Annotated in this window: 56 protein-coding genes (2 of these 56 running past the window's edge); 31 read left to right on the top strand and 25 right to left on the bottom strand. The window is 70.3% G+C overall.

Features of this window, described 5'->3' with window-relative positions:
- The 12 genes from bamB to AC3EGR_RS03795 form a co-directional block, all read left to right on the top strand.
- A protein-coding gene (gene bamB, locus AC3EGR_RS03740; protein ID WP_488545097.1) for an outer membrane protein assembly factor BamB crosses the window boundary here: on the top strand, nt 1-821 show its 3' portion. 313 nt of this gene lie to the left of the window's left edge; only the last 821 of its 1,134 coding nucleotides appear in the window; its start codon lies beyond the left edge, outside the window; it ends in the stop codon at nt 819-821.
- Between the two features lie 20 nt (nt 822-841).
- Nucleotides 842-2,179, top strand: a complete 1,338-nt coding sequence (gene der, locus AC3EGR_RS03745; RefSeq protein ID WP_488545098.1) for a ribosome biogenesis GTPase Der — start codon at nt 842-844, stop codon at nt 2,177-2,179.
- Nucleotides 2,180-2,351: 172 nt separating this feature from the next.
- The gene (gene hfq / locus AC3EGR_RS03750; protein WP_488545099.1) at nt 2,352-2,600 is read left to right on the top strand and encodes an RNA chaperone Hfq; all 249 of its coding nucleotides are present in this window, start codon (nt 2,352-2,354) and stop codon (nt 2,598-2,600) included.
- A 64-nt stretch (nt 2,601-2,664) separates the two neighbouring features.
- Nucleotides 2,665-3,831 (top strand): GTPase HflX, encoded by a 1,167-nt coding sequence (hflX, locus tag AC3EGR_RS03755; protein WP_488545100.1) that lies wholly within the window; start codon nt 2,665-2,667, stop codon nt 3,829-3,831.
- Nucleotides 3,832-3,887: 56 nt separating this feature from the next.
- Nucleotides 3,888-5,201, top strand: a complete 1,314-nt coding sequence (gene hflK / locus AC3EGR_RS03760) for an FtsH protease activity modulator HflK (protein WP_488545101.1) — start codon at nt 3,888-3,890, stop codon at nt 5,199-5,201.
- A complete protein-coding gene (gene hflC / locus AC3EGR_RS03765) occupies nt 5,202-6,137 on the top strand; it encodes a protease modulator HflC (RefSeq protein ID WP_488545102.1) in 936 nt (311 codons plus the stop codon).
- Between the two features lie 3 nt (nt 6,138-6,140).
- The gene (locus AC3EGR_RS03770; protein ID WP_488545103.1) at nt 6,141-6,335 is read left to right on the top strand and encodes a DUF2065 domain-containing protein; all 195 of its coding nucleotides are present in this window, start codon (nt 6,141-6,143) and stop codon (nt 6,333-6,335) included.
- A gap of 67 nt (nt 6,336-6,402) precedes the next feature.
- A complete protein-coding gene (locus AC3EGR_RS03775) occupies nt 6,403-7,566 on the top strand; it encodes an ATP phosphoribosyltransferase regulatory subunit (RefSeq protein WP_488545104.1) in 1,164 nt (387 codons plus the stop codon).
- A 40-nt stretch (nt 7,567-7,606) separates the two neighbouring features.
- Complete coding sequence (locus tag AC3EGR_RS03780) at nt 7,607-8,938, top strand: adenylosuccinate synthase (protein ID WP_488545105.1); 1,332 nt, start codon at nt 7,607-7,609, stop codon at nt 8,936-8,938.
- A gap of 15 nt (nt 8,939-8,953) precedes the next feature.
- Nucleotides 8,954-9,478, top strand: a complete 525-nt coding sequence (locus AC3EGR_RS03785; protein ID WP_488545106.1) for a phosphoribosyltransferase — start codon at nt 8,954-8,956, stop codon at nt 9,476-9,478.
- A gap of 41 nt (nt 9,479-9,519) precedes the next feature.
- Nucleotides 9,520-10,719 carry a PLP-dependent transferase gene (locus AC3EGR_RS03790; RefSeq protein WP_488545107.1) on the top strand — a complete coding sequence of 400 codons (1,200 nt, stop codon included), beginning with the start codon at nt 9,520-9,522 and terminating at the stop codon, nt 10,717-10,719.
- A 55-nt stretch (nt 10,720-10,774) separates the two neighbouring features.
- A complete protein-coding gene (locus AC3EGR_RS03795) occupies nt 10,775-11,569 on the top strand; it encodes a DUF2189 domain-containing protein (protein ID WP_488545108.1) in 795 nt (264 codons plus the stop codon).
- A gap of 19 nt (nt 11,570-11,588) precedes the next feature.
- Here the strand turns inward: AC3EGR_RS03795 and mnmH are convergent, their stop codons facing one another.
- On the bottom strand, nt 11,589-12,644 hold the full coding sequence (mnmH, locus tag AC3EGR_RS03800; protein WP_488545109.1) for a tRNA 2-selenouridine(34) synthase MnmH: 1,056 nt from the start codon (nt 12,642-12,644) through the stop codon (nt 11,589-11,591).
- Nucleotides 12,641-13,285, bottom strand: coding sequence for an arylesterase (locus tag AC3EGR_RS03805; protein WP_488545110.1), 645 nt, complete (start codon nt 13,283-13,285; stop codon nt 12,641-12,643). Before AC3EGR_RS03805 ends, mnmH begins: the two co-directional genes overlap by 4 nt.
- On the opposite strand from AC3EGR_RS03805, the gene AC3EGR_RS03810 reads away from it, so the two are divergent.
- From AC3EGR_RS03810 to AC3EGR_RS03835, 6 genes are all read left to right on the top strand, one after another.
- A complete protein-coding gene (locus AC3EGR_RS03810) occupies nt 13,284-13,979 on the top strand; it encodes an ABC transporter ATP-binding protein (RefSeq protein WP_488545111.1) in 696 nt (231 codons plus the stop codon). The genes AC3EGR_RS03805 and AC3EGR_RS03810 overlap by 2 nt on opposite strands.
- 7 nt (nt 13,980-13,986) lie before the next feature.
- Complete coding sequence (gene rlmB / locus AC3EGR_RS03815; protein ID WP_488545112.1) at nt 13,987-14,727, top strand: 23S rRNA (guanosine(2251)-2'-O)-methyltransferase RlmB; 741 nt, start codon at nt 13,987-13,989, stop codon at nt 14,725-14,727.
- On the top strand, nt 14,724-15,851 hold the full coding sequence (locus AC3EGR_RS03820) for an NAD(P)/FAD-dependent oxidoreductase (RefSeq protein ID WP_488545113.1): 1,128 nt from the start codon (nt 14,724-14,726) through the stop codon (nt 15,849-15,851). The genes rlmB and AC3EGR_RS03820 overlap by 4 nt, the downstream gene beginning before the upstream one ends.
- 14 nt (nt 15,852-15,865) lie before the next feature.
- Entirely contained in the window at nt 15,866-16,576 is a 711-nt protein-coding gene (locus AC3EGR_RS03825) for an SIR2 family NAD-dependent protein deacylase (protein ID WP_488545326.1), read from the top strand.
- A gap of 1 nt (nt 16,577) precedes the next feature.
- On the top strand, nt 16,578-16,910 hold the full coding sequence (locus AC3EGR_RS03830; protein WP_488545114.1) for a hypothetical protein: 333 nt from the start codon (nt 16,578-16,580) through the stop codon (nt 16,908-16,910).
- A 76-nt stretch (nt 16,911-16,986) separates the two neighbouring features.
- The gene (locus AC3EGR_RS03835) at nt 16,987-17,586 is read left to right on the top strand and encodes a 3-keto-disaccharide hydrolase (protein WP_488545115.1); all 600 of its coding nucleotides are present in this window, start codon (nt 16,987-16,989) and stop codon (nt 17,584-17,586) included.
- 18 nt (nt 17,587-17,604) lie between these two features.
- Here the strand turns inward: AC3EGR_RS03835 and AC3EGR_RS03840 are convergent, their stop codons facing one another.
- The 6 genes from AC3EGR_RS03840 to AC3EGR_RS03865 form a co-directional block, all read right to left on the bottom strand.
- Nucleotides 17,605-18,180: a chromate transporter gene (locus tag AC3EGR_RS03840; protein WP_488545116.1), complete on the bottom strand. Its 576-nt coding sequence runs from the start codon at nt 18,178-18,180 to the stop codon at nt 17,605-17,607.
- Nucleotides 18,177-18,770, bottom strand: a complete 594-nt coding sequence (locus tag AC3EGR_RS03845; protein WP_488545117.1) for a chromate transporter — start codon at nt 18,768-18,770, stop codon at nt 18,177-18,179. Before AC3EGR_RS03845 ends, AC3EGR_RS03840 begins: the two co-directional genes overlap by 4 nt.
- Before the next feature lie 7 nt (nt 18,771-18,777).
- Complete coding sequence (locus AC3EGR_RS03850) at nt 18,778-19,689, bottom strand: DMT family transporter (RefSeq protein WP_488545327.1); 912 nt, start codon at nt 19,687-19,689, stop codon at nt 18,778-18,780.
- On the bottom strand, nt 19,671-20,597 hold the full coding sequence (locus AC3EGR_RS03855) for a bifunctional helix-turn-helix transcriptional regulator/GNAT family N-acetyltransferase (protein WP_488545118.1): 927 nt from the start codon (nt 20,595-20,597) through the stop codon (nt 19,671-19,673). The genes AC3EGR_RS03850 and AC3EGR_RS03855 overlap by 19 nt, the downstream gene beginning before the upstream one ends.
- Before the next feature lie 120 nt (nt 20,598-20,717).
- On the bottom strand, nt 20,718-22,859 hold the full coding sequence (locus AC3EGR_RS03860; RefSeq protein WP_488545119.1) for a 3-hydroxyacyl-CoA dehydrogenase NAD-binding domain-containing protein: 2,142 nt from the start codon (nt 22,857-22,859) through the stop codon (nt 20,718-20,720).
- Nucleotides 22,860-22,863: 4 nt separating this feature from the next.
- On the bottom strand, nt 22,864-24,066 hold the full coding sequence (locus AC3EGR_RS03865; RefSeq protein ID WP_488545120.1) for an acetyl-CoA C-acetyltransferase: 1,203 nt from the start codon (nt 24,064-24,066) through the stop codon (nt 22,864-22,866).
- 287 nt (nt 24,067-24,353) lie between these two features.
- On the opposite strand from AC3EGR_RS03865, the gene AC3EGR_RS03870 reads away from it, so the two are divergent.
- The 6 genes from AC3EGR_RS03870 (at nt 24,354) to AC3EGR_RS03895 (ending at nt 29,713) form a co-directional block, all read left to right on the top strand.
- Nucleotides 24,354-26,771: a DUF6351 family protein gene (locus tag AC3EGR_RS03870; protein WP_488545121.1), complete on the top strand. Its 2,418-nt coding sequence runs from the start codon at nt 24,354-24,356 to the stop codon at nt 26,769-26,771.
- Between the two features lie 64 nt (nt 26,772-26,835).
- A complete protein-coding gene (locus AC3EGR_RS03875) occupies nt 26,836-27,999 on the top strand; it encodes an acyl-CoA dehydrogenase family protein (RefSeq protein ID WP_488545122.1) in 1,164 nt (387 codons plus the stop codon).
- An 82-nt stretch (nt 28,000-28,081) separates the two neighbouring features.
- On the top strand, nt 28,082-28,429 hold the full coding sequence (locus AC3EGR_RS03880) for a GFA family protein (protein ID WP_488545123.1): 348 nt from the start codon (nt 28,082-28,084) through the stop codon (nt 28,427-28,429).
- A gap of 63 nt (nt 28,430-28,492) precedes the next feature.
- Nucleotides 28,493-28,891, top strand: a complete 399-nt coding sequence (locus tag AC3EGR_RS03885; RefSeq protein WP_488545124.1) for a VOC family protein — start codon at nt 28,493-28,495, stop codon at nt 28,889-28,891.
- 10 nt (nt 28,892-28,901) lie between these two features.
- Complete coding sequence (locus AC3EGR_RS03890; RefSeq protein WP_488545125.1) at nt 28,902-29,336, top strand: ArsR/SmtB family transcription factor; 435 nt, start codon at nt 28,902-28,904, stop codon at nt 29,334-29,336.
- Entirely contained in the window at nt 29,234-29,713 is a 480-nt protein-coding gene (locus AC3EGR_RS03895; protein ID WP_488545126.1) for an SRPBCC family protein, read from the top strand. The genes AC3EGR_RS03890 and AC3EGR_RS03895 overlap by 103 nt, the downstream gene beginning before the upstream one ends.
- Here AC3EGR_RS03895 and AC3EGR_RS03900 read toward each other — a convergent pair.
- From AC3EGR_RS03900 to araD, 6 genes are all read right to left on the bottom strand, one after another.
- The gene (locus tag AC3EGR_RS03900; RefSeq protein ID WP_488545127.1) at nt 29,670-30,218 is read right to left on the bottom strand and encodes a hypothetical protein; all 549 of its coding nucleotides are present in this window, start codon (nt 30,216-30,218) and stop codon (nt 29,670-29,672) included. The genes AC3EGR_RS03895 and AC3EGR_RS03900 overlap by 44 nt on opposite strands.
- Before the next feature lie 114 nt (nt 30,219-30,332).
- Nucleotides 30,333-30,821, bottom strand: a complete 489-nt coding sequence (locus tag AC3EGR_RS03905; protein WP_488545128.1) for a J domain-containing protein — start codon at nt 30,819-30,821, stop codon at nt 30,333-30,335.
- An 88-nt stretch (nt 30,822-30,909) separates the two neighbouring features.
- Complete coding sequence (locus tag AC3EGR_RS03910) at nt 30,910-31,239, bottom strand: hypothetical protein (RefSeq protein ID WP_488545129.1); 330 nt, start codon at nt 31,237-31,239, stop codon at nt 30,910-30,912.
- A gap of 123 nt (nt 31,240-31,362) precedes the next feature.
- Nucleotides 31,363-31,656, bottom strand: coding sequence for a GYD domain-containing protein (locus AC3EGR_RS03915; RefSeq protein ID WP_488545130.1), 294 nt, complete (start codon nt 31,654-31,656; stop codon nt 31,363-31,365).
- A gap of 86 nt (nt 31,657-31,742) precedes the next feature.
- Nucleotides 31,743-32,819, bottom strand: a complete 1,077-nt coding sequence (locus tag AC3EGR_RS03920) for a hypothetical protein (RefSeq protein WP_488545131.1) — start codon at nt 32,817-32,819, stop codon at nt 31,743-31,745.
- Nucleotides 32,820-33,110: 291 nt separating this feature from the next.
- Complete coding sequence (gene araD, locus AC3EGR_RS03925) at nt 33,111-34,838, bottom strand: L-arabinonate dehydratase (RefSeq protein ID WP_488545132.1); 1,728 nt, start codon at nt 34,836-34,838, stop codon at nt 33,111-33,113.
- A 429-nt stretch (nt 34,839-35,267) separates the two neighbouring features.
- Here araD and AC3EGR_RS03930 point away from each other — a divergent pair, with 429 nt between their 5' ends.
- Nucleotides 35,268-37,421 carry an AAA family ATPase gene (locus AC3EGR_RS03930; protein ID WP_488545133.1) on the top strand — a complete coding sequence of 718 codons (2,154 nt, stop codon included), beginning with the start codon at nt 35,268-35,270 and terminating at the stop codon, nt 37,419-37,421.
- A 61-nt stretch (nt 37,422-37,482) separates the two neighbouring features.
- Here AC3EGR_RS03930 and AC3EGR_RS03935 read toward each other — a convergent pair whose 3' ends face one another.
- The gene (locus AC3EGR_RS03935) at nt 37,483-38,088 is read right to left on the bottom strand and encodes a DUF2059 domain-containing protein (RefSeq protein ID WP_488545134.1); all 606 of its coding nucleotides are present in this window, start codon (nt 38,086-38,088) and stop codon (nt 37,483-37,485) included.
- Between the two features lie 39 nt (nt 38,089-38,127).
- Nucleotides 38,128-38,340 (bottom strand): hypothetical protein, encoded by a 213-nt coding sequence (locus AC3EGR_RS03940; RefSeq protein WP_488545135.1) that lies wholly within the window; start codon nt 38,338-38,340, stop codon nt 38,128-38,130.
- 211 nt (nt 38,341-38,551) lie between these two features.
- On the opposite strand from AC3EGR_RS03940, the gene AC3EGR_RS03945 reads away from it, so the two are divergent.
- Together AC3EGR_RS03945 and AC3EGR_RS03950 are read left to right on the top strand one after the other, a co-directional pair.
- A complete protein-coding gene (locus tag AC3EGR_RS03945) occupies nt 38,552-38,731 on the top strand; it encodes a DUF3606 domain-containing protein (RefSeq protein ID WP_488545136.1) in 180 nt (59 codons plus the stop codon).
- 120 nt (nt 38,732-38,851) lie between these two features.
- On the top strand, nt 38,852-41,191 hold the full coding sequence (locus AC3EGR_RS03950; RefSeq protein ID WP_488545137.1) for a DUF3482 domain-containing protein: 2,340 nt from the start codon (nt 38,852-38,854) through the stop codon (nt 41,189-41,191).
- 10 nt (nt 41,192-41,201) lie between these two features.
- Here AC3EGR_RS03950 and AC3EGR_RS03955 read toward each other — a convergent pair whose 3' ends face one another.
- Complete coding sequence (locus AC3EGR_RS03955) at nt 41,202-43,169, bottom strand: hybrid sensor histidine kinase/response regulator (protein ID WP_488545138.1); 1,968 nt, start codon at nt 43,167-43,169, stop codon at nt 41,202-41,204.
- A gap of 204 nt (nt 43,170-43,373) precedes the next feature.
- Here AC3EGR_RS03955 and AC3EGR_RS03960 point away from each other — a divergent pair, with 204 nt between their 5' ends.
- Entirely contained in the window at nt 43,374-43,808 is a 435-nt protein-coding gene (locus AC3EGR_RS03960; protein WP_488545139.1) for a LexA family protein, read from the top strand.
- Between the two features lie 57 nt (nt 43,809-43,865).
- Here the strand turns inward: AC3EGR_RS03960 and AC3EGR_RS03965 are convergent, their stop codons facing one another.
- The 5 genes from AC3EGR_RS03965 to AC3EGR_RS03985 form a co-directional block, all read right to left on the bottom strand.
- A complete protein-coding gene (locus tag AC3EGR_RS03965) occupies nt 43,866-44,183 on the bottom strand; it encodes a hypothetical protein (protein WP_488545140.1) in 318 nt (105 codons plus the stop codon).
- Between the two features lie 123 nt (nt 44,184-44,306).
- Nucleotides 44,307-46,256 (bottom strand): hybrid sensor histidine kinase/response regulator, encoded by a 1,950-nt coding sequence (locus tag AC3EGR_RS03970; RefSeq protein WP_488545141.1) that lies wholly within the window; start codon nt 46,254-46,256, stop codon nt 44,307-44,309.
- Nucleotides 46,249-46,707 (bottom strand): response regulator, encoded by a 459-nt coding sequence (locus AC3EGR_RS03975; protein WP_488545142.1) that lies wholly within the window; start codon nt 46,705-46,707, stop codon nt 46,249-46,251. The genes AC3EGR_RS03970 and AC3EGR_RS03975 overlap by 8 nt, the downstream gene beginning before the upstream one ends.
- Nucleotides 46,707-48,926 carry an ATP-binding protein gene (locus tag AC3EGR_RS03980; protein WP_488545143.1) on the bottom strand — a complete coding sequence of 740 codons (2,220 nt, stop codon included), beginning with the start codon at nt 48,924-48,926 and terminating at the stop codon, nt 46,707-46,709. Before AC3EGR_RS03980 ends, AC3EGR_RS03975 begins: the two co-directional genes overlap by 1 nt.
- Nucleotides 48,904-49,497, bottom strand: coding sequence for a biliverdin-producing heme oxygenase (locus AC3EGR_RS03985; RefSeq protein ID WP_488545144.1), 594 nt, complete (start codon nt 49,495-49,497; stop codon nt 48,904-48,906). The genes AC3EGR_RS03980 and AC3EGR_RS03985 overlap by 23 nt, the downstream gene beginning before the upstream one ends.
- Nucleotides 49,498-49,670: 173 nt before the next feature.
- On the opposite strand from AC3EGR_RS03985, the gene AC3EGR_RS03990 reads away from it, so the two are divergent.
- Nucleotides 49,671-50,975, top strand: coding sequence for a Y-family DNA polymerase (locus AC3EGR_RS03990; RefSeq protein ID WP_488545328.1), 1,305 nt, complete (start codon nt 49,671-49,673; stop codon nt 50,973-50,975).
- Here AC3EGR_RS03990 and AC3EGR_RS03995 read toward each other — a convergent pair.
- Nucleotides 50,972-51,163 carry a hypothetical protein gene (locus AC3EGR_RS03995; RefSeq protein ID WP_488545145.1) on the bottom strand — a complete coding sequence of 64 codons (192 nt, stop codon included), beginning with the start codon at nt 51,161-51,163 and terminating at the stop codon, nt 50,972-50,974. The two genes, AC3EGR_RS03990 and AC3EGR_RS03995, sit on opposite strands and share 4 nt — an antisense overlap.
- A gap of 131 nt (nt 51,164-51,294) precedes the next feature.
- On the opposite strand from AC3EGR_RS03995, the gene AC3EGR_RS04000 reads away from it, so the two are divergent.
- On the top strand, nt 51,295-52,038 hold the full coding sequence (locus AC3EGR_RS04000) for an aldolase (RefSeq protein ID WP_488545146.1): 744 nt from the start codon (nt 51,295-51,297) through the stop codon (nt 52,036-52,038).
- On the opposite strand, the gene AC3EGR_RS04005 is transcribed toward AC3EGR_RS04000, so the two are convergent.
- Entirely contained in the window at nt 51,942-52,262 is a 321-nt protein-coding gene (locus AC3EGR_RS04005) for a DUF2917 domain-containing protein (RefSeq protein WP_488545147.1), read from the bottom strand. The two genes, AC3EGR_RS04000 and AC3EGR_RS04005, sit on opposite strands and share 97 nt — an antisense overlap.
- A gap of 81 nt (nt 52,263-52,343) precedes the next feature.
- Between AC3EGR_RS04005 and AC3EGR_RS04010 the strand changes: the two genes are divergently transcribed.
- Nucleotides 52,344-53,294, top strand: coding sequence for a LysR substrate-binding domain-containing protein (locus AC3EGR_RS04010; protein WP_488545148.1), 951 nt, complete (start codon nt 52,344-52,346; stop codon nt 53,292-53,294).
- Between the two features lie 60 nt (nt 53,295-53,354).
- On the opposite strand, the gene AC3EGR_RS04015 is transcribed toward AC3EGR_RS04010, so the two are convergent.
- Nucleotides 53,355-53,904 carry the 3' portion of a hypothetical protein gene (locus tag AC3EGR_RS04015; RefSeq protein WP_488545149.1) on the bottom strand. It continues 140 nt past the right edge of the window, so only the last 550 of its 690 coding nucleotides appear in the window; its start codon lies off the right edge, out of view; the stop codon is at nt 53,355-53,357.

A 53,904-nucleotide genomic window follows, 5' to 3' on the forward strand; every position in this document is an offset into this window, starting at 1 on the left:
ACGGCAGCACCGCCGCCGTCATCACCCGCGGCAACGACCTCGTCGCCTTCGCCAGCGGCAAGGAAGTCTGGCGCCAGAAGCTGCCTGCGCTGTCGTACACGCCGCCGCTGGTGGCCGGGGCCCGCGTCTTCGTGCTGGGCGGGGACCGCTCGGTGAGCGCCTTCGATGGCGGCACCGGACGGCGCCTGTGGTCCCAGCAGCGCACGGGCGAACCCCTGGTGCTGCGCCAGGCCGGCGTCATGCTGCCCGTGGGCGACACGCTGGTGGTGGGGCAGGGCGGCCGCCTGGTCGGCCTGAACCCCTCGAACGGCAGCGTGCGCTGGGAATCCACCATCGCCGCCGCCCGCGGCATCAACGACATCGAGCGCCTGGTCGACCTGGTCGGCCGCGTCAGCCGCGTGGGCGACTCGGTCTGCGCGCGCGCCTTCCAGGCGGCGGTGGGCTGCGTCGACACGGTCAACGGCCGCACCCTCTGGACCCAGCGCGCCAACGGCGGCGAGGGCGTGGGCGGCGACGGCACTTCGGTGTTCGGTGCCGAGAACGACGGCCGCGTGGTCGCGTGGAAGCGCGAGGACGGCCAGCGGGCCTGGGTCAACGAGCGCCTGCTGCACCGGGGCCTGGGGGCGCCGCTGGCCCTGGGAAGCTCGGTGGTGGTCGGCGACGGCTTCGGCTTCGTGCACCTGCTGTCCCGCCAGGACGGCACGCTGCTCACCCGGCTCGCCACTGACGGCTCCGCGATTGCCGCCGCCCCCGTGGTCGCGGCCAACAGTCTCGTCGTCGTCACCCGCAACGGCGGCGTGTTCGGTTTCGCGCCGCAGTAAGCCAGAGAGGACTTCCTTCCATGAAGCCGGTGATGGCCCTGGTGGGCCGCCCCAACGTCGGCAAGTCGACGCTGTTCAACCGGCTGACCAAGTCGCGCGACGCCATCGTCGCGGACTTCGCGGGCCTCACGCGCGACCGGCACTACGGCAACGCGAAGCAGGGCCGTTACGAGTTCATCGTCATCGACACCGGCGGCTTCGAGCCGACGGCCGAGTCCGGCATCTACAAGGAGATGGCCAAGCAGACGCGCCAGGCGGTGGCCGAGGCGGACGTCGTCATCTTCGTGGTCGATGCGCGCGCCGGCGTGTCCGCGCAGGACCATGACATCGCCAACTTCCTGCGCAAGCTGGGCAAGCCGACCGTGCTGGCGGCCAACAAGGCCGAGGGCATGCAGGAAGGCCCGCAGCTGGCCGAGTTCTACGAGCTCGGCCTGGGCGAGCTGTACGCCATCTCGGCGGCGCACGGCCAGGGCATCCGGGACGTGGTCGATGCGGCCTTCGACCCGCTGAACCTGCCCGAGGACGAGGAGAGCGACGAGTCCGAAGGCACCGGCACCATCAAGCTGGCGGTCGCGGGCCGTCCCAACGTCGGCAAGTCCACCCTGATCAACGCCTGGCTGGGCGAGGAGCGCCTGGTCGCCTTCGACCTGCCCGGGACCACGCGCGATGCGATCTCCGTGCCCTTCGAGCGCAACGGCCAGAAGTTCGAGCTGATCGACACGGCCGGCCTGCGCCGCAAGGGCAAGGTGTTCGAGGCGATCGAGAAGTTCTCGGTGGTCAAGACCCTGCAGGCCATCGAGTCGGCGAACGTCGTGCTGCTGCTGCTCGATGCCACGCAGGGCGTCACCGACCAGGACGCCCACATCGCCGGCTACATCCTGGAGTCGGGCCGCGCCGTGGTGATGGCCGTGAACAAGTGGGACGCGGTGGACGACTACGCCCGTGAACTGGTGCGCCGGCAGGTGGAGGTGCGCCTGCCCTTCCTCAAGTTCGCCGAGATGCACTTCATCTCCGCGCAGAAGCGCCAGGGCCTGGGCCCGCTGTGGGGCTCGATCGCCAACGCGTACCGCTCGGCGATGATCAAGATGTCGACGCCGGTGCTCACCCGGCTGGTGCTCGACGCGGTGCAGTTCCAGTCGCCCAAGCGCGCCGGCATGTTCCGGCCCAAGCTGCGCTACGCCCACCAGGGCGGCATGAACCCCCCGGTGATCGTGGTCCACGGCAACTCGCTGGAACACGTGACCGACGCTTACAAGCGCTTCCTGGAAGGGCGCTTCCGCAAGGAATTCAACCTCGTGGGCACGCCCTTGCGCGTCGAAATGCGCACGAGCAAGAACCCGTACGCGGACAAGGACTGAGCCCGGCGCCGCAGCGCGGGGCCGCGCTTGCGCCCGAGCCGGTCACGAAAGTCCGCCCGCCGGTCTTGTTTTCCGCCCAGCCGGCGGCAACTGGTCAGCCAGCGCTTGACCGCCAGCGCGCCTTGCTGTGGTAATGTGCAACTTCCAACAACGCCGGAACACGGAGAATATCGTGAGCAACAAAGGGCAGCTACTACAAGACCCCTTCCTGAACACGCTGCGCCGCGAGCACGTGCCGGTCTCGATCTACCTGGTCAACGGCATCAAGCTGCAGGGCCAGATCGAATCGTTCGACCAGTACGTCGTGCTCCTGCGCAACACCGTCACGCAGATGGTCTACAAGCACGCCATCTCCACCATCGTGCCCGGCCGCGCGGTGAACTTCTCGCCGAGCGAAGCCGGCGAGGGTCCCGCGAGCTGAAGCCGCCGTTCCGCGGCGCCCGCGCAAGCGGGTGCCTGTTCCGCAGTTCTTCCTGGTTGCCGGCTTGACCGCATCACCCGACCGCCCGGCCGCCGCCACCATCCTGGTGGGGGTGGACCTGGGCCTCCCGCATTTCGACGCCGAGCTCGAGGAACTGGGCCAGCTGGCCCAGACCGCGGGCATGGAGCCGGTCGCCCGCGTCACGGCCAAGCGCAAGGCACCCGACGCGGCGCTGTTCGTCGGCAAGGGCAAGGCCGACCAGATCAAGCAGCTGGCCGAGGAAACCGGCGCCAGCGAGATCCTGTTCGACCAGTCCCTCAGCCCCGCGCAGCAGCGCAACCTGGAACGGCACATGGGCCTGCCGGTCAACGACCGCACCCTGCTGATCCTGGAAATCTTCGCCCAGCGCGCCCGCAGCCACGAGGGCAAGCTGCAGGTGGAGCTCGCGCGCCTGCAGTACCTGAGCACGCGGCTGGTGCGGCGCTGGTCGCACCTGGAGCGCCAGACCGGCGGCGCCGGCGTGCGCGGCGGCCCGGGCGAAAAGCAGATCGAACTGGACCGGCGCATGATCGACGAGTCCATCAAGCGCACCCGCGAGCGCCTGGTCAAGGTCAAGCGCCAGCGCGCCACCCAGCGCCGCCAGCGCGAGCGGCGCGAGACCTTCAACATTTCCATCGTCGGCTACACCAACGCCGGCAAGTCCACGCTGTTCAACGCGCTGGTCAAGGCCCGCGCCTATGCGGCCGACCAGCTCTTCGCCACGCTGGACACCACCACGCGCCAGCTGTTCCTGCGCGACGAGGAGGGCGGCGAGGGCAAGGGCCGCTCGGTGTCGCTGTCGGACACGGTCGGCTTCATCCGCGACCTGCCGCACGGCCTGATCGACGCCTTCCAGGCCACGCTGCAGGAAGCCGCGGACGCGGACCTGCTGCTGCACGTGGTGGATGCGGCCAACCCGCACCATCCGGAGCAGGTCGAGGAGGTGCAGCGGGTGCTGCACGAGATCGGCGCCGCCGACGTGCCGCAGCTGGTGGTGTTCAACAAGATCGACGCGCTGGCGCCCGGCCAGGAGCCGCGCACGCCGGTGGACCGCTTCGCGGTCGAGGGCAAGCAGGTGCCGCGCGTGTTCGTCAGCAGCCGCACGGGCGAGGGCCTGGGCGAGCTGCGCCGCGAGCTCGCGCGCATCGTCCACGAGGCCACGGCGGCGGCTGCCGTCGCTGGCTCATCCTGACCTGAGCGTCCTTGGGCACAATAAGGCCAGACGACCACCCGAAAGAAAACGAACGAATGAACCTCTTGTTCCGCAGCCTGACCTTTTCCGGGCTGAGACACCGCATCCGGGGAATGTTCAACCTGAACGATCCCCGCTGGGGGCGCGGCGACGACAAGAACGAAGGCCAGCGGCCCGAGGGCAAGGACAAGGGTCCCAACCAGGGCCCGCCGGACCTCGACGAGCTCTGGCGTGACTTCAACCGCAAGCTGACCGGCCTGTTCGGGGGCCGGCGCGGCAACGGCGGCTATGGCGGCAACGGCGGCAACTTCCAGCCCGACATGAAGAGCGCCGGGGTGGGCGCCGGCCTGATCGCGATCGTGGTGGTCGTGATCTGGATGGGCACCGGCATCTTCATCGTGCAGGAAGGCCAGCAGGGCGTGATCACGCGGTTCGGCCGCTACAGCGCGACCGTGGGCGCGGGCTTCAACTGGCGCCTGCCGTACCCGATCGAGCGCCACGAGATCGTCAACGTCACGCAGATCCGCGCCGTGGACGTGGGCCGCGACAACGTGATCCGCGCCACCGGCCTGAAGGAGTCGGCGATGCTGACCGAGGACGAGAACATCGTGGAGATCAAGTTCGCCGTGCAGTACCGGCTGAACGACGCCCGCGCCTGGCTGTTCGAGAGCAAGAACCCGCAGGAGGCCGTGGTGCAGGCGGCCGAGACCGCGGTGCGCGAGGTGGTGGGCAAGATGCGCATGGACACGGCGCTCGCCGACGAGCGCGACCAGATCGGGCCGCGCGTGCGCGCCCTGATGCAGCAGATCCTGGACCGCTACCGGATCGGCGTGGAGGTGGTGGGCATCAACCTGCAGCAAGGCGGCGTGCGGCCGCCCGAGCAGGTGCAGTCCGCCTTCGACGACGTGCTGCGCGCCGGCCAGGAGCGCGAACGGTCCAAGAACGAGGCCCAGGCCTATGCCAACGACGTGATCCCGCGCGCCGTCGGCGCCGCGTCGCGGCTGGCGCAGGAGGCCGAGGGCTACAAGGCGCGCATCGTCGCCCAGGCCCAGGGCGACGGCCAGCGCTTCAAGCTGCTGCTCACCGAGTACCAGCGCTCGCCGCAGGTGACGCGCGACCGCCTCTACCTGGAGAGCATGCAGCAGATCTACGGCAACGTGACCAAGGTGCTGGTCGAATCGCGCCAGGGCGGCAACATGCTGTTCCTGCCGCTCGACCGGATCCTGCAGCAGGTCGCCGCGGGCGGGGCAGCGGCCCCGGCCGCCGAGCCGCCGGCGCCGGCCACGTCCGCGCCGCCATCCAGCGCGGGCGCGTCCGTCGACGCCCGCAACCGCGAGAACGCACGCGGCCGCGAAAGAGAGAGCCGCTAAATGAACCGCATCGGATTCATCGTCACGTCGCTGCTGGTGGCGCTCGCGCTGCTCAGCTCCATGCTGTTCGTCGTCGACCAGCGCCAGTTCGGCGTGGTCTACGCGCTGGGCCAGGTCAAGGAAGTCATCGCCGAACCGGGCCTGAAGTTCAAGCTGCCGCCGCCGCTGCAGAACGTGAGCTACATCGACAAGCGCCTGCTCACGCTGGACAGCGTCGACACCGAGCCCATGCTGACCGCGGAAAAGCAGCGCGTGGTGATCGACTGGTACGTGCGCTGGCGCATCTCGGACCCGCTGGCCTACATCCGCAACGTGGGCCTGGACGAGGCGGCCGGCAACAACCAGCTCAATCGCGTCGTGCGCAACGCCTTCCAGGAGGAAGTCAACCGCTTCACCGTGCGCGAACTGCTGTCGTCCAAGCGCGAGCAGCTCATGGCGGACGTCAAGCGCGAGACCATCGAGGCGGTCAAGGGCGCCAAGCCCTGGGGCATCGACATCGTCGACGTGCGCATCACGCGTGCCGACTACGTCGAGGCCATCACCGAGTCCGTCTACCGCCGCATGGAGGCCGAGCGCAAGCGCGTGGCCAACGAGCTGCGCTCCACCGGCGCGGCCGAAGGCGAGAAGATCCGCGCCGACGCCGACCGCCAGCGCGAGGTGACCGTGGCCAACGCCTACCGGGACGCGCAGAAGATCAAGGGCGAGGGGGATGCCCTGGCGGCCGCCACCTATGCCGAGGCCTTCGGCCGCGATCCGCAGTTCGCCCAGTTCTACCGCAGCCTGGAGGCCTACAAGGCGAGCTTCAGCAAGAAGAGCGACGTGCTGGTCGTCGACCCGAACGGCACCGAGTTCTTCCGCGCCTTCCGCAGCGGCGGTTCCGGCGGCGGCGGCGGCGGCGGCGCCGCCGCGGCGCCGGCGGCACCTGCGCGTCGCTGAGCCTTGGACAGCGACACCTTCTGGTCGGCGCTCGCGCTGGTGCTGGTGCTCGAAGGGCTCTTCCCCTTCCTGTCGCCGGCCGGCTGGCGCCGCACCTTCGCCCGGCTGATGGAGCTGCGCGACGGGCAGCTGCGCTTCTTCGGGCTGGCCGCCATGGCGATCGGCCTCGTCACGCTCTGGGTGCTGTCGCTCGGCTGAGCGGCGGGCCTGCCGGGCCGTCGCGGCCGGCCCGGTAGAATCACGTTTTTAACAGCCTCCCCTTTCCATGTCCGCCTGGGTCCTGCCGGATCACATCGCCGATGTGTTGCCTTCCGAGGCCCGGCACATCGAAGAACTGCGCCGCGAACTGCTGGACACCGCCCGTGGCTATGGCTACGAGCTGGTGATGCCGCCCATGCTGGAGCACCTGGAGTCGCTGCTCACGGGCACGGGCGAGGCGCTGGACCTGCAGACCTTCAAGCTGGTGGACCAGCTGTCCGGCCGCATGCTGGGCCTGCGCGCGGACACGACGCCGCAAGTCGCCCGCATCGACGCCCACCTCCTGAACCGCCAGGGCATCACGCGCCTGTGCTACTGCGGGCCCGTGCTGCACACGCGCCCCGACCGGCCGCATGCCACGCGCGAGCCGCTGCAGTTCGGCGCCGAGATCTACGGCCACGCCGGCCTGGAAGCGGACGTGGAGGCATTGCAGCTCGCGCTGGACTGCCTCAAGGCCACCCGGGTCGAAGCGCTCACGGTGGACATGGCCGATGCGCGCATCGTGCGCTCGCTGCTGGCCGGCCTGGGCATGGACGCGCCGCGGCTCGCGCAACTGCATGCCGCGCTCGCGGCCAAGGACGCGACCGAGCTCGCGTCGCTGGCCAAAGACTTCCCCGCCGCCACCCGGCAGGCCCTGCAGGCGCTGATCACCCTCTATGGCGGCGCCGGCGTGCTCGCCGAGGCGGCCAGGGTGCTGCCCGCCACGCCCGTGATCCGGCAGGCGCTGGAGCAGCTGCAGTGGCTGTCGCGCCATGTGGAGGGCGCGCGCGTGTCCTTCGACCTCGCCGACCTGAGCGGCTACGCCTACTACAGCGGCGCGCGCTTCGGCATCTACACGCCGGGCGCGAGCGACGCGCTGGTGCGCGGCGGCCGCTACGACGAGGTCGGGGCCGTGTTCGGCCGCAACCGGCCCGCCGTGGGCTTCAGCCTGGACGTGCGCGAGCTGGTGGGCGTGGTCGCCAAGCGCCCGCTCAAGGCCGCCATCCGCGCCCCGTGGCTCGATGCGGGCCCGGACGCGAGCGAGCTGCGCGCCGCCATCGCCGGCCTGCGCAAGCAGGGCGAGACCGTGGTCTGCGTGCTGCCGGGCCACGAGAGCCAGGTGGACGAGTTCCACTGCGACCGCGAACTGGCGCGCGATGCCGCCGGCCGCTGGACCGTGCGCGCGCTCTGAAGCCGCATCACCATTTTCATTTTTCCCGCGAGAGCAAGTCATGACGAAGACGAAGGGCCGCAACGTGGTCGTGGTCGGCACCCAGTGGGGCGACGAGGGCAAGGGCAAGCTGGTGGACTGGCTGACCGAGATGGCGCAGGGCGTGGTGCGCTTCCAGGGCGGCCACAACGCCGGCCACACGCTGGTGATCAACGGCGTGAAGACGGCGCTGCACCTGATCCCCAGCGGCATCATGCGCCCCGGCGTGAAGTGCTACATCGGCAACGGCGTGGTGCTGTCCGCCGCCAAGCTGCTGGAGGAGATCGAGGGCCTGGAGAAGGCCGGCGTGGAGGTGCGCTCGCGCCTGCGCATCTCGGAAGCCTGCCCGCTGATCCTGCCTTTCCACGCCGCGCTGGACATCGCGCGCGAGACGGCGCGCGAAAAGGGCGGCACCGAGAAGATCGGCACCACCGGCCGCGGCATCGGCCCGGCCTATGAAGACAAGATCGCCCGCCGGGCCCTGCGCGTGCAGGACCTCAAGCACCCCGCGCGCTTCGCCGACAAGCTCAAGGAAGTGATGGAACTGCACAACTTCGTGCTGACGCAGTTCCTGCACGCGCAGCCGCTGGACTACCAGCAGGTGCTGGACGAGGCGCTGCGCCACGGCGAGATCCTGCGCCCCATGATGGCCGACGTGTCGCGCGAACTGAACGAAGCCCACCTCCACGGCGACAACCTGCTGTTCGAAGGCGCCCAGGGCACGCTGCTGGACGTGGACCACGGCACCTATCCCTACGTCACCTCCAGCAACTGCGTGGCCGGCAATGCCGCCGCGGGCGCCGGCGTCGGCCCGGGCATGCTGCACTACATCCTGGGCATCACCAAGGCCTATTGCACGCGCGTGGGCGGCGGTCCCTTCCCGACCGAGCTGGATTGGGAGAAGCCGGGGACCGTGGGCTACCACCTGTCCACCGTGGGCGCCGAGAAGGGCGTGACCACCGGCCGTTCGCGTCGCTGCGGCTGGTTCGACGCGGCCCTCCTGAAGCGCAGCGCCCAGGTCAACGGCCTGTCGGGCCTGTGCATCACCAAGCTGGACGTGCTGGACGGCATCAAGGAGCTGCAGCTGTGCACCGGCTACGAGCTCGATGGCGAGCACATCGACATCCTGCCGCTGGGCGCGGACGAAATCGCGCGCTGCAAGCCGCTGTACGAGACCATGGAAGGGTGGACCCAGTCCACGGTGGGCGTGACCCAGTACGACAAGCTGCCGCTGAACGCGCGGCTGTACCTGCAACGCATCCAGCAGGTGACCGGCGTGCCCGTCGATATCATCTCCACCAGCCCCGATCGCGACCACACGATCATGATGCGCCACCCCTACCTGGCCGATTAAGCAGAGGACGCAACGATGTTGACGGAAGACGGCAAGCACCTGTACGTGAGCTACGACGAGTACCACAACCTCTGCGAAAAGCTCGCGATCAGGATCTACCAGTCGGGATGGGAGTTCGACACCATCCTGTGCCTGGCGCGCGGCGGCATGCGCCCCGGCGACATCCTCTCGCGCATCTTCGACAAGCCGCTGGCGATCATGTCGACGAGTTCGTACCGGGCCGATGCCGGCACGGTGCAGGGCCACCTGGACATCGCCCACTACATCACCACGCCCCGCGGCGAGATCGCGGGCAAGGTGCTGCTGGTGGACGACCTCGCGGACTCGGGGCTGACCCTGAACAAGGTCGTCGAGATGCTGCGCAGCAAGTACTCCAAGGTGACGGAACTGCGCACCGCGGTGCTGTGGACCAAGGGCCTGTCCAAGTTCACCGCGGACTACTCGGTGGAATTCCTGCCGACCAACCCGTGGATCCACCAGCCCTTCGAGACCTACGACGCCATGCGGCCGGAGAAGCTGCTGGAGAAGTGGAAGATCTAGGCTCCCGGCCCGCAGGCGGGGGCCGCGGCTAACATGGGCGCATGAGCAAGCCGGTCACCGACCTCATCCACCACCCTTACGAGCCGCCCGCGGGCTTCCACGCGCCGCAGCCGGGCGTCTACAAGGCGTCCACCGTCATCTTCGCCAACGTGGCCGCGATGCGCGCCCGCGACTGGAAGCACAAGAGCGGCTACACCTACGGCCTGCACGGCACGCCCACCACCTTCACGCTGGAAGAACGCATCGCCGCCCTGGAAGGCGGCTCCCAGTGCGTGCTCGTGCCCAGCGGGCTGGCGTCCATCGCCAACGTGGGCATGGCGCTGCTCAAGACGGGCGACGAGCTGCTGCTGCCGGACAACGTCTACGGACCGAGCCGTGCCCTGGCCGAAGGGGAGTTCCGCAACTGGGGCATCACCTGCCAGCTGTACGACCCGATGAAGCCGCGGGACCTCGAGGCACGGATCGGACCGAAGACGAAGCTGGTGTGGCTGGAGGCGCCGGGTTCGGTCACCATGGAGTTTCCCGATCTCGCGGCGCTGGTGCGCCTGTGCCGCGCGAAAGGCGTGACCTCGGCGCTGGACAACACCTGGGGCGCCGGCCTGGCGTTCAACGGTTTCGACCTCGGCGGCGGCCTCGGCGCCGACATCGTCGTGCAGGCCCTCACCAAGTACCCCAGCGGCGGCGGCGACGTGCTGATGGGCAGCATCGTCACGCGGGACGAAAAGCTGCACCAGCAGCTCAAGCTCACGCACATGCGCATGGGCTTCGGCGTCGGCGGCAACGACGTGGAGAGCGTCCTGCGCTCGCTGCCGAGCATGGCCGTGCGCTACCGGGCGCAGGACCAGGCCGGCCGCCAGCTCGCCCGCTGGCTGGCTCAACGCAGCGAAGTGGCCCAGGTGCTGCATCCGGCCTTGCCGGGCTCTCCCGGGCACGAGCACTGGCGGGCCCTGTGCGGGGAGGACGGCGTCGCGGCCGGCCTGTTCTCCGCCGTCTTCCACGAGCGCTACGCCGTGGGCCAGGTGGACGCCTTCTGCGATGCGCTGAAGCTGTTCAAGCTGGGCTATTCCTGGGGCGGGCCCGTCAGCCTGGTCGTCCCCTACGACATCCCGTCCATGCGCAGCGCTGCCCTGGCGACCTGGCCGCACAAGGGCGTGCTGGTGCGCTTTTCCGTGGGCCTCGAGGACGCGGACGACCTGCAGGCGGACCTGGAACGGGCGCTGGCGGCACTCGCTGCCCCATGACCTAGTGGCGCGGCGGCCGCCGTGGCGCTACCCTGCGCGCTGAAGGAGGGTTGCCATGGACCACCCGATCTCCGAATCCCAGGCGGCGTCTGCCCGGCCGGCCCCGCCGGTCCCGCGCGTGCGTTTCGTGTCCGCCGGCGCACCGCTGCGCTGGCTGGCCGCCGGGGCGCGCGACATCACCGCCTACCCCCGCATCGCCGCGTTCTACGGCGCCTGCTTCTGGGCGATGGCCGCGATCCTGGGCATCGTGTTCCGCTACCGCCCGGAATGGACGATGACGCTGGTGTCCGGCTGCCTGCTGCTGGGGCCCTTCCTGGCCATGGGCCTGTACGAGGTGAGCCGCCAGCGCGAGCAGGCCCTGGAGCCGGACCTGGTCGCCTCGCTGACCTGCTGGCAGCACCACATCGGCAGCATGAGCCTGCTGGTGCTGGTGCTGGTGCTGCTCGAACTGGTCTGGGGCCGCGCCTCGCTGGTGGCCTTCGCGCTGTTCTTCGACAACGGGCTGCCCACGAGCGTGGGCGTCGTCGACGCGGTGTTCAACCCGCGCAACTGGCAGTTCGTGGCCGTCTACCTGGCGGTCGGGGCGATGTTCGCCGCCGCGGTGTTCTGCTTCATGGTCGTGACCATCCCGATCATCCTGGACCGCGACACGGACGCGGTCACCGCCTCGCTCACCAGCCTGTTCGCCGTGCTGCAGAACCTGGGCGCGATGCTGTTCTGGGGGGCGCTGGTGACCGTGCTGACCCTGGGGGCGCTGTGGCCCTGGGGCCTGGGCATCGTCGTGGTCGGCCCCTGGCTCGGGTACGCGACCTGGCACGCCTACCGGGACGTGGTCGGCTGGGATTCCTAGCGGGCCGCAGCGGCCACCCTCACGATCCCGCCAGCTCCTGCGCCAGTTCCTGCATCGCCTCGGGCGTGCGGTCCCGCGGCACGATCGCGCGAGCCTGGCCGAACTGGCTGAAGTTGCGCTGGGTCGAACTCGCGTAGCCGGGGTCGTAGTGTTTGAGCAGGAGCTCGCGCACCACGGTCTCGATCTCGCCGGCGCGCACCTGGGCCTGCCAGCGCTGCACCTGCTCGCGCCCGCGCAGCTGCACCAGGGCGTCCAGGCGGCCGCAGAACAGCTCGGTGTCGCGGCTGAAGAAGGCGTAGTCCTCCAGCAGCAGCCGCACGCGCTCGTCCTCCGGCAGGTCCAGCCGCAGGCAGGGGCTGGCCCGCATGCCGGCGATCAGCGCCTCGGGCACGGCGCAGTTGCCCACCTTGCGGCTCTCGCTCTCGACGTACACGGGCCGCGCGGGATCGAAGGAGCGCAGCTTCTCCCACACCAGGGTGTCGAAGCGCTTCTGCGTCGGCTGCGGCTGGCCGGGGATCAGCCCCAGCACCGAACTGCGGTGGCTGGCCAGCGCCTCCAGGTCCAGCACCTGGGCGCCCGCGGCCTCCAGCGCCTGCAGCAGGCGGGTCTTGCCGGAGCCGGTGGGACCGCACACGACCCGGTACTCCAGGCGCTGCACGAGGGCGGGCAGCTGCTCCAGCACCGCGCCGCGGAAGGCCTTGTAGCCCCCCTCGACCAGCGCGACGCGAAAGCCGATCTGCCCCAGCACCAGGGCCAGCGCGTTGCTGCGCTGGCCGCCGCGCCAGCAGTAGACCAGCGGCCGCCACTCCTTGGGCTTGTCCATCACCTCGCGCGCGATGTGGCGCGCGATGTTGGCCGCCACCAGCGAGGCACCGCGCTTGCGCGCCTCGAAGGGGTTGACCTGCTTGTACAGGGTGCCGACCTCATGGCGCTCGGCGTCGTTCAGCGAAGGCCAGTTCACGGCGCCGGGCAGGCGGTCCTCCGCGTACTCGGACTCGCTGCGCGCGTCGAGGACGGCGTCGTAGCCGGCCAGCCCTTCGATGGCCGCCAGGGCAGGAACGACGACCACGCTCATTTCAACTGCTTCCGCAATTCCGGCCAGACGTTGTCCAGCATCTTCGCTTGTGCCTCGGCGCGCGGGTGGATGCCGTCGGCCTGGAACAGGGCGCGTGCATCCGGCGCGTCGGCGACGCCCGCGAGCAGGAAGGGGACGAGCCCGGCCTTGAACTGCCTGGCCACCTTCGCGTACATCGCGGCGAACCGCTGGGTGTAGTCGGTCCCGTAGTTGGGCGGCACCTGCATGCCCACCAGCAGCACGCGGGCGCCGGCCTTCTGCGCCGCCTGCGTCATGGCCGCCAGGTTGTCCTCGGTGCCCGGCACCGGCAGGCCGCGCAAGGCGTCGTTGGCCCCGAGCTCCAGCACGACGTGCGTCGGCTTGTGCTGCGCCAGCAGCGCGGGCAGCCGGGCGCGGCCGCCCGAGGTCGTGTCGCCGCTGATGCTGGCGTTGACGACCTTCGCCGGGACCTTCTCCTGCGCCAGCCGGCCCTCCAGCAGGGCGACCCAGCCGCTGCCACGCTTCAGGCCATACTCCGCGCTCAGCGAATCGCCGACGACCAGGATCACCGCCGCCGGCGAAGCGGCCGACGCCGCGCCGGCGATACCCGCAGAAACAAGCGCCGCGATAAAGTCGCGCCGCTGCCAAGAACTCGAACGCATGCCTGAACCCATCATCTCCGTAGAACACGTGCACAAGTCGGTCACCGACTCCACCGGTACCCTGGCGATTCTCCGCGATATCGATTTCTCGCTGGCCCCGAGGGAAACAGCGGCCATCGTCGGGGCCTCCGGCTCGGGCAAGAGCACGCTGCTGTCCATCGTCGCCGGCCTGGACACGCCGACGAAGGGCACCGTGCGGCTGGCGGGCCAGGACCTGTTCGCGCTGGACGAGGACGAGCGCGCGGCCCTGCGGGCGCGCCAGGTCGGCTTCGTGTTCCAGAGCTTCCAGCTCATGGGCAACCTCAACGCGCTGGAGAACGTGATGCTGCCGCTGGAACTGGCCGGGCGCGGCGATGCGCGCAAGACCGCAGCGGACATGCTGGCGCGGGTGGGCCTGTCGGAACGGCTGGGCCACTACCCCAAGGTGCTCTCGGGCGGCGAGCAGCAGCGGGTGGCGCTGGCGCGGGCCTTCGTGGTCCAGCCGGCCGTGCTGCTGGCCGACGAGCCCACCGGCAGCCTGGACTTCGCCACCGGCGAAACGGTCATGAACCTCATGTTCGACCTGAACCGGGAGCAGGGCACGACCCTGGTGCTGGTGACGCACGACCCCGCCATCGCGCAGCGCTGCGAGCGCCGCATCACCATCGAAGCCGGCCACATCGCCCGCCAGGAGGGCGGGGGCGCGAATCGATAATCGAACGATGGCCACTCCCAAAGTCCTTTTCGGTTTCCACGCGGTCGGCGTGCGCCTGCGCACCGCCCCCAGGTCCATCCTCGAGCTGTACGTGGAAGGCACGCGCAGGGACGCGCGGATGCGCCAGTTCCTGCAGAAGGCGCAGGAGGCGGGCCTGCGCCCCGTCGAGGCCGACGCCCTGCGCCTGTCGCGGCTGGCCGGCAGCGCCGGTCACCAGGGCGTGGTCGCGCGCGTGGAGCCGCTGCAGGCCGTGACCTCGCTCGACGACCTGCTCGATGCGGTCGAAGGCCCGCCGCTGCTGCTGGTGCTGGACGGCGTGACCGACCCGCACAACCTGGGCGCGTGCCTGCGCGTGGCCGACGGCGCCGGGGCCCATGCCGTGATCGCCCCCAAGGACCACGCCGTCGGCATCAATGCCACGGTGGCCAAGGTCGCCAGCGGCGCGGCGGAGACGGTGCCGTACTTCATGGTCACCAATCTGGCGCGCACGCTGACGGAACTCAAGGAACGCAACATCTGGTGCCTGGGGCTGGGCGACGAGGCCACGCAGACGCTGTACCAGTCCGACCTCAAGGGCGCGACCGCCCTGGTGCTGGGTGCCGAAGGCGCCGGCCTGCGCCAGCTCACCCGCAAGACCTGCGATGCGATGGTGTCCATCCCCATGCTGGGCGCGGTCGAGAGCCTGAACGTGTCGGTGGCCAGCGGCATCTGCCTCTACGAGGCGGTGCGCCAGCGGGGAGGTGCTTGATCTACGACCTGCTGGTGGTCGGCGCCGGGTTTGCCGGGCTTGCCTGCGCGCGCAAGGCGGCGCAGGCCGGGCTGCGCGTGGCCTTGCTGGAAAAGAAGTTCGGCGCCGGGGCGCGGCTGCACACGACCGGCATGGTGGTGAAGGACGCCGTCGACGACTTTGCGTGGCTGCGCGACGTGCCGTCCGAACTCGTGCGCGCGGTCGAAGGCGTCAAGCTGTATGCCCCCGACCTCACGCACGTGAGCCTGCGCGCGCCCGGCTACTTCTTCTGGGCCACCGACACCGTGCGCTTCCTGGAGTGGATGGTGGACCTGGCCCGCGGCGCCGGCGCGGACCTGCGCTTCGGCAGCCTCTTCACCCAGGCGCGGCGGTCGCACGACGGCGAACCCTGGCAGGTGCCGCTGGAAAGCGGCGAGGTGCTGCAGGCGCGCTACATCATCGGCGCGGACGGGCCGCATTCGCGCGTGGCCAAGGCGCTGGGCCTGTCGCAGAACCGCCATTTCCTCTTCGGCGTGGAGCACGAGTACGCGCGGGCCCAGATCGAGCCGAACTACCTGCACTGCTTCCTCGACCGCAAGCTGGCGCCGGGCTACATCGGCTGGGCCTTCGCCGGTGTCGGCGCCACGCAGGTCGGGCTGGCGCGCACGGTGACGCCGGGCCTGCGGCAGGGCCGGGTGGACCTGCAGGCCTTCCTGCACAAGACCGCGCGCTACGTGACCCCGGAAGGGCCGCCGCTGGCCATCCGCGCCGGCATGATCCCTTGCGGCGGGCTGCTGCCGCGCATCGCGTGCCCCGGCGCCCTGCTGATCGGCGACGCGGCGGGACTGGTGTCGCCGGCCACGGCCGGCGGCATCCACGCGGCGCTGTCGGTCGGGGAGAGCGCGGGCGAGGCGGTCGCGTCCTTCCTGCGTGGCGAGGCGCCGGACCCGGCCGGCTGGCTGCCCGCGCGCTTCCCGCGCTTTCGCGCCAAGCGGGCGCTGCGCCGCTTCTTCGAGCTCACGCAGAACGACTGGATGTACAACAAGCTGCTCGGCACGCGTCCGATGCGGCGGGTCGCGGAGTGGGTGTACTTCCACGCCAAGGCGGGCCCGGACGTGCAGCCGGCGGGCGGAGAGCGCGCGTGAGCGGCAGCGCCGCGATGGTGGTGCGGCAGTGGGTGCGCGAGGCGCGGCACATCGTGCTGCTCACCGGCGCCGGGATGAGCGCCGAATCGGGCGTGCCGACCTTTCGCGACGCGCAGTCCGGCCTGTGGGCGAAGGTCCGGCCGGAGGAACTCGCCACGGAGGAGGCGTTCCGGGCCCGGCCCGGCTTCGTCTGGGACTGGTATGCGATGCGGCGCGAGGCCGTGGCGCAGGTGGAGCCGAACGCCGGGCACCGGGCGGTGGCCGCGTTCCAGGGGCGCCATCCGGGCCGGCTGACCGTGGCCACGCAGAACGTCGACGGGCTGCACCAGCGGGCCGGCTCACCCGGCGTGCTGGCACTGCACGGCAACCTCGCCGAGGACAAGTGGCTCGACGCGCCGCGTTCCTGCTGCACGCCGGAGCGCGTGGAGGACGGCCACCCGCCGCGTTGCCCGGTCTGCGGCAACCTGCGCCGGCCGGCGGTGGTGTGGTTCGGCGAACTGCTGCCGGCCGACGCGCTGTGGCGGGCGGAGGAGGCGGCCGCCGCGAGCGACCTGATGCTGGTGGTCGGCACCTCGGGCCTGGTCTACCCCGCGGCCGGCCTGGCCCGTGCGACCCGCGGCCGCGTCGTGGTCGTGAACCCGGAATCCACCGCGCTCGACGACGCCGCGGACCTGGTGCTGGCCGGCACGTCGGCCGTCCTGCTGCCGCAACTCCTGGAGGACTGACATGCGCCTGCCCCTCGCCCTCGCTTTCGCCGCGCTGCTGGCGGCCGGCTGCACCCAGGAACAGCAGAACCAGCTGGGACGCGGCATCCAGAACTGGACCGGCACCAACGGCGTGCTGGAGATCTACGCCGGCGACAAGCTGGTGCGCCGTTTCGTCCGCATCGACAAGCTTTCCACGGCCTTGGGCACCAGCGACAGCGAGGCCCGGTCCTACCGCTACGGCTACGGCGTGCTGGACGAGAACCTGAACTTCCAGGCCGACCCGGGCGAGAAGAAGGTGTACTTCGAGGTGGGCGGCTACGCCAACTATCTCTTCTTCGAGAACCCTCGGTAAGACCATCTTCTGCGGCGGGGCAAAGCGTCGCAGGATGCGCCGGCGCATTTTTTGCGCGCATCCCAAGGAGACTCCCATGAAGAAACGGACGACCGCGGCGCGGGCTTGCGCCGTGCTGGTGCTGGCCCTCGGCGGCTGCGCCTCCATGAATTCCATGACGGGCTGGACGACCCTGGTCGACGGCAACCGCGGCCTGGAGAACTTCCGCCGCGTGGGCGACGCCAACTGGATGGCGGCCGACGGCACCATCCAGGCCACCAGCGGTGGCAAGGACCCCGGTTACCTTGTGTCCCACGCCAGCTACCGTGATTTCCAGGTCCGCGCCGAGTTCTGGGCCAGCGAGGATGCCAACAGCGGCGTCTTCCTGCGCTGCCAGAACCCCGCGGCGGTCGGAGACGAGACCTGCTACGAGGCCAACATCTTCGACCAGCGCCCCGACCCGAGTTACGGCACCGGCGCCATCGTGCGGGTGGCCAAGGCGCCGGAGCCCATGCCCAAGGCCGGCGGCAAGTGGAACACCTACGAGATCACGGCCCGCGGCGACCACCTGGTGGTGCTGCTCAACGGCGTGAAGACCGTGGACGTGCGCGACGCGAAGTTCGCGCAGGGCCCGATCGCGCTGCAATGGGGCCGCGGCACCATCAAGTGGCGCAAGGTGGAGATCAAGCCCTTGTGACGCCCGGGGCGCCGGGCGCTAGATCCAGCCGAACCAGCCCAGGACCGCGCCGGCGCCCAGCAGCCACAGCAGGTGCACCCGGGTGCGCCACACGAACAGGGTGGCGACCGCCGTCACCAGCCACGAGGGCCAGTGGGCGAGGGCGTAACCCTGGCCGGTGGCGAGGATCCAGCCCGTGGACAGCAGCAGGGCGATCACCAGCGGGGCCATCCCCTGCTTGAAGGCCCGCACGCCGCGCAGTTCGCGGTTGCGGTGGCTCCATTGCGCCGTCAGGTACACCAGAACGGAGCTGGGCAGCATGATGCCCCCGAGGCACAGGAGCATGCCGAGCGCCGCGGTCCACAGCCCGCCGGCATTCAGGCCCACGTTCCAGCCCATGAGCGCGGTGAACAGCACGTTGGGCCCGGGGGCGGCCTGCGCGATCGCGATCGAGGCGCTGAACTGCGGGTCGGTGAGCCAGGCCTTTTCCTGCACCAGGAAGCGGTGCATGTCCGGCGCCGTGGTGATCGCGCCGCCCACGCACAGCAGCGACAGGGACGCGTAGTGCAGGAAGAGCGACAGCCAGTCGGCCGCGTGCAGCACGATGGGGTTCATGGAGCCAGCTTCCTCCATGCGGCCATGCAGCCGATCGCGCCCAGGAAGACCAGCACCCAGGCCAGCGGCAGCTTGAGCAGCGCAATGGCGGCGAAGGAGGCGATGCCCAGGGCCGTGCACAAGGGCAGCCCCATCACGTTCTTGCGCAGCGCGGGCAGCAGCTTCAGGCCGGTGGCGGTGATCAGGCCGGCCGCCACCGCGCCCATGCCGCGCAGCGCACCGGCCACCTGCGGGTTGTCGGCGAAATTCGCGTAGACCAGGGCGAGGGCCAGCACGACCAGCAGCGGGCAGGTGATCAGGCCGGCCAGTGCGGCCAGGACGCCCCGCCAGCCGAAGTAACGCGAGCCGAGCGTGATCGCCAGGTTGATCACGTTGGGGCCGGGCATGATCTGCGCCACGGCCCATTCCTCGATGAATTCCTCCTTGGTCATCCAGCGCTTGTTCTCCACCAGCTCGCGCTGCACGACGGCGAGCACGCCGCCGAAGCCCTGCAGGGCCATCAGCGTGAAGGTGACGAACAGGTCGGTGAGGTTCCTGGGCTGGGCGGGCGCCAGCGCAGGCGCAGCCAGCGCTTCGGAGGGAGACGACATGCCCCGATTATCCGGGTGCTGCCTGTCGGTTGCCGGACACGGGCAGGGTGGCCATGCCGAGGCCGGCGGCGATCAGCACGAGCGCGGCAAGCATCCATGCCGTCAGCGGCTCGCCGAGGCAGGCCCAGCCCAGGAGGGCCGCCGTGACCGGATTGAGCGCGAGGAACACGGTGACGCGCGTGGGCGCCTCGTGCTTGAGGGCGTACAGCCACCAGAAATAGCCGATGCCGCTGGAAAAGCCGACGAAGGCGACGACCCCCCAGGCGGTGGGCGAGAGTCCTCGCACCCGGGCAGGCCAGTCCTCGCCCAATGCGATGGCGGCCAGGAACAACACCGAGGCCAGCATGGCGAAGGCGGACACCGGGACCGTGGGATAGCGTTGCAGGTAAGGCCGGTACAACACGCTGCACAAGGCGCCTACGCAGGCGGAGGCGAGGACGGCCGCTTCGCCCGACCAGCCAGCCGCAGGGGCCGCGTGCAGCCCCGGGAGCAGCGCCAGGCCCACGCCCGCGATCGACAGCAGCACGCCCGCGAGCAGGCGCAGCGTCATCTGTTCGCGCCCCAGCGCCGCGGCCAGCAGCAGCGTGAGCAGCGGGAACAGGCTGAAGAGCAGGGCGGCCGGCGCGGCGGGCACGGTCTGCAATCCGGCGTTGAGCAGCGCGATCAGGATGCCGAACTGCCCCGTGCCGAGCGCCGCCATCGCCGCCAGGTCGCGTGCCGGCGGCATGGCCGGCATCCGGCGCCATGCAGGCAGCGCAAAGGGAAGCAGGCACAGGAAGCCGATGGCGTAGCGCAGCATGGCGAGCGTGAGCGGCGGCACCTCGGCGACGACGAAGCGCGAGGCGACGATGGCGGCGCCCACCTGCACGCCGGTGGCCGCGGCGGCGGCGAGCGCGCGTTTCAGAGCACCAGCTCCCAGGTCTCGCTCACCAGCTGCTGGCCGAAGGCTTCGTTGCGCTCGCTGTCCTTGAGCACGAAGCCGCGTGACGCGTAGATCGCCCGCGCCGCAAGCAGGTTGCTCTGCGTCCAGAGAACCAGCTTGCGGTAGCCGGCTGCCCGCGCGAAGGCGATGCAGGCGTCGGTGAGCCGGCCACCCAGGCCCAGCCCGCGCGCTTCCGGCCGCAGGATGAGCAGGCGCAGCTTGGCGACCGTGGCCGACTGGCGCACCAGGAACACGCAGCCGGCCCGCTCGCCATCCGCTTCCGCGATCCAGCCTTTCTCGCGTTGCGGGTCGAAGTCGCGGATGAATCGGGCCACGATGTCGGCAACGAGGGCCTCGAAGGTCCAGTCGAAGCCGTACTCGCGCGCGTAGAGCTCGCCGTGCTGCTGCACCACCCACCCCATGTCCCCCGGTGCCGGATCGCGCAGCACGATGCGGCGCCCGCGCGGCGCGGACGCATCGAGCAGGCGGTGCACCGTCTCCAGTGCCGCGATCAGCCGCGGCCGCGCCTGCCTGGGCACGGTGGCGAGCAGGGCAGCGGCCTCCTCGCGCGACTTCTGCTGCAGCGGCGAGAAGGTGGCGTAACCCGCCTCGGTGAGCCGCAGCAACTGTTGCCGGCCGTCATGGGGCGCGGCCTCCCGCGCCATCCAGCCGCGGTCCTCGAAGCGGCGCAGGATGCGGCTGAGATAACCCGCATCAAGCTCCAGGTCGCGCACCAGTTCGCGCGCGGTCAGCGGTGGCCGGTGCGCCAGCTCGTAGAGAACGCGCACCTCGGTGAGCGTGAAGTCCGTATCGAGGTAGCGCTTGAGCACGCCGATGCGCTGCGTGTAGAAGCGGTTGAACGCGCGCACGGCCTTCACGTGCGACTTGGCGACGGCGGCAGGCATGCGGCAGTGTGGCGCGGATGGTTGCCGGAGTCAACGAATTCGGAGGGTCAAACCCGAGCGCCGTGCCAGCGCGATGAAGCCCACCCGCACGCGGACTGGCAGCGCACTGCGCTCAAACACTCAGTACTTCGGCTCGAACCTGCGGATCGCGTCCTTGACCTGCGGCGACACGACGAAGCCCGGGCCGTACCTGGATGCCAGCACTTCCGCGCGGTGCAGGAAGGGCGCGATGCCCGTGCCGTAGATGAACTGCATCGCACCGCCGGTCCAGGCCGGGAAGCCGATGCCGAAGATCGAGCCGATGTTGGCGTCGTGCACGCTGGTGAGCACGCCTTCGGCCAGGCAGCGGGCCGTCTCCACCGACTGGCGGTACAGCAGCCGGTCCTTCAGCTCCTGCAGGTCCCAGGCCGCGTCCGGCTTCTCGAACAGCGTCCTGAGCTGCGGCCACAGGAACTTCTTTTCGCCCTGGGGGTACTCGTAGAAACCACCGCCCGCCGCGCGCCCGTTGCGGTCGAACTCCTTGACCATGCGTTCGACCAGCAGTTCGCCCGGCGTCGCGATGTAGGTCTGGCCTTCGGCGCGGAAGTCCGCGCGGGTCTGGTCCAGCACGTGCACCGACAGCGACAAGGCCGTCTCGTCCAGCACGGCCAGCGGCCCCACCGGCATGCCCGCCTGGATTCCGGCCTGTTCCACCACCGGCGCCGGGATGCCTTCGCTGAGCATGGCCGCGCCTTCCATGACGAAGGTGCCGAACACGCGGCTGGTGAAGAAGCCGCGCGCATCGTTGACGACGATGGGGATCTTGCCGATGCCCTGCACGTAGTCGTAGGCGCGCGCCACGGTCTCGTCGTCCGTCGCCTTGCCGCGGATGATCTCCACCAGCTTCATCTTGTCGACCGGGCTGAAGAAGTGGATGCCGACGAATTTCTCCGGCCGCGCACTGGCCTTCGCCAGCCCGGTGATCGGCAGCGTCGACGTGTTGCTCGCGAAGAAGCCGCCCGGCGCGAGCGAGGGCTCGGCCTCCCGGGTCACTTTCGCCTTCAGCTCGCGGTTCTCGAACACCGCCTCGATGAGGAGGTCGCAGCCTTGCAGGTCCTTGGCGGCTTCCGTGGCCGTGATGCGCGCGAGCAGCGCCTGCTGCTCCTGCGGCGTGAGGCGGCCCTTGTCCACGCGCGGCTGCGTGAGCTTGCGCGAGTACGCCTTGCCCGCTTCGGCCTTTTCCTGCGACACGTCCTTCAGGATCGTGGCCACGCCGCGGCTGGCCTGCACGTAGGCGATGCCGGCGCCCATCATCCCGGCGCCCAGGATGCCCACCTTCTGCGGCTTGTACTGGCCGTCCCATTTCGGACGCGACTGGCCGGCCTTGATCGCGTTCATGTTGAAGAAGAACGTGTTGATCATGTTCTTCGCCACCGGCGACACGATCAGCCGCGCCAGGTAGCGCGTCTCGATGCGCAGGGCCGTGTCGAAGTCGACCTGCGCGCCTTCGACCATGGACGCGAGCGCGGCCTCCGGGGCAGGGTAGAGGCCACGGGTCTTGAGCTTCAAGGCCGCCGGTGCGACGGCGAGCATGCCCGCGATCTTCGGGTTGCTCGGCGTGCCCCCGGGCATCCTGTAGTCCTTGGCGTCCCAGGGCTGCTGCGCCTGCGGATGCGCCGCGATCCACGCGAGCGCGGCCGGACGCAGTGCCGCGGCGTCGGGCACGAGTTCGTGCACCAGGCCCAGTTGCTGCGCCTCGCGCGGGGAGAACAGCTTGCTCTCCAGGATGTAGGGCTGCGCGGCCACGAGACCCAGCAGCCGGACCATCTTGGTGATGCCCGACGCCCCCGGGATCAGTCCCAGCGTGAGCTCCGGCAGGCCGAAGGCGATCTTCGGGTTGTCGATGGCGATGCGGTGGTGCGCGGCGAGCGCCACCTCCCAGCCGCCGCCCAGCGCCGCGCCATTGAGGCAGGCCACCACCGGCTTGCCGAGCGTTTCCAGCGTGCGGAAGTTCTTCTTGACCTGCTCGATCTCGCGGAAGACCCGCGGCGCGTCACCCGCCTGCAGCCGCATCGTCCCCTTGAGGTCGGCGCCGGCGAAAAAAGTGGTCTTGGCCGAGGCGAGCACGACGCCGCGGATCGCGTCCCGGTCGCGCACGACCTGCTGCACGGCCTCGGTGAGGTCTTCCTGCCACTGCAGGCACATGGTGTTGACCGGCGAGCCGGGCTCGTCGAAGGTGATCGTCGCGATCCCGTCGGCCAGTTCGTAGCGGAGGGTCTTCATCGCGTCAGACCCGTTCGACGATCGTGGCGATGCCCATGCCGCCGCCCACGCACAGCGTGGCCAGGCCGTAGCGCAGCTTGCGCCGGTGCAGCTCGTCGACGAGGGTGTTGAGGATCATCGCCCCGGTTGCGCCCAGCGGATGGCCCATGGCGATCGCGCCGCCGTTGACGTTCACCTTCTCGTGCGGCACGCCCAGCTCCTTCATGAACTTCATCGGCACCGCGGCGAACGCCTCGTTCACCTCGAACAGGTCGATGTCCTCGATGGACAAGCCGGCCTTCGCCAGCGCCTTGCGTGCCGCCGGCATCGGGCCCGTGAGCATGATGGTGGGGTCGGCGCCGGAGAGCGCCGCGGCGACGATGCGCGCGCGCGGCTGCAGGCCGTGCGTCCTGCCCGCGGCCTCGCTGCCGACCAGGACCGCGGCCGCGCCGTCGACGATTCCCGAGGAGTTGCCGGCATGGTGCACGTGGTGGATGCGTTCGACCTGCGGGTAGCGGCCGATCGCCACCTGGTCGAACCCCATGGCGCCCAGCTGCTCGAACGCGGGCTTGAGCGAGGCCAGGCCTTGCAGCGTCGTGTGCGGCTTGATGAACTCGTCCTGGTCCAGGATCACCTGGTCGAGGAAGTCCTTGACCGGCACCACGCTGCCAGCGAAGAAGCCGCCTTCGCGCGCACGGGCGGCGCGCTGCTGCGATTCGAGCGCGAAGGCGTCCACGTCCTCGCGCGAGAAGCCTTCCAGCGTGGCGATGAGGTCGGCGCCTATGCCTTGCGGCACGAAGGCGGTGGCCGAATTCGTCTCCGGGTCCTGGGCCCAGGCACCGCCGTCGGAGCCGATGGGCACGCGGCTCATGCTCTCCACGCCGCCGGCGACGACCAGGTCCTCCCAGCCGGAGCGCACCTTCTGCGCGGCCAGGTTGACGGCTTCGAGGCCGGAGGCGCAGAAGCGATTGAGCTGCACGCCGCTGCAGCGCCAGTCCCAGCCGGCCTTGAGCGCCGCCACCTTGGCGATCACCGAACCCTGCTCGCCGATGGGCGACACCACGCCCATCACGACGTCGTCGACCTGGCCGGTGTCCAGGTCGTTGCGGCGCTGCAGTTCGGACAGCACGCCGGCGAGCAGGTTCACCGGCTTGACTTCGTGCAGGCTCCCGTCCTTCTTGCCCTTGCCGCGGGGCGTGCGGACTGCGTCGTAGACGAAAGCTTCCATGGCGGTCTCTCCAGGTCCGTGATGCGCCGCAGTATAGGCACGCGGCCAAGCAAATGCTCAGTACAAATCGCGCCACGGCCGAGTCACGTGTGTGCTCGCGGTGTCACGCACGTGACGACATCGGGGTTTGCCGCACAACCGCGCGATGCGCGGGAGCCCTAGATTGCGCCGGAGCCTGCGGGGTTCACGCGGGCCGCATCAAGGAGACACACTTGCAACCCCTTCCCATTCGCAGGGCGCGCCCGCGTGCGCCATCGTGGCGGCTTGCCGTCGCCGCACTCACTTGCGTGCTGCTCGCTTCGTGCGGCGGCGGCGGTGGTGACGGCAACGGCAACGGCCCGATCCGGATCAACACCCTGTCCAACCGCGCCGACCTCGTGAGCGACGGCGATGCGCTCGTCGAGATCACGGCGCCGCCGGGACAGTTGAAGCAGGGCCTCACGATCCAGCTCAATGGGCAGGACATCTCGAAGAATTTCAGCGAGCAGGGCAACGGCCGGCTGGTCGGCCTGGTCACGGGCCTGAGGACCGGCGCGAACCAGCTCGATGCATCGTTCAAGGTCGGCTTCGACCGCGGATCGCGCCTGGTGATCACCAACGCACCGCGCAACGGGCCCGTGTATTCCGGCTCCGCCCACATCACGCCCTTCTACTGCGCGACGCCGACGGCGGTGCCCGCGACGGCCACGGACCCCGGCTCGAATGCGAGCGGCCTCACCGGCCAGCCGGACGCCAACTGCAACATCCCGACGGAAACCAAGCTGTACTACCGCACGAACGTCGCGGCGGGCGGCAGCACGGGGTGCAGCACGGCGCTGCCCGACGGCGGCTCGGCGCCGGCCAACGGCTTCTGCTGGAAGCCTTACACCCCGGGCACGACGCCGGCGGACATGGCCGCCCCGGTGACCACCGACAACGGCAGGACGGTCAACCTGATCGTGCGCCTGGAGCGCGGCACGATGAACCGCGGCATCTACGACCTGGCGGTCCTGTTCGACCCCGCCCAGGCCTGGACGCCGGTCGCCCCGCAGGCGCAGTGGAACGGCAAGGTCTACTACCACTTCGGCGCCAGCACCGGCCAGCCCCGGCGCCAGTCGCGCACCACGTCGTCCGCCTGGAGCTCGCTCGAGGAGCAGCTCAAGCGCGGCTGGATCGTGGTCTCGAACAGCATGACCGATTCGGTGCGCAACTCGAACCGCGTGCTAATGACCGAGACGGTCATGATGATGAAGGAGCACATCGCCGACAGCTACGGTCCCATCCGGTTCACGCTGGGCACCGGCTGCTCGGGCGGTTCGATCAACTCGAACATGAACCTCTCGATCTTCCCGGGCCTGCTCGATGGCGTCGTGACCAGCTGCACCTATCCGGACTCGGAGACGACGACGCTGGAAGTCGGGGACTGCTCCCTGCTCGTCGAGGCCTACCAGAAGCCGCAGATGCTCGGGCTCTGGGGCACGCTGACGCAGGCGGAGATCAACGCCAGGAAGGGCGCGATCAACGGCCACCCCGACCAGTCCGGTTGCCAGGCCTGGTACAACGCCTTCGGCAGCAATGGCAGGCCGGGCATGTACCAGCAACGCACCGTGGGCGCGACCGGCACCGGCGCCCAGCGCCTTGCCGACTGGACCGCGGGCGTGATCCAGCAGTCCACGACCACCATCAACAACTGCGAGCTGCCGAATAGCCAGGTCTACGACCCGGCCAATCCCACGGCGACGGCCAGCCTGCCGCGCTGCAATGCCTGGGGGTGGGCCGAGAACATCTGGGGCCGCATCCCGGGCACCTCGACGCCGCGCGACACGCGTGACAACGTCGGCGTCCAGTACGGCCTGCGGGCGCTGGTGGCCGGTTCGATCAGTGCGGAGGAGTTCGTGACGCTGAACGAGGTGGTCGGTGGCACGAACAAGGACGCCGAGTTCGGCGCCCAGCGCAGCGTCGCCGACAGCGAAGCGCTGGCCATCGCCTACCGCTCGGGCATCGTGGCTTCCGGCAGGAACCTGGCGAAGGCGCCCATCATCGACCTGCGCGGATGGGACGACTCCAACATCAACGTCCCGCCCGGACAAAACCCCCTGGCCGTGAGCGGAACCACCGGCAACCTGACCGGCAACACCATCCCGATCCACCACCAGTGGTACAGCTTCGCCATCCGCGACCGCATCGCGCGCGACGCCGGCGACGCGAACAACCAGGCCCTGTGGCGCTTCGCGCGCACCGGGCTGGCGGCACCGGGCACCGTGGGCCAGGAAGCCTTCCTGGTCATGGACCAGTGGCTCACCGCGCTGGTGACCGAGCCGAGCAACCGCAGCATCGAAGCCAGGGTGCGCGCCACGCGGCCGGCGCAAGCGCGCGACTTCTGCCTGAAGCCGGACGACGCAGCGCAGACCAACCGCATCTTCGACATGGCCGTGTGCGATGCCGACCCGTGGCTCAAGCCCGCGGCGTCCCCGCGCCAGGTCGCCGGCGGCCCGCGGACGGAGGACGTCCTGAAGTGCCAGCTCAAGCCCTTCAACCCGGGCGACTACCCCGGCGGGGTCTTCACGGCGGCGCAGCTGCAGCGGCTGCAGGCCGTGTTCCAGGCCGGCGTGTGCGACTGGAGCAAGCCCGGCGTGGGCCAGCAGGCCGCGCAGAGTCCGCTCACCTTCAAGGCGGGACCGGGCGGCCAGCCGCTGGGGGATGCCCCGACGTCTTCGCGCTTGTGAACGCGTAAGCTGCAAGGCCGCCGCCCGCGCAGGGGCGGCGGCTTTTTCATTCCGGGGACGCACGATGATCGAACGCACCTTGTTCAACGCCGACCACGAGGCCTTCCGCGATGCCTTCCGCCGCTTCGTCGACAAGGAGGTCGCGCCCTTCCACGCGGCCTGGGAGGAGCAGGGCTACGTGGACCGCGAGCTGTGGCGCAAGGCGGGCGCCAACGGCTATCTCTGTCCCACCATGCCCGAGGAGTTCGGCGGGGCCGGCGCCGACAAGCTGTATTCCGTGGTGCAGATGGAGGAGCTGGCGCGCGGCGGCTTCACCGGCGTGGGCTTCGGGCTGCACAGCGAGATCGTGGCGCCCTACATCCTGCACTACGGCAGCCAGGAGCAGAAGCGCCGCTACCTGCCCAGGCTGGCGAGCGGGGAGATGGTGGGCGCCATCGCGATGAGCGAGCCGGCGGCCGGCAGCGACCTGCAGGGCATCCGCAGCACCGCGATCCGCCAGGCCGATGGCAGCTACCTGCTCGATGGCAGCAAGACCTTCATCACCAACGGCTGGCATGCGGACCTCGTGATCGTGGTGGCGAAGACCGACCCCGCCGCGGGCGCCAAGGGCACCAGCCTGCTGCTGGTGGAGCGCGGCATGCCCGGCTTCGAAAAGGGCAGGCGCCTGAAGAAGCTGGGCCTGAAGGCGCAGGACACCTCGGAGCTGTTCTTCGAGCAGGTGCGCGTCCCGGCGGAGAACCTGCTGGGCGGCGAGGCGATGCTGAATCGCGGCTTCATCGGCCTGATGGAGCAACTGCCCTGGGAGCGCCTGCAGATCGCGATCACCGCGGTGGCCGCGGCGCAGGTGGCGATCGACTGGACGGTGCAGTACGTCAAGGACAGGCGCGTGTTCGGCCAGCCCGTCGCGGCCTTCCAGAACACCCGCTACAAGCTGGCGGAACTGCAGACGGAGGTGCAGGTCGCGCGCGTCTTCGTCGACCGCTGCCTGGAGCTGGTGCTGCAGGACCGGCTGGACACGGCAACGGCGAGCATGGCCAAGTACTGGACCAGCGACCTGCAGTGCAAGGTGATGGACGAATGCGTGCAGCTGCACGGCGGCTACGGCTACATGTGGGAGTACCCGATCACGCGGGCCTATGCGGACGCCCGCGTGCAGCGCATCTACGGCGGCACCAACGAGATCATGAAGGAGGTGATCACGCGGGCGATGGGGCTGCCTTCCCGCTGAGCCCCGCGTCCGATGGGCGGAACTTGACAGGGGAGGGGGTCCGCCTAAACTGAACCTATCGGTTAAGTGAAAGGAGCGTCCCATGGCCCACACCGGCAGCTGTCACTGCGGCCGCGTCCGCTACCAGGTGGAAGGCGAGCCCGACAGCGGGCTTGCCTGCAACTGCTCGATGTGCTCGCGCCGCGCCTCGCTGCTGTGGTTCGTCCCGCGCGACAAGCTGCGCGTGCTGACGCCGGAGCAGGACGCAGGCACGTACATGTTCAACAAGCACGTGATCCGCCACCGCTTCTGCCCGGCGTGCGGCATCCACACCTGGGGCGAGGGGAAGATGCCGGACGGCTCTCCCATGGCCGCCATCAACCTGCGCACGCTGGAGGACTTCGACGTCGACAGCGTGCCGGTCAAGCACTACGACGGCCGCTCGAAATAGCGCCAGCCCGCCGCACGCGTTCCCCCAACCGCGCTGCAAGGCGCCCACGCAGGAGGTTGAACCATGGATCCCGTCGTCCACTTCGAGATGCCCTACGACGACCGCGAGCGCATCGCCCGCTTCTACCAGTCGGCCTTCGGCTGGAAGCTGCAGATGCTCGGCGAGGAGATGGGGCACTACGTGCTCGCCACCACCGCCGAAGCCGACGTGATGCCGCCAGGCAAGGGCAACCGCGGCGCCATCAACGGCGGCTTCTTTCCGCGCTCGCCCGAGATGCCCGGCCAGCATCCTTCCGTCGTGGTCGGCGTGAAAGACATCCAGGCCGCCATGAAGGCGGTCAGGCAGGCCGGCGGCGAGGTGCTGGGCACGCCCATGGAGATTCCGGGCGTGGGGCAGTACGTCGCCTTTTACGACACCGAGCGCAATCGCCTGAGCATGCTGCAGCCGCTCATGCCCTCCTGACGGAGTGCGCGTGACCGACGATGCGGCGCTGGACCAGGTCTTCTGGGCGCTTTCGGATGCGACGCGACGCAGCGTCGTGCAACGCCTGACCCAGGGCGGCGCCAGCGTGAGCGAGCTCGCGCAGCCGCACGGCATGTCCCTGCCCGGGTTCATGAAGCACCTGCGGGTGCTGGAGGACGCCGGCCTGGTGCTGCGCGCCAAGGAAGGGCGCACGGTGCGCTGCGAACTCGCACCCGCGGCGCTGGGGGATGCGGCGATGTGGCTCGCGGCTTACGGGAAATTCTGGACCGGACGGCTGGATGCGCTCGGTCGCTACCTGTACCACCAGGAGGAAGTGCAGCCATGGACCGCCCCGTCGCCGAAAGGCAGCAGCTCCGCCTCACGCGCCGCTACCCGGTCCCCGCCGAAAAAGTCTGGCGTGCGTGGACCGACCCGCAGGCGCTGAGCGCCTGGTTCGGCCCCGGCGAGCCGCACTCGGTGACGCTCGCGCAACTCGACGTGCGGACCGGCGGCGCTTACCGCATCCGCTTTCGCACACCCGACGGCGAGGAGCACGAGGTCGCCGGGCGCTACGAGGAGGTCGACGTACCGCGCCGGCTGGCGTTCAGCTGGGCGTGGCACAGCACGCCCGAACGGGTCTCCCGCGTGTGCATCGAGCTGCGTTCCGTGCCGGGCGGCACGGAGCTGCACTTCCTGCACGAGCGCTTCTTCGACCAGCAGGCCCGCGACAACCACGAGCGTGGCTGGACGGGCACCCTGGAGAAGCTGGAGCGCTGGCTCAATTCCGGTTCGGGTCGCGCGGATAGCGATCGTCGCGGTTGATCACGCCGTCGCCGTCGCGATCCCGCCAGGCGCCGCGGCGGCCGTCGTCATAGGCCAGGTTGTCGGTGCGCACCCAGGTGCCGCCCAGCAGGTACCAGGAGCCGTCGCTGCGCTGCTCCCAGTGGGCAGCCTGCCAGGCGTAACCCTGGCGCGCAGGCATCCACTCGCCGCCGTGCCAGCGGTAGCGGCCGCCTTCCCAGACGTAGTGGCCGGGCGCCCAGATATAGCCTTCGCGGGACGACGGCGCGGTCTCGTAGATGGGCGCCGGCGGCGGACCTTGCACCACGATCGTGGTCGAAGGCGAGGTGTACACCGGCGCGCTGCCGTAAGGCACCGTGCCGTTGTTGTAGACGGGCGCCGTGCCGTTGTTGTAAATGGGCGCCCCGCCGTTGTTGTAGTACGGGGTGGTGCCGGCCACGACGGCCGGGGTCGCCTGGGCGACGCCGGCCAGCCCCGCGAGGGAACCGGCCGCGAGCGCGGCGGCGAGAAGGGTCTTGGACTTCATGGGTACTCCTTGTCGAACAAGGAGAAGGTGCGGCCGGGCTGGTCCGATTGACATCGGACCCCGACGGTTCTGCCCGTCAGCGCAGTCTGGCCTGGCGCAGGGGACGGCTGCGGTTCAGGTACGCCGCCGGCAGGGTACAGGCGCGGCCGTTGCGGCAGGCTGCTGGGTGCAAGCCTGCACCGCGGGAAACACAGCCGAGCGCGCCGGCATGGCGGTGAGGTACATCGCCGTGGCGACCGTTCCCAGGGCCACGAGCAGCGTGGCGAACAGGAGGTACCAGGGCCAGTGCGTGGCAGGGTGGAGAAAGGCCCAGAGGTCCTGGGGCAGCGCCACGGCTGCGGGGGCCGGTTTCTGCACCCGTTCGGCGCGGCGGATCCACAGGTCGTGCTCGGCGCGTCGATGCGCGTCCGCCAGCACGTCGTAGGCAGCGTTGATCGCGGCCATCGCCCGCACGGCGTTCGCGTTGCCGGGCATCTTGTCCGGGTGGTACTTCTGCGCGAGCTTGCGGTAGGCGGCACGCACCCGCTCGGGCGTCGCGTCGCGCTCGACCTGCAGCACGTCGTAGTAGGTGGGCATGGTCACGGCCATTGCTACGATTTTCATAGCCTCGCGCCGGCTGCGTCCAGCACAAAGCGGGGATGGTCCCTTGCGGTGTGGGCTCGTTGCTACAAAAACAGCAGCGCGGAGGGCGCTACGCCGGGCGATGCCGGAACAAGGCACTGGCGAACAGGCGCCGCGCCGGGCGCCGCCTGGCCCAGCGGCGCTGCTCGGCGAGCGCGCGCGCGTGCCGCGGCAGCAGGCTGATCTCGTTGCCGGCCTCCAGCGCGGCGCTGGCAAGCGCGCCTTCTTCGGACCGGTGGTGCTCGCCGCAGAAGATCTTGAAGGCGCAATCCGCGTCCCAGTAGCTTTCCGGGCGCGCCCAGCAGACCTTGGCATAGCTGCAGAAACGATCGCCGTCGCCCGTGGGCGCGGCGTAGGCGGCCAGGTAGAAACCGTTGACCGGCCCCCAGATCCTTTCCATGTGGCACTCCCTCGACTGCTTCATCGGCCGGGAGTTTGCTTGACACACTGCTCGGCCGTGCGCACGGGGCGTGCAGGTCGCGGCGCGGTCCTACAGGACCGTGCCGACTGCCGCGGAGGCCCCCTAGGGAAGCTTCTTCAGGATGGCGGCCATCTCCTCGCGCGGGAAGGCGCGCAAGGTCTCGAACTTGACGTTGCCCGCGGCGCTGACGGCGAGCGCGAAGGCGGTCATGGCGGCGTCGCTGTCGGCATCGCAGTAGGTGACGATGTCGTACTCGCCCAGGGTCCAGTGGATGTTCTCCATCCGAACACCCAGCCGGCGGCCGAGTTCGCGCGCGGCATCCGCGCGCGACACCGTGTCCTTCACGGAGCGCACGCCCTGGTCGGTGAATTTGGCAAGAGCAATGTAGGCGGGCATGGAACCTCCTCGCAGCCGCGCGGGAGCGCGCGGCGCTGCAAGGTAGGCCAGCAGCGGCCCTTTTTCAAGCGCGGTGGGCGCGCCGTTCAGGGACGCAGGCGCAGCTCGCTGCCAGGCCGCAGCGACACCGCGCGCTCTTGCGGCTGCCACAAGTGGTTGCGTTCGCGGCCGGCCACTTCGGTCTCCCAGTCCCGGGCGCTGCGCACCGTGTCGCGGAAGGCCTCGGCGCTTTGCAGGAGCCACTGGCGATCCTCGGCGGACAGCGCGTGCGCCTTCCAGCGCGTGCCCGGCTCGCGCACGACACGGATCACCCGGTCGATCTCGCCCGCCGCATGGGCCGGGCTCGACAGGAGCACCAGCCTGCGGCCCTGGCCGGCGGCGTCGGGCGCGTGGCAGCCGCTGCAGTTGGCTTCGCGCAGCTGCAGGGCGAGGTCGCGGTAGTTGCGGTCGATGGCGGCGCGGAACGGATTCTCGGCCCGGTAGTGGCCGTCGAACAGCGTCACGGCCGGCTGCGTGCGGCCGCCGGCATCGGTCCACAACCATTGGCCGTCGAAGCGGCGGTCCATCGGCCGCACGGCCTGCAGCAAGGGCGTGGCGGCACGCTCCGTGAACTGGGCGACGTGGATGCGCGCCGTCTGCGGCTGCACCCACAGCAGCAGGCCATTGGCGTGCTGGTAGGCGGACCAGGCCGCCGCGTCGTGCCACAGCGGATAAGGGAACTGGCCGGGCGCGAGCCGGTTGCGGAACGCGGCTTCGAGCCGGATCACGAACTGGTTCTCCGCCGCGACCCACTCGATGCGGTGGTTGCCGTTGAACATGAAGAGCGGCGCGTACAGGCGCGTCCACAGTTCGGGGGCGAGCTGGGTGAAGCCGCTGCGCTCCAGGCCCGCTGCGCCTTCGGCGCCGTCGCGGCCCCACAGCACGATCTCCGGCAAGGACTTGCGCAGCACGCCGCCTTCGTCGAGCGCGGTCCGGCAGGCCTCGAAGGCGGCCGCGTCGTCCGCGTCGGCGACCGGGCAATGCATCATCAGTTCGGCGGCGATCGCACGGCCCATGGCCGCGATGGCGGGCGGCACCTGCGGCGGCTTCTGTGCGTGCGCGCACGGGGCGAGCAGGGCGGCCGCGAGCACGGCGGCCCGCATCTGAGAGGCGGTGAACTTCATGGCGCTCCTCCTTGGGTCCGGCCCAATGTAGGGAGGAGCCTGGTGAGCGGGCAATTCGCTAGCGCTGCCGCGCGTGCCGGTGTGCGGCCAAGCAACGCGTTCCTGTCACAGCTGCACACGCGGGATAACCGCGCATCACAGCTGGCGCCGCATGCGGCCGCCGCGACCGGTCGCATGGCGGCGACCGGCGGGCGGCAGCGCTACTAGCTCACGCAGACGCATTGCGCGGCCGCGCAGCCGCTGCCGCCTGTCAGTCCGGGCGCGCGCGCATCCCCTTGACCAGGGATCCGCTCAGAAGATGTCCGGCTCCCCCGCCGCTTCGCCGAACTCCGTGCGCAGGAAATCCATGTCGCACCCCTGGTCGGCCTGCAGGATGTGCTGCGTGAACATCCAGCCGTAGCCGCGCGCGAAGCGCGGCGGCAAGGGCTTCCACGCGGCCCGGCGGCTTTCCATCTCGGCGTCGGAGATCTCCACCCGGATCGTGCGGTTCGGGATGTCCACGCCGATGCGGTCGCCCGTCCTCACCAGCGCCAGGTTGCCGCCGACGAAGGCCTCCGGCGCGACGTGCAGCACGCAGGCGCCGTAGCTGGTGCCGCTCATGCGCGCATCGCTGATGCGCAGCATGTCGCGCTTGCCTTCCTTGAGCAGCTTCACCGGCATGGGGATCATTCCCCACTCCGGCATGCCGGGGCCGCCCTTGGGGCCGGCATTGCGCAGCACGATCACGTGGTCCTCGGTGACCTCGGCTTGCGGGTCGTCGAGCATCTTCTTGAGGCTCGGATAGTCGTCGAACACGATCGCCGGCCCCGAGTGCTGCAGGAACTTCTCGCTCATCGCCGAGGGCTTGATCACGCACCCGTCCGGGGCGAGGTTGCCGCGCAGGACCGCCAGCGCGCCTTCCCGGTACACCGGATCGGCCAGCGGCCGGATCACGTCGTCGTTGAAGCACTCCGCGCCCTCGAGGTTCTCGCCGAGCGTGCGGCCGTTCACGGTGAGCTGGTCCAGCGCCAGGTGAGGCTTGATCCGGGACATCAGCGCCGGCAGGCCGCCCGCGTAGTGGAAGTCCTCCATCAGGTACTGGCTGGTGCCGTTCGGGCGGATGTTGGCCAGCACCGGCACTTCGCGGCTGATGCGGTCGAAGTCGGCGAGGCCGATCTCCTGGCCGGCGCGCCGCGCCTGCGCGATGACGTGGATGATGGCGTTGGTCGAGCAGCCCAGCGCCATGGCCACCGAGATGCCGTTGAGGAAAGCGGCGCGGGTCTGGATGCGCGCCGGCCGCAGGTCTTCCAGCACCATCTCCACGATGCGGCGGCCGCACTGGGCGGCCATGCGCTGGTGGCCCGCTTCGACTGCGGGGATGGAGGCGGCGCCCGGAAGCGTCATGCCGATCGCCTCGGCGATGGAGGTCATGGTGCTGGCGGTGCCCATGGTCATGCAGGTGCCGGCACTGCGCGCGATGCCGCCGATGATGGACTGCCACTGCGGCTCGCTGATGGTGCCGGCGCGGCGCTCGTCCCAGTACTTGAAGGCGTCGGATCCGGAGCCGAGCGTCTGGCCGCGCGACATGCCGCGCAGCATGGGCCCCGCCGGCAGGAAGATCGCCGGCACGTCGGCGCTGGTGGCACCCAGCAGCATGGCGGGCGTGGTCTTGTCGCAGCCCCCCATGAGGACCACGCCGTCCACCGGATAGGCGCGGATCATCTCCTCCACTTCCATGGCCAGGAAGTTGCGGTACAGGAGGGCGGAGGGCTTGATGATCGCTTCGCCCAGCGACACCGTGGGCAGTTCCAGCGGGAAGCCGCCGGCCTGCAGCACGCCGCGCTTGACCTCGTCCACGCGCTGCTTGAAGTGCTGGTGGCAGGGGTTGTAGTCGTTCCAGTTGTTCAGGATGGCGATGACCGGCTTGCCTTCCCAGTCCTTGGGGTCGTACCCCATCTGCATCACGCGCGAGCGGTGGTTGAAGGAACGGAAGTCGTCGCGCGCCAGCCAGCGCTGGCTGCGGAGTTTCTGCAAGGGCATGCGCGGGACTGTAGCAAGCCCCCGGCGCAAGTCCCCACGGGTTCAGGGCCGTGCGGCTCTTGCGCTGCCCGCGCCGCGCCTTCCCGGCACAATAAAAAATCCCCCGGGGCAGCGAGTGCCCCGAGGGGATAAGTAGCCGGGAAAGAAACTTGAAAAAGAACCCGGCTCACTGCGTGTGATCGCAAAAGCCGTGCCGGGGTTCCCGGCTTGCGCAGGACTTGTGCAAGCAAGCAACGGAAAGGCGCCGGGACGTTCGTGAATTTGTCACGGCACGGTTTCCACCCCGGCAGCGAAACAGTTTTGGCCTCGCCTCCCGGGAACCCTTTCTGTAGGATGACTCTGACAAGAGGTGCCTCCATTTCGGAGGCCTCTTCGAACCGAATTTCGTGCTGCGCGCCAGTGGGCGGGCGGCCAACCCGAGCAGGAACCATGTCCGAACTCGCCGTCAAGAAAGACCCAGTGGAAGACGCTGGCGACGCCACGCCTTCCAGCCTCTGGCTCAGCGTCAGGAAGCTCGCCTCCCGTCTTTCGGACTGGTTCACCATCCAGTCCACCGCCATGAAATGCATGCTCCTGGCGGTCGCGATCCTCATCCCGCTGAGCGCCACCTATTCCTTCTCGGTCTGGCAGCGCCAGGCCGCGGTCGCCGAGCAGGTCAAGGCCATGGCGCACCAGTCCGGCGCCAACGCCCTGTGGACGCTGGACGAAAAGCTGCCGGTCGTCTTCGGCTCCGGCTCCGTGCTGGGCTTCCTGGAAGCCAACCCCGTCGAGCGCATCACGGTGGTCTACAAGCCGCTGATGTGGAACGTCTCGGAGCGCATCGTGCTGATCGAGTCGGCCGGCAAGCAGTACGCCTACTACCCGAGCGACATGGAGACCAAGATCTTCGCGGACAAGGCGGTCAACGCGTCCTGGGGTCCCAAGATGGTGTTCGTGCCGCGCTCCGAACTCTCCCCCACCAGCATGGAGATGCTGGAGAAGCTGGACGAGCGCTTCAGCGGCGCCCGCCCGCAGTCCGAGAAGGACGGCTGGAAGGCCGGCGTCAGCGGCGTGCTCTCCGCCGCGCTGACGGTGGGCCTGCTGGGCTTCCTCGCCTTCCACCTCAAGGGACAGTACAAGTCGCTGCGCTTCATCGAGCCCAGCCAGGTGCACGGCTCCATCGAGGACCTGGTCGGCATGGAGGACATCAAGTCCGAGGTGCGCCAGATCAAGGACCAGTACGACCGGCGCGCGGCGTATGCGGAGTACGGCATCAACAAGCCGTTCAACGTGATGTTCAGCGGCCCGGCGGGGACCGGCAAGACCAAGCTGGCCAGCTACCTTGCCAAGGAACTGGGCCTGCCCATCCTGTTCCACTCGGCCGCCAACCTCGAGACCGGCTTCGTCGCCGGCGGCTCCAACACGCTCGCGCGCATCGCGTCGATGGCCAAGCGCCGCAAGCGCTGCATCGTGTTCCTCGACGAGGCGCAGGACCTGTTCATGAAGCGCGGCGGCCACCGCAAGTTCGACGACGACACGCAGAACATGCTGCTGGCCATCCTCGACGGCGTGCGCACCAAGGCCGACGCGGAGATCATCTGGATCGTCGCGTCCAACTTCAACAGCGAGTCCATGCCGATGGACGAGGCCATGCTGCGCCGCTTCCAGATGAAGGTGGACTTCCGCCTGCCGAACAAGGAAGAGCGGCGCGCGATCTTCGGGCACTACCTGGCGCAGCGCTCGGAAAAGGTGGCCAACGAGCTGGACCTGCGCCACCTGGTGGAGATCACGGAGGGCCGCAGCCCGGCCGACCTGGAGACCATCGTCAACCAGGCGGGCATCACCGCGGTGCAGGTCGGCGAGCTGATCGACGCCGACACGCTGATGCAGGCCGCCGAGCGCGTGCTGGTGGGCAACGTCAATTCGAACACCACCAAGGAGCGCGAGCGCGATCGCCGCATCATCGCCATCCACGAGTGGGGCCACTTCCTGGTGGACTTCGAGCTGGAGCGCAAGAAGGCCGGCGGCGACTGGGAGAAGATCCTCGGCGAGATGAAGACCATCAAGATCTCGCTCAAGGCCAACCCGCGCAACAACGCGCTGGGCTTCGTCTTCCACAAGCAGGGCAACAACCTGCTCAAGACCAAGTCGGACATCGAGCACGACGTGCGCGTGCTGCTGGGCGGCATGGCCAACGAGGAACTGTTCTTCGGCGAGGAAGGCACCACCAATGGCGCGCACAACGACATCACGCGCGTCACCAAGCTGCTGCACCACGCCGTGGCGGAGATGGGCATGTACCGCAAGACGCGCCTGAACTTCGGTGCGCTGAACGATTCGGGCAACCGCACCGTCGACGAGGAAACGCGCTCCATCATGGAGCTGCAGAGCGAGCGCCTCTACGGCGAAACCCGTTCCGCGCTGGCGCGCATGAAGCCGCTGACCGAGCACCTGGCCGGCAAGCTGATGGAGCAGGGCGAGATGAGCCTGAAGGACGCGCTGCAGGAGATCCGCGCCTTCGAGGCGGCCTGCCACAGCTTCGACACCCGCGTGGGCCTCAACGGGGCCCCCAGCGCGCACGCCGCGCCGGACGCGGCGGCGTAGACACGAACAATCCGGAGGAGTGGGATGGGGGCGGCCCGGCGGGCCGCCCCTTTTTTTCGCCTTACTTCTTCGCGGGCGCGCGGGCGCCGGAAGTGGCGGGCGCAGGCGCGTTGCCGGAAGCAGCGCCCGGCGGGGGCACGCCCAGCCGCTTGGCCATGCTTTCCTCCAGGCCGCGGAACTTCTGTTCCACCTGCGGACGGGTCTCGGCGATGACCTTCTCGGCCAGCGCGCGCTGGATCTCGCCGCCGGCGGCCTGGAACTTGGTGAGCAGGGGTGATTCGAGCATGGTGATCACCTGCTTGAGTTCGTCCTCGCTGAACTTCTCCTCCAGGATCGGGCCGACGACCGTGGGAGCGATCTTGGTCGCGCGGTCACGCACGATGGGAACGGTGTCCTGCACGAACTTGCGCGTGTCGTCCTGGATGCCCTTGGCCACGGCCTCGCGCTTTTCCTGGGGGACGCGCGTCTGCAGCGCGGCGTCGGCGCGTTCGAGCAGCGGGCCCAGCGGCTCCTGCACCAGGCCCTGGGCCATCGTGTCGATCGCGGGTTGCTGGATCTTGAGGATGCGCGCGATGAGCTCCTTCTTCGCGGGCGTTGAAGTCTGTTGGGCGTGCGCGCTGGCGCACCCGGCGGCGATCGCTAGGATCAGCAGGGATTTCTGGAACATGCGAACCAGTGTAATCCCTCATGCTGACGACACATGAGGTTACGCGCGAGGCCCTTCGCGGCGCCTGCGCGCCCCGTATTTCTGGACCTTCGAGCGCCGCTGCGACGGGTCCGCGGTGGCCACGGGCCGCGCGATCACCTCGGTGATGTCCACGGGCAGTCGCTGGGAGGGCGGGCCCTTGCGCACCTGGTCCCAGGCTTTCCTGGCGAGGCCGCTGGTGACGGCAAAGACGATGAGCTTGCGCAGCAGCATGGATGCTCCTTGTGGGTCTTCCATGGTCGACGTTGCCGCACCCTGGCCTTGTAGTCGCAACGCCATCGCGCGGGCAGGACGGAGGGCGGCTGCGCAGTGGTGCCTCCTACAGCCGCGCCACGCACCCGCGCACGCCATGCGGGAGCGCCGTCCTGCCGCGGCAGCACGGCGCGTCGCCTACTCTGGATGCATCGGCAAGGAGGAATGAACCATGTCGGAAGACGCGAACAAGATGGCTGCGGAGCAGCTCCTGATCCACCTGGAACCCGAATGGGAGCGCCGCAACTGGTGCAACTGGCTGGGCTGCAAGGAAGACGAACTGGAACACGCCGTCACCTACGTGGGGCACGATCCGGACAACGTGCGCCGCTTCCTGCGCCAGGCGCGCTGAGGGAACGACTCTCGCCCCGGCGCGGCCGGTGGCCGGTGGCCGGTCGCCGCACGATGAAGAAGGGTTACGGCGTGTGTCGTTCCCCACGGCGTGCCCGGCCGCATCTAGACTCGGGGCGACGTGGACGACAGCATCCTCCATCTCGATGAAGCGCGCGCGCGCCAGCTGGTGCTGGTGCGCGCCATCGAGGACGTGGATACGCAGGGCAAGCTCCTGAGCGAAGTCGAGCGGGAGCAGCTCGAACGCGAGGCCCTGGAGGCGAGCCGGCGCAGTGCCGCGGGCGGCGTCGACTTCGCCGACTACCTGCAGGAGCGCGCGCGGCGCGTGCTCGCCACGGTGGAAAACCGCAACCCGCGGCTGGCGGCGCTGCAGGATGCCGAACCCTGGCGCTCCTGGCTGCTGGTGCTGGTGCCGCTGCTGGTGTGCGTGTTCGGCGCCGCCCTGGACCGCATCGACAACCCGCAGCAGGTGAACATGCTGTCGCCGCCGCTGCTGGGCGTGCTGGCCTGGAACCTGGCCGTCTACCTGCTGCTCATTGGCTACGCCCTGTGGCCGCGGCCGGCCGCGCCGCTCGGCTCGATCGGCATGGTGCAGCGCTGGCTGGCCGGCGTGGCGGGCGAGCGGCGCCGCACGGGCCGGCTGCGCGCCGACGTGCTGGCGCGCTTCCACCAGCAATGGCTGCGGGCGGCGGGAGCGCAGCAGTGGCTGTGGGGCAAGCAGCTGCTGCACCTGGCCGCTGCCGGCTGGGCGGTGGGCCTGGCGATCTCCATCGTGCTCGGCGGCGTGGTGCGCGAGTACCGCGTCGGCTGGGAAAGCACCTTGCTGGGCGTGAACCAGGTGCATGCGATCCTGACGGCGCTGTTCGCCCCGGTCGTCACGCTGCTGCCCTTCGACGCCTTCAGCATCGCGGACCTGCGGCGCATGCACTTCCGCTCGGAAGCCGCCATCGGCCTGGAGGAGGCCAGGCGCTGGGTCTGGATGTACGTCGCCTTGCTGCTGCTCGTGGTGATCGTCCCGCGGCTGCTGCTGGCCGGCTGGGCGCAGCTGCAGCGCCAGCGCCTGGCGCGGGCGGTGCGCATCGACCTGCGCGAGCCTTACTACGTGCAGGTGCTGGCGCGGGTGAGCCCGGCCCGGGTGACCATCGCGGTGCTCGTCAGCGAAGGGGGCGGGCGCGAGGCCTGGGAGCGCATGCTGCGCGAAGTGTCGGACCATGCACCGCCGCGTGAGGGCCCCTGGACCGTCCTGGGCACCGCGCGCGGGGACATGCTGCGCGTGTTCGAGGTTCCGCCGTCCTACCAGCCGCCGGGACCCCCTGTGGCGGCGCACGCGGGCGTCACGCCGTCGGCGCAAGCCTGGCTGCAGGACCTGCTGGGCCGCTTCAAGACGGCGCCGCGCGCACTGGAGCGCGACGCCATCGGCAGCGCGCTGGCGGACACCGACTTGCTGCTGCTGCTGCCCGCCAGCCCGGTCGACCTGGAGGACGCCACCCGCCTGCTGCACTGGGTGGCGCAGCCGGCGCTGTTGCTGGTGCCGGACGACGAGGTGCCCTACCGCAGCGCCGTGCAGCGCCTGGGTCTGGCGGCGGAGGTGCTGCCGCTGGCGCGCTCGATCGCGCACTGGCTGCGCGACCCGGCCTTGCTGGAGATCGCCGCCGCCCGCATGCCCACCAGCAAGCGGGCCGGCTTCGAGCGCATCGCCGCCACCTGGAAGGACCGCAACGCGGTGCGCTTCACGGAGGCGATGCGGCGGGTCGCCGGCGAGCTGGTGCGGGCGGCGCGCGACAGCGAGGAAGTCGGCAGCGCGCCGGTGAGCCTGCGGCAGCTGGTGAGCGCGGCCGACCGCGATGCGGCGCAGCGCGCGCGCGAGGCGGCGCGCGGCGCGCTGCTGCAGCGGCTGCGCGCCGGCGAGGCGGACACCTTCGCCGCGCTGGTGCAGCTGCACCGCACCGGCACGCCGGTGGCGGCCCTGTCCGCCGCGCGCATGGACAGCGGCTTCAGCGAGCAGCAGACGGTCGACACGCCGCAGGCCGGGATGGCCGGCGCGGCCACGGGGGCGGCCATGGGCGCGGGCATCGACCTGCTCACTGGCGGCCTGACGCTGGGCGCCGCAACGGCCCTGGGCGCAGTGATCGGCGGCGGCGCGGCCTATGCCGCCGCTGCCTGGCGCAACCGCGGCAGCGCCAGCGGCCAGCCGCAGGTGCAGCTCGGCGACGAACTCCTGCAGACCCTCACCGAAAACCTGCTGCTGGCGTATCTCGCGGTGGCGCACCGCCTGCCGGGCGAGGGCACGGCCACCGTGCCGCAGTCGTGGCGCAGCGAAGTGGTGGCGGCGGTGGAAGCGCGGCGCGCGGAGCTGGCCGCCCACTGGCAGCGCGCGCGCAGCGAAACGGGCGACGATGCCCTCGCGCCGCTCGCCCGGGAGCTGGAAGAAATCGCCCGCGGCCTGCTCGCCAGGGTCTAGCGAGCGCCTCCTAGGATTCGCGCTTGGACTGCGCCGCTTCGCGCAGCAGTTCCTCGACCGCGGGCAGTTCCGCCGGCTTGGTCAGGTGGCGGTCGAAGCCGGCCTCGCGGGTGCGCTGCCGGTCGTCCTGCGTGCCCCAGCCGGTGAGCGCGACCAGCAGCGTCTTGCGCATGTTGGGCAGCAGGCGCAGCCGCTTGGCGACGTCGTAGCCGGTCATGTCGGGCAGGCCGATGTCGAGGAAGACCACGTCGAGTTCGCGCGTCTGCGCGACCTGCAGTGCCTCCGCGCCCGTGTGCGCGATGTGGGCAGCGTGTCCCTCGATGTCCAGGAGCACGCCGAGGCTCTCGGCGGCGTCCGTGTTGTCGTCGACGACCAGCACCTGGAGCTGGTCGGGCTTGCTGGAGTTTGCGGGCTGCGACATGCGGGAGTTCCCCTCCGAATCAGGCGAGAGCAGCGGCAGGCGCACGGTGAACGTGCTCCCTTCGCCGGGACCGCGGCTGGATGCCGACACGCTGCCGCCATGCAGCGCGACGAGGCTTTGTACCAGCGACAGGCCGATGCCGAGGCCCCCTTGCGGCTTGCCCGCGCCGGGAACCTGGGCGAACATCTCGAACACCTTGCCAAGGGCGTCGGGCGCGATGCCAACGCCGGTGTCGCTGACGCTGAGCACCGCATCGCCGCCTTCGGCGCGCACCTTCAGCGCAATGCGTCCGCCCTGGGGCGTGTACTTGGCGGCGTTGTTCAGGAGGTTGCTGACCACCTGGGCGATGCGCGTGGGGTCGGCGTCCATGGGCAGCGGCTCCTCCGGGAGCTCCACGGTCAGTTTGTGCCCGCCCGCCTCGACCAGGGACGCGCTGGTCTCCACGGCCGTGGCCACCACGTCCTTGAGGTCGGTGCGCCGGCGGCGCAGCTCCACCTTGCCCGTGCTGATGCGCGCCACGTCCAGCAGGTCGTCCACGAGGTGCACCATGTGCTGGATCTGGCGCTCCATCATCTGCCGCGTCTTCTCCAGCAGCTCGGGCTTGGTGGACGCCAGGCGCATCAGGTGCAGGCCGTTGGACAGCGGCGCCAGCGGGTTGCGCAGCTCGTGCGCCAGCGTTGCCAGGAACTCGGTCTTGCGGCGGTTGGCCTGGGCCAGTTCCTCGTTCAGGCGCCGCATGTCCTGCTCCGCCAGCAGGCGCTGCGTGATGTCGGAAAAGAGCACCGCGACCAGGTCGCTGCCCTGGCCGCCCAGCCGGCTCGCGTAGATGTCGAACCAGCGCTTCATCATCTTGTCTTCCTGCACGAAGCGCGTGGCCTCGCCGCTGCGGGCGACACGGTCGTACACGCGAAAGCGCGTGCCTTCGTAGCCCGGCACCAGCTCGCGCATCGTCTTGCCGACCGGGTCCTTGAGGCCGGTGTGCACCGCGAAGGCCTCGTTGGCCTCCTCGTAGCGGAAGTCGTAGACCTCGCCGTCGGGACCGCGCAGCAGCTTGATCACGCAGAAGCCCTCGTCGATCGATTCGAACAGCGCCCGGTAGCGCGCCTCCTTGGCTTCCAGCCGCATCTCGAAGTCGCGCCGCTCCAGCAGGCGCAGCTCCTCCTTGCTGCGATAGAGCTCCACGAAGACACCGACCTTGGCCTTGAGCACCTCGCTGCGCAGGGGCTTGGCGAGGAAGTCCACGGCGCCCAGCGCGTAGGCCGAGAGCATCGCCTCGTCCGGGTCGTCGCCCGCGGTCACGAACAGGATGGGCGTGAAGCGCGAGCGGGGCCGGGCGCGGATCTGGCGCGCCACCTCGAAGCCGTCCATGCCCGGCATGCGCACGTCCAGCAGCACGGCGGCGAAATCCTGCTTCTCCAGCGCCGCCAGCGCCTGCGTCCCCGAGACGGCGCGCACGAGATTGACGCCGAGCGAGTCCAATGCGGCCTCCAGGGCCAGCAGGTTCGCTGGCTGGTCATCGACGAGCAGGACGTGGGCGGAAATGGCGTTTTGTGGCACGGCGAAGGTGAGCGGCACGAGGGCCGGATGGGCCGTGAGTCTAAGCGCCTTCGATGTGCATCGGGTGTGAGTTGATCAGTTGGCGACCTTGTCCTGCACGCGTGCAGGACAAAGCCGCGCACGCCCGACGCAGCGGTCCTACGGGCCGGTGGACCGGTGCCCGCGGGGCAGGCTGCGTGCGGCCGAGGGCACTATACTGGACGGATGTACAGCGAGCGCGCCAACGCCCCCTGGCCCTTCCGTGCGGGTCCGGCCTTGCCCCTGCCCATGGTGCAGGGCAGCGTGCGCGCGGGCTTCCCCTCGCCGGCGGACGACTTCGCCGAGAAACGCCACGACCTCAACGAACTCCTGATCACGCATCCGGCCGCCACCTTCTTCTGGCGCGTGCGCGGCACCTCGATGCAGGGCGCCGGCATCGCCGACGGTGACATCCTGATCGTCGATCGCGCCTTGAACCCGGTGCACGGCGACATCGTGGTGGCCGAGATCGACAGCGACTTCACCGTGAAGTACCTGCACCGGCGCGGCCGCGTGAAGCTGGTCGCCGCCGACCCCACGTTTCCCGACATCGTGCCGCGCGAGGGCCAGACGCTCACGATCTGCGGCGTGGTCACCGGCGCCATCAAGAAGTTCCGGTAGCGCGGGCAGCAAAAAGGGCCGGCAAGCCGGCCCCGGTAACCCGTGGGAAATGCCGGCTTACTTCTTCTTCTCGGCAACCTTGTTGTCGTCGCGGTCCTTGGCGGGGGTGATCTCCACCTTGGGCACCGTCAACGTTTCCTTCTCGGTGTACACGCCCACCTTGGGCACGTTCACGTCCTTCTTCTCGGTCGTCACGTCGACATTGGGCGCATCCACGTCGTACTTGGGCAGTTGCACGTTGCCTTCCTGGGTCTTGGAGACTTCGTACTTCGGCACCTGCACGCTGCCTTCCTGGGTCTTCTTCACGTCGCAGCCGGCGAGGCCGATGGACGCGACGGACACGAGGCCGGCGAGGATGAAAGCGGTTTGACGCATGGCAGGACTCCCTTCGATTGCTTGCTTTGGTGGCGCCATTCTGGGAGGCGACGGAAAGCACGGCTGTAAGACCGGGACGGCAAGCACCGTCCGACGCGGACACCCGGCTGGGCTACGCCGCGCCTACGCGCCAAGGTCGTGGCTGGCCAGCACCTCGGTGAGCTTCGCGTGGACCTCGGCCGGATCGGCGGGCTTGACCAGGTGCGCGGCGAAGCCCGCCTCGGCCGAACGCTGGCGGTCCTGCTCGCGGCCGTAGCCGCTGAGCGCCACCACCGGCAGCTGGCCGGACAGTGCGCGGCCCACCTCGATGCCGCTGCCGTCGGGCAGCCCGAGATCGGTGAGCACCGCGTCGAATGCCTGCGCGCGGGCGGTTCGCAGGGCCTCGGCACAGGTGGCCACGTGATGCACCAGGTAGCCGTACTCCTCCAGGCACATCGCCAGCGCCAGGGCCGCGTCCGCGTTGTCCTCGACCAGCAGCACGCGCTTGCGGCCGCCGTCCGCGACCGGCTGCCGCGCCAGCGGCATCGCCGGCGGCTGCGGCCCGTCGACACCAGGCATGCTGATGGTGAAGGTGGCCCCCGCGCCGCGGCCGGCGCTGTCGGCGCGGATCTGCCCGCCGTGCTGTGCCATGAGTCCTTGCGCGATCGCCAGGCCCAGGCCCAGCCCGCCATGGTTCCTGGCCACCTCGGCGTCCGCCTGTTCGAAGGGACGGAAGATGCGGGGCAGGGCCTCGGCCGAGATGCCGATGCCCGAATCGGTGCAGGACAGCGTGAACTCGCCGCCCGCGTTGGCCGTGCGGACCACGATGCGTCCGCCGCGCGGCGTGAACTTGCTCGCGTTGCGCAGGATGTTCCACAGCACCTGCTGCATGCGCGCCTGGTCGCCCTCCACCCAGGGCGAGCGGGCCTGCAGCTGCAGCTCCAGGCGCAGGTCCTTGTCCTGCAGGGCCCCCCGCACCATCGCCACCACGGCCAGCGTGAGCTGGTGCATGTCCACGCGCTCGCGCTGCAGGCTCACCTTGCCCGCACTGATGGCGGTGAGGTCCAGGAGGTCGTCGATGAGGCGGGCCTCCAGCGCCACGTTGCGCCGGATCATGGGCAGCAGGTCGCGGTGGCGTTCGTCGACGCGCGCCACCCTCTCCAGCACGTGCACCGCGGTCGTGATCGGCGCGAGCGGCGTGCGCAGCTCGTGCGAGAGCACCGCCAGGAACCGGTCCTTCGCCTGGTTGGCGCGGTCGGCTTCCTCCTTGGCCAGCCGCAGCGCTTCGGCCGCGAGATGGCTTTCCGTGGCGTCGTGCACCAGCTTGCAGAAGCCGGCGGCGCCGGTGTCCTCGTTGTCCAGCACCGTGAGCACGCCTTCGGCCCACAGCCTGCGGCCGTCGCGCGCAACGAGCCAACGGTCGTCGCTGGCCTTGCCGCGCCTGCGCGCCTGGTCCATCTCCGCGGCGAGCGCCGCTTCCGGTTGCGCCTCGGACGGGAAGATCAGCGCGGCCGAGCGGCCCAGGACTTCCTCGGCCTCGTAGCCGAACACCGTGCGCGCCGCCTGGCTCCAGAACTGGATGCGTCCGGTGTCGTCCAGCAGGATCACCGCGTAGTCGCGCAGTCCGTCGACGACGCGCGCGAAGATGATGTCGGCGTGGCGCAGCTGGCGTTCGGCGAGTTCCCGCGCGCGCCGGTCGTCGACCTCGCGCAGCGCGCGCTGCAGCACCGGGGCCAATCGGGCAAGGCGCGCCTTGCTCACGTAGTCGGTGGCGCCCTGCTTGAGGAGCTCCACCGCGTTGTCCTCGCCGATCACGCCCGAGACGAAGATGAAGGGCGTATGCGGCGCGATGCTGTTGCGGTGCTCCAGCACGTCCGTCCCGGTGAAGCCGGGCAGCTCGTAGTCGGACAGCACCACGTCCCAGCGTTCCCCGCGCAGGTTCTCCAGGAACCCGGCCTCTTCGCGCACGACCTCCAGCCGCACGTTGGGGTAGGCGCGTTGCAGCTGCACGCGCAGCAGTTCGGCGTCCAGCCGCGAATCCTCCACCAGGAGCGCACGCAGCGCGCGGCCGTCGGCCGCCTGCGCCTCACTCATGGCGGCGCCTCGAGCGCAAGGACCCCGGCGGCGGCTCGTTGAGCACCGCCCAGAAGATGCCCAGGTCCGAGATGGCTTCGACGAACTGCTTGAACTCCACGGGCTTGACCACGTAGGCGTTGACGCCCAGCTGGTAGCTGCGCAGCACGTCCGTTTCCTCGTGCGAGGACGTGAGCATCACCACCGGGATGCTGCGCAGCGGGTCGGTGTTGCGCACGGTCTGCAGCACTTCCAGGCCGTTGACCTTGGGCAGCTTCAGGTCCAGCAGCACGACGGCGGGGTTGCCTTCGGCGCGCGCCGCATAGTCGCCGTTGCGGTGCAGGTAGTCCAGCGCGGCCTCGCCATCGCGCACCACGACGACTTCGTTGGCGAGCTGGCTGCGTTCGAGCGCGACGAGGGTCAGTTCGAGGTCGCGGGGATCGTCCTCGACCAGCAGGATCGGTTTGAGCATCAGGCGGACTCCTCGGGGGCTGCGCCGGCGACGGCGTCGTTGTTGTTCTTGGGGCGGGGCGGCAGGACGAAGCCGAAGGTGGCGCCGTGCTCGGGCTCGCCCCGGGCCCATACGCTGCCGCCGTGGCGTTCGACGATGCGCTTGACGTTCGCCAGGCCGATGCCGGTGCCGTCGAAATCCTCGGTGCGGTGCAGCCGCTGGAAGACCCCGAACAGCTTGCCGACGTATTTCATCGGGAAGCCGACGCCATTGTCACTGACCTCCAGGCCGCGGCCTCCGGGCCGCGACACCGCGGCGACACGGATGCGCGCAGGCGAGCGGCCGCGCGTGTACTTGACCGCGTTGGCCAGCAGGTTGCGCACCGCCACCTGCAGCAGCAGGGGGTCGGCCCAGAGCTGCGGCAGGTCGGCCGCGATGTCCCATTCGATCGTGCGGCCGCGCTCCTGCTGGCGCAGCTCCTGCACCAGGTCTTCCACGAGCAGCTGGCTCGCGACCGCGGCTGGCCTGAGGCCGGAGCGGCCCAGGCGCGAGAAATCGAGCAAGGCATCGACCAGCTGCCCCGCGAAGGAGGCCGCGTCCTTGACGTGCTGCAGGTAGCGGCGCGCGCGCTCGTCCAGCCTGGCCGCGTTGCCCTCCAGCACCAGGTCCACGTAGCCGGCGATGTGGCGCATGGGCGCGCGCAGGTCGTGCGAGACCGTGTAGCTGAAGGCTTCCAGCTCCTTGTTCACGCGCCCGAGTTCGATCGCATGGCCGGCCATCTCCTCGGCACGGCGCAGCACCAGCGAGATGAGCGCCTGGCGCAGTTCCGCCACCGCGGCCTGCTGCGCCGGCAGCCACGGCGCGCTGCGCCCGCGCACGCGCTCCTGCCAGCTCTCGAAGCTCTGGCGCGGATGGATGCGGCCCTGGGCCGGCAAGGTCTTGCGCGGGTCGCCCGCCCACTGGATGGTCTGCACCAGCTCGGGCCGGAACCACAGGACGCAGTGCCGGTGCACGTGGGAGATCGACACGGCCAGCACGCCCGCGCAGTGCGGCAGCAGCGTCTCGCCCTGCGGGTAGACCTGCGGCAGCCGGTCCGTGGAGAACACGTCCTCGCCGCGTCCCACGATCCAGTGCGCCAGCGCGCGCACCTCGTCCTCGCCCGGGGTCTCGCCGATCATCCAGCAAACGTCGTTCAGCACCACGGCGGCGCCGGCAGCGCCGGCCAGTTCACGGATCTGGAGCTCCGGCTGCACCAGCCGCTGCAGCGTGCCGTCGGTTTCGGCCATGAGCGCCACCTGCGTCAGCACGCGCTGGTGCAGCGCGAGCCGCTGGGCGACTTCGGCGCTGTCTTCCTGCGCCTGGATCTGCAGCGACAGCAGCCGGCCCAGGTGCTCGCACGCGACCCGCGCGTGGAAGGGCAGGGGGCGCGGCTCATGGTCGTGGCAGGAGATCAGGCCCCATAGCCGGCCGCCCACCACGATGGACACCGACATGGAAGCCAGCGTGCCCATGTTGCGCATGTATTCCAGGTGCACGGGCGAGACGCTGCGCAGCGCGGCGAAGCTCAGGTCCAGCCGTTCCGGTTCCGGGCCGTCCGCCGCACGCAGCAACGGCACCGGGTCGTAGTTGGCATCGGCGATCAGCCGGATGTGGTTGACGCGATAGAGCTCGCGCGCCTGCGCCGGGATGTCGCTGGCCGGGAAGCGGTGGCCGGCATAGGACTGGTAGCCGGGGTCCAGGCGCTCGGCCAGCACCTCGCCGTGGCCGTCGCTGTCGAAGCGGTAGACCAGGCAGCGGCCGAAGCCGGTGAGGCGCTTCATCTCGCGGGCCACCGTCTCGCACAGCGCGATCACCGAGTCGGCCTGCTGCAGCATCGGCAGCAGCTCGCGCGCCACGTGGTAGATCGGCGCGACCACGGGCGCCGCGGCCGCGGCGGGCTCGTATTCGACGATCACGTAGCCGTCCTGCCGGTGCGCCGCCGCGTCCCAGTTGCGGCCTGCCAGCGCCAGGGTGCCGAGCCACGTGGGGCCGATGCCCGCCTGCAGGCGCTGGCTGTCCACGGGCAGGGTGGCCAATGCCTGGCGCGCGGCGGATTCGAGCGGCCAGTTCGCGCTGTACGCGACCAGCTGCCCGGTGTCGGCGGCGAGGGCGAGCAGGCGGCCCTGCGGCTGGATGGCGCCGGGCGTGCGGATCGGCTCGTCCGCGCACTGCGCCAGGTCAGGCAGCGGGAGTGCGCTCATGCAGGGAGCTCTCCAGCAGGTGGGCGAGGGTGTCGAAGGTCTGGCGCGCGCCCTGGCAGGCCTGCGCGACGCGCTCCGCGGTGTCGAGCTCGGTGGCGAGCAGGCCGCGCACTTCGCGCCACATGCCGCCGGTGGCCTCGCCCCAGCCGTGGAAATACGCCGCGCCCTCTTCGAGGCCCGCGCGCGCCATGGAACGCGAGATGAACTGGCCGCCGAGCGCCGAGCCTTCCATCACGTACACCGAGCCCCAGGCCGCGCACCGGCCGCCGAAGGGCGCGATGCGGGCGGGCGGGGTGGGCGTGACGCCCAGTGCATCCAGGTCCAGGCGAAGAAACGCGCGGCGCGAACGCGCCCGCAGCCATTCCTGCCATTTCGGCCCGAGCGCCGCGGCTGCGGCGGGCTCCCAGCCGGCCAGGAAGGCATCGAGCGCCTGCAGGACGCGTGCATGGTGGCCGCGGTCGCGCATGCGGGGGAGGTCGATCAGGCGGTCGACGCGATCGTGGTGCTCGCGTGTGGCCTGGCGCAGCGCCGCCAGGGCGCCGCAGGTGTCGTTGGAAGGTACGGGAATCAAAGGTGGCAAAGCGGGACAAACCGTTGGGATGCAGATCGGGGACCGGTCGCCGTGATCCTGTCATCCCCGCACGCGCCCGGTTGTAGGACGAGATGCCGGGCGGTGTCCTCCATGCAAATTGCATGTGCATGTTCGTAGGCATGCCAACAACTGGATGGATGTACAGTGTGGTCATGTACGCACTGCTGGACGGCAACAACTTCTACGTCAGCTGCGAACGCGTGTTCCGGCCCAGCCTGAACGGCCGGCCCGTCATCGTGTTGTCCAACAACGACGGCTGCGCGATCGCGCGCAGCAACGAAGCCAAGGCGCTGGGCATCCGCATGGGAACGCCGTACCACGAGGTGCGCGCCGCCTTGCCGGACGCCGGCGTGGTGGCGCTGTCCGCCAACTTCGCGCTCTATGGCGACATGAGCTGCCGCATGATGGCGATCGCGGCCGGGCTGGGTCCGGCGCAGGAGATCTACTCGATCGACGAGTGCTTCGTCGGCCTGCACGGGGTGCGCGGCGACCTGCGCGAACGCGCGCTGCGCCTGCGCGCGCGCATCCTGCAGTGGACCGGCCTGCCGTGCGGCATCGGCATCGCGGCGACGAAGACACTGGCGAAGTTCGCCAACCACGTCGCCAAGGAAGCCGAGCGCCGGCCGGGCGCGCCTTATCCGCCGCAGCTGGCGCAGGTCTGCGACCTCGCCGCGCAGGGAACGGACCTGGAAGCGCTGCTGGCGGCCACCGGGGTGGCCGAGATCTGGGGCATAGGCCCGCAGCTGACCGCGCGCCTGCGCGAAGACGGCGTGCTCAGCGCGCTGGACCTGGCGCGCTGCGACGCGGCCAGCCTGCGCCGGCGCTACGGCGTCGTGGTGGAGCGCACCGTGCGCGAACTGCAGGGCGTGTCCTGCCTCGCGCTGGAGCATGTGCCGCCGCCGCGCAAGGAGGTCTCCTGCACGCGCGCCTTCGGCGAGCCGGTCGGCACGCTGCCGCCGCTGGCGGAGGCCGTGAGCGAGTACGCCTCCCGTGCCGCCTTCAAGCTGCGGCAGCAGGCGAGCACCGCGGCGCAGGTGCTCGTGTTCATCCACACCAATCCGTTCCGGCGCTCGGAGCGGCAGTACGCACGCAGCATCACGGTGCCGCTGCGCCGGCCCAGCGCCGACACGGCGGCGATCGCCGCGGCTGCCCTGGACGGGCTGCGGCGGATCTGGCTGGCGGGCTTCCGCATCCACAAGGCCGGCGTCATCCTGCTGGACCTGCAGGATGCGCGCACGCTGCAAGGCGAGCTCGCGCTCGAGGGGCAAGCCGCCTGGCAGCCCGGGCAGGGGCTGATGGCAGCCGTGGACCGGCTCAACGATCGCTACGGCCGCGGGACGGTGCAGCTGGCGAGTGCCGGCCTCGGCGGCGAGGCGCGCAGCTGGACGATGAAGCAGCAGTGGCGCACGCCCGGCTACACGACGCGCTGGGACCAGCTGCCCACGGCGAAAGCCTAGGAACTCTTGTCCTCGTCCCGGGGCGGATCGGCCGGCTGCGAGTCGACGCGCCGCTTCTCCAGCTTCTGCAGGGTCTCGAGCGCACTTGCCGATCCCTCGCCGCTGTGGCGCTCGGCGGGCCAGGGCGGCGGTGCGGGGTCCTTGCGCCCGGCCTTGGAAGGCCCGGAGCGGGTCGTGCGCTTTCCCACCGATCCTCCTTGCGGTAGCCGATCCAGTTTGTGCCCAGGTCCGGGCCTGCCTGTCGGCACCGGCCTGCCGCCGCCGTAGGACAGCACCGACCTCGCGCAGCGGGCTTTAGGATGGCGGCCGGAGGTGCACCATGAAGAACGAGATTCCCGCCCAGGCCCAGGACCTGTTCCACGAGCGCGCCGTGCGGGCCTTGCGCAACGACCTGGCGCTGGCGCTGCGTGCCGCCGCCCACCACGGGCTCGGCGAGGGCGTGTGCAACCATTTCAGCGTCGCCCTGCCGCAGCGCCCGGACTGGTTCCTGCTCAACCCGCGCGGGCTGCACTGGAGCGAGGTGCAGGGCCACGACATCGTGCTGGTCGACGCCGACGGGCAGCGCCTGGCCGGCGCCCACGCGGTGGAGCCGACGGCGATGTTCATCCATGCGGCCGTCCACCGCATCGCCGGCAAGGCCTGCGTCCTGCACACCCACATGCCGTACGCGACCGCGCTGACGCTGACCGACCAGCGCGGGCTGGACACGACCCTGTCGCAGAACGCCATGCGCTTCCACGGGCGCATCGCGGTGGACGATGCGTACAACGGCCTGGCTCTGGACGCGGGCGAAGGCGAGCGGATCGCCCGCGCCATGGGCGCCGCGGACATCGCGTTTCTCGGCAACCACGGCGTCATCGTCTGCGGCGAGCAGGTGGCCTGGGCCTTCGACGACCTGTACTACCTGGAACGCGCCTGCCTGCACCAGGTGCTGGCGCAGTCCACGGGGCGGCCGCTCAAGCCGGTTCAGCCCGAGCTGGCCGCGCGCGTCGCCGCCCAGACCGCGGGCGAGCGCATGCAGTCGGACCTGTTCTTCGCCTCGCTGCGTCGCATGGTGCGTTGAGGCTGCTCCGCCAGCACGAATGCGGAGCCCTGCAGCGCGTACAGCAGCGCCCGCCGCGGCTCGCGCGTGGCGAAGCTGTCGCCGGGCTCCAGGATCACGTCGCGCGGGTCGTCGTCGAGCGTCAGCCACAGGCAGCCGGCGGTGCAGGTGATGCGCGCCGTGGACGCGTCGGCGATCGCGAACAGCTGGCGGGCGGGCAGGGAAACGGTCGGTCCGGTGGTCATCGCGTGCTCCTTGCATGCAGCATGCGAATCAATATACTGGCCGTTCCTCCTGAGGAAAAACGCTCAATCCGCATGGCTCGCATGCAAGAACGGAATGCGAAACCGGCCGAGCCGCGGTCCCGCCAGCTGCGGCTGGACCTGCTGCACACCTTCGAGGCGGCCGCGCGGCATCTCAGCTTCACCAAGGCCGGCGAGGAGCTGTTCCTCTCGCAGTCCGCGGTCAGCCGCCAGGTGCAGCAGCTGGAGGACAGCGTGGGCGCCGCGCTGTTCGAGCGGCGGCACCGGGCGCTGGCGCTGACGGAGCCCGGGCGCATCATGCGCCGCGCGGTGGAGGACAGCCTGGAGCGCCTGCGCGATGCGGCCGCGCGCGTGCGCAGCACCGCCGTGCGGCCGCACGTGACCCTCACCTGCACACCCGGCTTCGCCTCGTTCTGGCTGATCCCGCGCCTGGCCGGCTTCACCGCGGCCCACCCGGAGGTGGACGTGCGCATCTCCGCCACGCTGGACCTCGTCGACCTCGAACGCAGCGGCGTCGACCTCGCCGTGCGCTTCGTGCCAAGTGCGCAGGGGCGCGGCCCGCTGCTGTTCGAGGAAGAGGTGCAACCCATGTGCGCGCCGCAGCTGCTGCGCGACGCCGCGCGGCCGCTGAAAGCGCCGGCGGACCTGGAGCGCCACACGCTGCTGAGCGTGGAGATGCAGGACGCGCCGCTCACCGCCGACTGGGAACCCTGGCTTCGCCTCATGGGGCTGCCGGCGCTGCACATGGCGCACACGGTGCGCTTCACCCAGTACGGCGAAGCGGTGGCCGCCGCGGTGGCGGGGCAGGGCGTCGTGATCGGGCGGCTGCCGCTGCTGGCCGACCTCGTGCGCGCGAAGAAGCTCGTCGCCCCTTTCCGCAGCCCCGCGGCTTCCCGCCGCGGCTACTTCGTCACCCTGGCGCCGCACGCGGCGCACAACCCGAGCGCGCGCGCCTTCGCCGACTGGCTGCAGCGCGCAGCGGAAGGCGCGCTGCCGGCGCGCAGGAGAACCTGAATGGCCACCATCCACAAGGCGTCCGGACCACGGACCTGCTGCCCGATGCGATCGCACCCGCTATCGGGCAGATGATGGAGGCAGGGGCGCAGGCGATGCGCTCGGCACTGACGCCACCGGCTCGCTGAGCGCGCGGCTCCAGCCGTCGGCGGCGGTGTAGCGCGCCGACTGCATCTCGTTCGCGCGGAAGCCGCTTGGCCAGCGGGCCGTCACGCTGCCTTGCGCGTCCATGTGCAGCTGCGGCGCGTCCTGCCCGGTCGGCGTGCCGGCGACGGCGGGCCGCGGCATGGCGCCGGGCACCACGTCGGGCGGGCTCCAGGCATTCGCTTCGAAGCGGCTGTAGCGCAGGCTGTGGATGTTGCCGACGCGGTGGTGCCACACGGCCATCGCCTGGCCGCGCTCGTTGGCCGCGAGTTGCAGGTCGCTGGACTGGCCGTAGATGCGTTCCAGCGGCTGCGGCGCCGACCAGCCCGCGGGGGTCCAGGTCGCGGCCACCGCGTGGTCTTCCGCGATCCACGCCGCGATGGCCGCGTCGGCGCCCGTGCGCACCGTTTGCACACGGGTGCGCGGCGGCGCCGGTGGCGTGGGAAGGGGACGACCCTGGGCATCG

It is taken from the genome of Ramlibacter sp. G4-7 (assembly GCF_057784995.1).

What these genes read in the sequence shown, in the direction of transcription:
- AC3EGR_RS03810 (WP_488545111.1), top strand. Translation starts at nt 13,284, where the DNA reads ATGCCTGAACCCATCATCTCCGTAGAACACGTGCACAAGTCGGTCACC.
- hflC (WP_488545102.1), top strand. Translation starts at nt 5,202, where the DNA reads ATGAACCGCATCGGATTCATCGTCACGTCGCTGCTGGTGGCGCTCGCG.
- AC3EGR_RS03865 (WP_488545120.1), bottom strand. Translation starts at nt 24,066, where the DNA reads ATGGAAGCTTTCGTCTACGACGCAGTCCGCACGCCCCGCGGCAAGGGC.
- AC3EGR_RS03845 (WP_488545117.1), bottom strand. Translation starts at nt 18,770, where the DNA reads ATGTCGTCTCCCTCCGAAGCGCTGGCTGCGCCTGCGCTGGCGCCCGCC.
- AC3EGR_RS03840 (WP_488545116.1), bottom strand. Translation starts at nt 18,180, where the DNA reads ATGAACCCCATCGTGCTGCACGCGGCCGACTGGCTGTCGCTCTTCCTG.
- AC3EGR_RS03920 (WP_488545131.1), bottom strand. Translation starts at nt 32,819, where the DNA reads ATGAAGTTCACCGCCTCTCAGATGCGGGCCGCCGTGCTCGCGGCCGCC.
- rlmB (WP_488545112.1), top strand. Translation starts at nt 13,987, where the DNA reads ATGGCCACTCCCAAAGTCCTTTTCGGTTTCCACGCGGTCGGCGTGCGC.
- AC3EGR_RS03790 (WP_488545107.1), top strand. Translation starts at nt 9,520, where the DNA reads ATGAGCAAGCCGGTCACCGACCTCATCCACCACCCTTACGAGCCGCCC.
- AC3EGR_RS03805 (WP_488545110.1), bottom strand. Translation starts at nt 13,285, where the DNA reads ATGCGTTCGAGTTCTTGGCAGCGGCGCGACTTTATCGCGGCGCTTGTT.
- AC3EGR_RS03970 (WP_488545141.1), bottom strand. Translation starts at nt 46,256, where the DNA reads ATGAGTGAGGCGCAGGCGGCCGACGGCCGCGCGCTGCGTGCGCTCCTG.
- AC3EGR_RS03945 (WP_488545136.1), top strand. Translation starts at nt 38,552, where the DNA reads ATGTCGGAAGACGCGAACAAGATGGCTGCGGAGCAGCTCCTGATCCAC.
- AC3EGR_RS03855 (WP_488545118.1), bottom strand. Translation starts at nt 20,597, where the DNA reads ATGCCTGCCGCCGTCGCCAAGTCGCACGTGAAGGCCGTGCGCGCGTTC.
- AC3EGR_RS03930 (WP_488545133.1), top strand. Translation starts at nt 35,268, where the DNA reads ATGTCCGAACTCGCCGTCAAGAAAGACCCAGTGGAAGACGCTGGCGAC.
- AC3EGR_RS03980 (WP_488545143.1), bottom strand. Translation starts at nt 48,926, where the DNA reads ATGAGCGCACTCCCGCTGCCTGACCTGGCGCAGTGCGCGGACGAGCCG.
- AC3EGR_RS03830 (WP_488545114.1), top strand. Translation starts at nt 16,578, where the DNA reads ATGCGCCTGCCCCTCGCCCTCGCTTTCGCCGCGCTGCTGGCGGCCGGC.
- hflK (WP_488545101.1), top strand. Translation starts at nt 3,888, where the DNA reads ATGAACCTCTTGTTCCGCAGCCTGACCTTTTCCGGGCTGAGACACCGC.
- AC3EGR_RS03975 (WP_488545142.1), bottom strand. Translation starts at nt 46,707, where the DNA reads ATGCTCAAACCGATCCTGCTGGTCGAGGACGATCCCCGCGACCTCGAA.
- AC3EGR_RS03895 (WP_488545126.1), top strand. Translation starts at nt 29,234, where the DNA reads ATGGACCGCCCCGTCGCCGAAAGGCAGCAGCTCCGCCTCACGCGCCGC.
- AC3EGR_RS04010 (WP_488545148.1), top strand. Translation starts at nt 52,344, where the DNA reads ATGCAAGAACGGAATGCGAAACCGGCCGAGCCGCGGTCCCGCCAGCTG.
- AC3EGR_RS03860 (WP_488545119.1), bottom strand. Translation starts at nt 22,859, where the DNA reads ATGAAGACCCTCCGCTACGAACTGGCCGACGGGATCGCGACGATCACC.
- AC3EGR_RS03960 (WP_488545139.1), top strand. Translation starts at nt 43,374, where the DNA reads ATGTACAGCGAGCGCGCCAACGCCCCCTGGCCCTTCCGTGCGGGTCCG.
- AC3EGR_RS04005 (WP_488545147.1), bottom strand. Translation starts at nt 52,262, where the DNA reads ATGACCACCGGACCGACCGTTTCCCTGCCCGCCCGCCAGCTGTTCGCG.
- AC3EGR_RS03825 (WP_488545326.1), top strand. Translation starts at nt 15,866, where the DNA reads ATGGTGGTGCGGCAGTGGGTGCGCGAGGCGCGGCACATCGTGCTGCTC.
- AC3EGR_RS04000 (WP_488545146.1), top strand. Translation starts at nt 51,295, where the DNA reads ATGAAGAACGAGATTCCCGCCCAGGCCCAGGACCTGTTCCACGAGCGC.
- mnmH (WP_488545109.1), bottom strand. Translation starts at nt 12,644, where the DNA reads ATGAGCGTGGTCGTCGTTCCTGCCCTGGCGGCCATCGAAGGGCTGGCC.
- AC3EGR_RS03915 (WP_488545130.1), bottom strand. Translation starts at nt 31,656, where the DNA reads ATGCCCGCCTACATTGCTCTTGCCAAATTCACCGACCAGGGCGTGCGC.
- der (WP_488545098.1), top strand. Translation starts at nt 842, where the DNA reads ATGAAGCCGGTGATGGCCCTGGTGGGCCGCCCCAACGTCGGCAAGTCG.
- AC3EGR_RS03775 (WP_488545104.1), top strand. Translation starts at nt 6,403, where the DNA reads ATGTCCGCCTGGGTCCTGCCGGATCACATCGCCGATGTGTTGCCTTCC.
- AC3EGR_RS03785 (WP_488545106.1), top strand. Translation starts at nt 8,954, where the DNA reads ATGTTGACGGAAGACGGCAAGCACCTGTACGTGAGCTACGACGAGTAC.
- AC3EGR_RS03875 (WP_488545122.1), top strand. Translation starts at nt 26,836, where the DNA reads ATGATCGAACGCACCTTGTTCAACGCCGACCACGAGGCCTTCCGCGAT.
- AC3EGR_RS03910 (WP_488545129.1), bottom strand. Translation starts at nt 31,239, where the DNA reads ATGGAAAGGATCTGGGGGCCGGTCAACGGTTTCTACCTGGCCGCCTAC.
- AC3EGR_RS03900 (WP_488545127.1), bottom strand. Translation starts at nt 30,218, where the DNA reads ATGAAGTCCAAGACCCTTCTCGCCGCCGCGCTCGCGGCCGGTTCCCTC.
- AC3EGR_RS03795 (WP_488545108.1), top strand. Translation starts at nt 10,775, where the DNA reads ATGGACCACCCGATCTCCGAATCCCAGGCGGCGTCTGCCCGGCCGGCC.
- AC3EGR_RS03940 (WP_488545135.1), bottom strand. Translation starts at nt 38,340, where the DNA reads ATGCTGCTGCGCAAGCTCATCGTCTTTGCCGTCACCAGCGGCCTCGCC.
- AC3EGR_RS03885 (WP_488545124.1), top strand. Translation starts at nt 28,493, where the DNA reads ATGGATCCCGTCGTCCACTTCGAGATGCCCTACGACGACCGCGAGCGC.
- AC3EGR_RS03965 (WP_488545140.1), bottom strand. Translation starts at nt 44,183, where the DNA reads ATGCGTCAAACCGCTTTCATCCTCGCCGGCCTCGTGTCCGTCGCGTCC.
- AC3EGR_RS03935 (WP_488545134.1), bottom strand. Translation starts at nt 38,088, where the DNA reads ATGTTCCAGAAATCCCTGCTGATCCTAGCGATCGCCGCCGGGTGCGCC.
- AC3EGR_RS03880 (WP_488545123.1), top strand. Translation starts at nt 28,082, where the DNA reads ATGGCCCACACCGGCAGCTGTCACTGCGGCCGCGTCCGCTACCAGGTG.
- araD (WP_488545132.1), bottom strand. Translation starts at nt 34,838, where the DNA reads ATGCCCTTGCAGAAACTCCGCAGCCAGCGCTGGCTGGCGCGCGACGAC.
- AC3EGR_RS03905 (WP_488545128.1), bottom strand. Translation starts at nt 30,821, where the DNA reads ATGAAAATCGTAGCAATGGCCGTGACCATGCCCACCTACTACGACGTG.
- AC3EGR_RS03990 (WP_488545328.1), top strand. Translation starts at nt 49,671, where the DNA reads ATGTACGCACTGCTGGACGGCAACAACTTCTACGTCAGCTGCGAACGC.
- AC3EGR_RS03780 (WP_488545105.1), top strand. Translation starts at nt 7,607, where the DNA reads ATGACGAAGACGAAGGGCCGCAACGTGGTCGTGGTCGGCACCCAGTGG.
- AC3EGR_RS03835 (WP_488545115.1), top strand. Translation starts at nt 16,987, where the DNA reads ATGAAGAAACGGACGACCGCGGCGCGGGCTTGCGCCGTGCTGGTGCTG.